General features: G+C 63.3%; 50 protein-coding genes and 1 pseudogene (1 of these 51 only partly in view). 26 read left to right on the top strand and 25 right to left on the bottom strand.

What is annotated here, in order from left to right:
* The 4 genes and pseudogenes from DFR34_RS13870 to DFR34_RS13880 all read right to left on the bottom strand — a co-directional run.
* The coding region (locus DFR34_RS13870; protein ID WP_245906897.1) for a cadherin domain-containing protein at nt 1–3,364 on the bottom strand (3,364 nt) is incomplete at its 3' end.
* A 693-nt stretch (nt 3,365–4,057) separates the two neighbouring features.
* Nucleotides 4,058–4,570 (bottom strand): annotated as a pseudogene (locus DFR34_RS17905) (DUF4347 domain-containing protein); the annotation flags it as partial.
* 518 nt (nt 4,571–5,088) lie between these two features.
* The gene (locus tag DFR34_RS13875; protein WP_211309423.1) at nt 5,089–5,808 is read right to left on the bottom strand and encodes a phage tail protein; all 720 of its coding nucleotides are present in this window, start codon (nt 5,806–5,808) and stop codon (nt 5,089–5,091) included.
* Between the two features lie 634 nt (nt 5,809–6,442).
* The gene (locus DFR34_RS13880) at nt 6,443–6,988 is read right to left on the bottom strand and encodes a YaeQ family protein (RefSeq protein WP_110391766.1); all 546 of its coding nucleotides are present in this window, start codon (nt 6,986–6,988) and stop codon (nt 6,443–6,445) included.
* A 301-nt stretch (nt 6,989–7,289) separates the two neighbouring features.
* Here DFR34_RS13880 and DFR34_RS13885 point away from each other — a divergent pair, with 301 nt between their 5' ends.
* On the top strand, nt 7,290–9,509 hold the full coding sequence (locus DFR34_RS13885; protein ID WP_110391767.1) for a heavy metal translocating P-type ATPase: 2,220 nt from the start codon (nt 7,290–7,292) through the stop codon (nt 9,507–9,509).
* Between the two features lie 56 nt (nt 9,510–9,565).
* Here DFR34_RS13885 and DFR34_RS13890 read toward each other — a convergent pair whose 3' ends face one another.
* The 3 genes from DFR34_RS13890 to DFR34_RS13900 form a co-directional block, all read right to left on the bottom strand.
* Entirely contained in the window at nt 9,566–10,009 is a 444-nt protein-coding gene (locus DFR34_RS13890; RefSeq protein WP_110391768.1) for a Fur family transcriptional regulator, read from the bottom strand.
* A gap of 254 nt (nt 10,010–10,263) precedes the next feature.
* Nucleotides 10,264–10,980 carry a cytochrome-c peroxidase gene (locus DFR34_RS13895; protein WP_211309424.1) on the bottom strand — a complete coding sequence of 239 codons (717 nt, stop codon included), beginning with the start codon at nt 10,978–10,980 and terminating at the stop codon, nt 10,264–10,266.
* 36 nt (nt 10,981–11,016) lie between these two features.
* Entirely contained in the window at nt 11,017–13,527 is a 2,511-nt protein-coding gene (locus DFR34_RS13900; RefSeq protein ID WP_110391769.1) for a Tn3 family transposase, read from the bottom strand.
* Between the two features lie 441 nt (nt 13,528–13,968).
* Here DFR34_RS13900 and DFR34_RS13910 point away from each other — a divergent pair, with 441 nt between their 5' ends.
* From DFR34_RS13910 to DFR34_RS13930, 5 genes are all read left to right on the top strand, one after another.
* The gene (locus tag DFR34_RS13910; protein ID WP_003465043.1) at nt 13,969–14,325 is read left to right on the top strand and encodes a cupin domain-containing protein; all 357 of its coding nucleotides are present in this window, start codon (nt 13,969–13,971) and stop codon (nt 14,323–14,325) included.
* Between the two features lie 440 nt (nt 14,326–14,765).
* Nucleotides 14,766–14,906: a hypothetical protein gene (locus DFR34_RS17965; protein ID WP_354657857.1), complete on the top strand. Its 141-nt coding sequence runs from the start codon at nt 14,766–14,768 to the stop codon at nt 14,904–14,906.
* The gene (locus DFR34_RS13920; protein WP_003100856.1) at nt 14,903–15,403 is read left to right on the top strand and encodes a hypothetical protein; all 501 of its coding nucleotides are present in this window, start codon (nt 14,903–14,905) and stop codon (nt 15,401–15,403) included. The genes DFR34_RS17965 and DFR34_RS13920 overlap by 4 nt, the downstream gene beginning before the upstream one ends.
* Entirely contained in the window at nt 15,400–15,771 is a 372-nt protein-coding gene (locus DFR34_RS13925; RefSeq protein WP_003100853.1) for a hypothetical protein, read from the top strand. Before DFR34_RS13920 ends, DFR34_RS13925 begins: the two co-directional genes overlap by 4 nt.
* Complete coding sequence (locus tag DFR34_RS13930) at nt 15,765–16,322, top strand: recombinase family protein (protein ID WP_003100847.1); 558 nt, start codon at nt 15,765–15,767, stop codon at nt 16,320–16,322. Before DFR34_RS13925 ends, DFR34_RS13930 begins: the two co-directional genes overlap by 7 nt.
* Here DFR34_RS13930 and DFR34_RS13935 read toward each other — a convergent pair.
* The 7 genes from DFR34_RS13935 to DFR34_RS13965 form a co-directional block, all read right to left on the bottom strand.
* Nucleotides 16,319–16,630 (bottom strand): cytochrome c peroxidase, encoded by a 312-nt coding sequence (locus tag DFR34_RS13935; protein ID WP_211309425.1) that lies wholly within the window; start codon nt 16,628–16,630, stop codon nt 16,319–16,321. The genes DFR34_RS13930 and DFR34_RS13935 overlap by 4 nt on opposite strands.
* Before the next feature lie 281 nt (nt 16,631–16,911).
* Entirely contained in the window at nt 16,912–18,786 is a 1,875-nt protein-coding gene (locus tag DFR34_RS17200; RefSeq protein ID WP_158281837.1) for a methyl-accepting chemotaxis protein, read from the bottom strand.
* Between the two features lie 511 nt (nt 18,787–19,297).
* A complete protein-coding gene (locus DFR34_RS13945) occupies nt 19,298–19,849 on the bottom strand; it encodes an OmpA family protein (RefSeq protein ID WP_110391770.1) in 552 nt (183 codons plus the stop codon).
* 29 nt (nt 19,850–19,878) lie between these two features.
* Entirely contained in the window at nt 19,879–21,159 is a 1,281-nt protein-coding gene (gene tolB, locus DFR34_RS13950) for a Tol-Pal system beta propeller repeat protein TolB (protein ID WP_110391771.1), read from the bottom strand.
* 42 nt (nt 21,160–21,201) lie between these two features.
* Nucleotides 21,202–22,515 carry a cell envelope integrity protein TolA gene (tolA, locus tag DFR34_RS13955; protein ID WP_245906898.1) on the bottom strand — a complete coding sequence of 438 codons (1,314 nt, stop codon included), beginning with the start codon at nt 22,513–22,515 and terminating at the stop codon, nt 21,202–21,204.
* Between the two features lie 3 nt (nt 22,516–22,518).
* Nucleotides 22,519–22,929: an ExbD/TolR family protein gene (locus DFR34_RS13960; RefSeq protein WP_110391772.1), complete on the bottom strand. Its 411-nt coding sequence runs from the start codon at nt 22,927–22,929 to the stop codon at nt 22,519–22,521.
* Between the two features lie 148 nt (nt 22,930–23,077).
* Complete coding sequence (locus DFR34_RS13965) at nt 23,078–23,263, bottom strand: DUF3460 family protein (RefSeq protein WP_245906899.1); 186 nt, start codon at nt 23,261–23,263, stop codon at nt 23,078–23,080.
* A gap of 179 nt (nt 23,264–23,442) precedes the next feature.
* Here DFR34_RS13965 and ruvA point away from each other — a divergent pair, with 179 nt between their 5' ends.
* The 3 genes from ruvA to ruvB are packed head-to-tail and all read left to right on the top strand — an operon-like array spanning nt 23,443 to nt 25,746.
* Nucleotides 23,443–24,033 carry a Holliday junction branch migration protein RuvA gene (ruvA, locus tag DFR34_RS13970; RefSeq protein WP_110391774.1) on the top strand — a complete coding sequence of 197 codons (591 nt, stop codon included), beginning with the start codon at nt 23,443–23,445 and terminating at the stop codon, nt 24,031–24,033.
* Complete coding sequence (locus DFR34_RS13975) at nt 24,030–24,689, top strand: phosphatase PAP2 family protein (RefSeq protein WP_110391775.1); 660 nt, start codon at nt 24,030–24,032, stop codon at nt 24,687–24,689. Before ruvA ends, DFR34_RS13975 begins: the two co-directional genes overlap by 4 nt.
* A gap of 10 nt (nt 24,690–24,699) precedes the next feature.
* Complete coding sequence (gene ruvB, locus DFR34_RS13980) at nt 24,700–25,746, top strand: Holliday junction branch migration DNA helicase RuvB (RefSeq protein ID WP_110391776.1); 1,047 nt, start codon at nt 24,700–24,702, stop codon at nt 25,744–25,746.
* On the opposite strand, the gene DFR34_RS13985 is transcribed toward ruvB, so the two are convergent.
* A complete protein-coding gene (locus tag DFR34_RS13985) occupies nt 25,747–26,439 on the bottom strand; it encodes an enoyl-CoA hydratase/isomerase family protein (RefSeq protein WP_158281838.1) in 693 nt (230 codons plus the stop codon). It lies immediately after the preceding gene.
* 292 nt (nt 26,440–26,731) lie between these two features.
* On the opposite strand from DFR34_RS13985, the gene DFR34_RS13990 reads away from it, so the two are divergent.
* The 4 genes from DFR34_RS13990 (at nt 26,732) to DFR34_RS14000 (ending at nt 31,562) form a co-directional block, all read left to right on the top strand.
* Nucleotides 26,732–28,891, top strand: a complete 2,160-nt coding sequence (locus tag DFR34_RS13990) for a UvrD-helicase domain-containing protein (protein ID WP_110391778.1) — start codon at nt 26,732–26,734, stop codon at nt 28,889–28,891.
* 51 nt (nt 28,892–28,942) lie between these two features.
* A complete protein-coding gene (locus tag DFR34_RS13995) occupies nt 28,943–30,778 on the top strand; it encodes a tetratricopeptide repeat-containing response regulator (RefSeq protein WP_110391779.1) in 1,836 nt (611 codons plus the stop codon).
* Between the two features lie 240 nt (nt 30,779–31,018).
* Nucleotides 31,019–31,171: a hypothetical protein gene (locus DFR34_RS17205; protein ID WP_158281839.1), complete on the top strand. Its 153-nt coding sequence runs from the start codon at nt 31,019–31,021 to the stop codon at nt 31,169–31,171.
* A 175-nt stretch (nt 31,172–31,346) separates the two neighbouring features.
* On the top strand, nt 31,347–31,562 hold the full coding sequence (locus DFR34_RS14000) for an HP1242/YdcH family protein (RefSeq protein ID WP_110391802.1): 216 nt from the start codon (nt 31,347–31,349) through the stop codon (nt 31,560–31,562).
* Between the two features lie 127 nt (nt 31,563–31,689).
* Here the strand turns inward: DFR34_RS14000 and DFR34_RS14005 are convergent, their stop codons facing one another.
* The 4 genes from DFR34_RS14005 to DFR34_RS14020 are packed head-to-tail and all read right to left on the bottom strand — an operon-like array spanning nt 31,690 to nt 34,896.
* Complete coding sequence (locus tag DFR34_RS14005; protein ID WP_110391780.1) at nt 31,690–32,550, bottom strand: patatin-like phospholipase family protein; 861 nt, start codon at nt 32,548–32,550, stop codon at nt 31,690–31,692.
* A 2-nt stretch (nt 32,551–32,552) separates the two neighbouring features.
* Entirely contained in the window at nt 32,553–33,461 is a 909-nt protein-coding gene (gene bioC / locus DFR34_RS14010; RefSeq protein WP_110391781.1) for a malonyl-ACP O-methyltransferase BioC, read from the bottom strand.
* 20 nt (nt 33,462–33,481) lie between these two features.
* Complete coding sequence (bioH, locus tag DFR34_RS14015; RefSeq protein WP_110391782.1) at nt 33,482–34,264, bottom strand: pimeloyl-ACP methyl ester esterase BioH; 783 nt, start codon at nt 34,262–34,264, stop codon at nt 33,482–33,484.
* Nucleotides 34,261–34,896, bottom strand: coding sequence for a class I SAM-dependent methyltransferase (locus DFR34_RS14020; protein ID WP_110391783.1), 636 nt, complete (start codon nt 34,894–34,896; stop codon nt 34,261–34,263). Before DFR34_RS14020 ends, bioH begins: the two co-directional genes overlap by 4 nt.
* A gap of 186 nt (nt 34,897–35,082) precedes the next feature.
* Here DFR34_RS14020 and dinD point away from each other — a divergent pair, with 186 nt between their 5' ends.
* Nucleotides 35,083–36,105 carry a DNA damage-inducible protein D gene (dinD, locus tag DFR34_RS14025; protein WP_211309426.1) on the top strand — a complete coding sequence of 341 codons (1,023 nt, stop codon included), beginning with the start codon at nt 35,083–35,085 and terminating at the stop codon, nt 36,103–36,105.
* 243 nt (nt 36,106–36,348) lie between these two features.
* Here dinD and DFR34_RS14030 read toward each other — a convergent pair whose 3' ends face one another.
* Nucleotides 36,349–37,269, bottom strand: coding sequence for a DMT family transporter (locus DFR34_RS14030; protein ID WP_110391785.1), 921 nt, complete (start codon nt 37,267–37,269; stop codon nt 36,349–36,351).
* Nucleotides 37,270–37,385: 116 nt separating this feature from the next.
* On the opposite strand from DFR34_RS14030, the gene DFR34_RS14035 reads away from it, so the two are divergent.
* Nucleotides 37,386–38,270 carry a LysR substrate-binding domain-containing protein gene (locus DFR34_RS14035; RefSeq protein WP_110391786.1) on the top strand — a complete coding sequence of 295 codons (885 nt, stop codon included), beginning with the start codon at nt 37,386–37,388 and terminating at the stop codon, nt 38,268–38,270.
* Nucleotides 38,271–38,621: 351 nt separating this feature from the next.
* On the opposite strand, the gene DFR34_RS14040 is transcribed toward DFR34_RS14035, so the two are convergent.
* On the bottom strand, nt 38,622–39,521 hold the full coding sequence (locus DFR34_RS14040) for a DMT family transporter (protein WP_110391787.1): 900 nt from the start codon (nt 39,519–39,521) through the stop codon (nt 38,622–38,624).
* Between the two features lie 386 nt (nt 39,522–39,907).
* On the opposite strand from DFR34_RS14040, the gene DFR34_RS14045 reads away from it, so the two are divergent.
* Complete coding sequence (locus tag DFR34_RS14045) at nt 39,908–40,579, top strand: GGDEF domain-containing protein (RefSeq protein WP_211309427.1); 672 nt, start codon at nt 39,908–39,910, stop codon at nt 40,577–40,579.
* Between the two features lie 483 nt (nt 40,580–41,062).
* Nucleotides 41,063–42,481, top strand: coding sequence for an aspartate ammonia-lyase (aspA, locus tag DFR34_RS14050; RefSeq protein ID WP_110391789.1), 1,419 nt, complete (start codon nt 41,063–41,065; stop codon nt 42,479–42,481).
* 113 nt (nt 42,482–42,594) lie between these two features.
* On the opposite strand, the gene DFR34_RS14055 is transcribed toward aspA, so the two are convergent.
* A complete protein-coding gene (locus tag DFR34_RS14055; protein ID WP_110391790.1) occupies nt 42,595–43,236 on the bottom strand; it encodes a response regulator transcription factor in 642 nt (213 codons plus the stop codon).
* The gene (locus DFR34_RS14060) at nt 43,233–44,597 is read right to left on the bottom strand and encodes a cache domain-containing protein (protein ID WP_110391791.1); all 1,365 of its coding nucleotides are present in this window, start codon (nt 44,595–44,597) and stop codon (nt 43,233–43,235) included. Before DFR34_RS14060 ends, DFR34_RS14055 begins: the two co-directional genes overlap by 4 nt.
* 287 nt (nt 44,598–44,884) lie before the next feature.
* Between DFR34_RS14060 and DFR34_RS14065 the strand changes: the two genes are divergently transcribed.
* The 3 genes from DFR34_RS14065 to DFR34_RS14075 all read left to right on the top strand — a co-directional run bounded on the left by DFR34_RS14065 (nt 44,885) and on the right by DFR34_RS14075 (nt 48,320).
* On the top strand, nt 44,885–46,945 hold the full coding sequence (locus DFR34_RS14065; protein WP_110391792.1) for a carbon starvation CstA family protein: 2,061 nt from the start codon (nt 44,885–44,887) through the stop codon (nt 46,943–46,945).
* A gap of 4 nt (nt 46,946–46,949) precedes the next feature.
* Complete coding sequence (locus tag DFR34_RS14070; protein WP_110391793.1) at nt 46,950–47,144, top strand: YbdD/YjiX family protein; 195 nt, start codon at nt 46,950–46,952, stop codon at nt 47,142–47,144.
* A 153-nt stretch (nt 47,145–47,297) separates the two neighbouring features.
* A complete protein-coding gene (locus DFR34_RS14075; protein ID WP_110391794.1) occupies nt 47,298–48,320 on the top strand; it encodes a CobW family GTP-binding protein in 1,023 nt (340 codons plus the stop codon).
* 55 nt (nt 48,321–48,375) lie between these two features.
* Here the strand turns inward: DFR34_RS14075 and DFR34_RS14080 are convergent, their stop codons facing one another.
* Complete coding sequence (locus DFR34_RS14080; protein WP_211309428.1) at nt 48,376–49,767, bottom strand: cytochrome P450; 1,392 nt, start codon at nt 49,765–49,767, stop codon at nt 48,376–48,378.
* Nucleotides 49,768–49,893: 126 nt separating this feature from the next.
* Here DFR34_RS14080 and DFR34_RS14085 point away from each other — a divergent pair, with 126 nt between their 5' ends.
* The 4 genes from DFR34_RS14085 to DFR34_RS17210 all read left to right on the top strand — a co-directional run bounded on the left by DFR34_RS14085 (nt 49,894) and on the right by DFR34_RS17210 (nt 52,861).
* Nucleotides 49,894–50,808: an AraC family transcriptional regulator gene (locus tag DFR34_RS14085; protein WP_110391795.1), complete on the top strand. Its 915-nt coding sequence runs from the start codon at nt 49,894–49,896 to the stop codon at nt 50,806–50,808.
* Between the two features lie 82 nt (nt 50,809–50,890).
* Nucleotides 50,891–52,075 carry a helix-turn-helix domain-containing protein gene (locus DFR34_RS14090; protein ID WP_211309429.1) on the top strand — a complete coding sequence of 395 codons (1,185 nt, stop codon included), beginning with the start codon at nt 50,891–50,893 and terminating at the stop codon, nt 52,073–52,075.
* Nucleotides 52,056–52,553: a PIN domain-containing protein gene (locus tag DFR34_RS14095; RefSeq protein ID WP_110391796.1), complete on the top strand. Its 498-nt coding sequence runs from the start codon at nt 52,056–52,058 to the stop codon at nt 52,551–52,553. The genes DFR34_RS14090 and DFR34_RS14095 overlap by 20 nt, the downstream gene beginning before the upstream one ends.
* Nucleotides 52,554–52,714: 161 nt before the next feature.
* Nucleotides 52,715–52,861 (top strand): hypothetical protein, encoded by a 147-nt coding sequence (locus DFR34_RS17210; RefSeq protein WP_158281840.1) that lies wholly within the window; start codon nt 52,715–52,717, stop codon nt 52,859–52,861.
* Nucleotides 52,862–52,939: 78 nt separating this feature from the next.
* Here the strand turns inward: DFR34_RS17210 and DFR34_RS14100 are convergent, their stop codons facing one another.
* On the bottom strand, nt 52,940–54,319 hold the full coding sequence (locus DFR34_RS14100; protein WP_110391797.1) for an L-serine ammonia-lyase: 1,380 nt from the start codon (nt 54,317–54,319) through the stop codon (nt 52,940–52,942).
* Nucleotides 54,320–54,952: 633 nt separating this feature from the next.
* On the opposite strand from DFR34_RS14100, the gene DFR34_RS14105 reads away from it, so the two are divergent.
* Nucleotides 54,953–56,239 (top strand): dicarboxylate/amino acid:cation symporter, encoded by a 1,287-nt coding sequence (locus tag DFR34_RS14105; protein WP_110391804.1) that lies wholly within the window; start codon nt 54,953–54,955, stop codon nt 56,237–56,239.
* A gap of 313 nt (nt 56,240–56,552) precedes the next feature.
* A protein-coding gene (gene dinB / locus DFR34_RS14110) for a DNA polymerase IV (RefSeq protein WP_110391798.1) crosses the window boundary here: on the top strand, nt 56,553–56,958 show its beginning. The gene runs 677 nt beyond the window's last position; the window shows 406 of its 1,083 coding nt (coding positions 1–406); its start codon is at nt 56,553–56,555; its stop codon lies off the right edge, out of view.

The raw sequence follows: 56,958 nt of genomic DNA on the forward strand, positions 1-56,958 counted from the left end.
CGGATTTGTCCACCGTGCGGCTCTTGATGGCGGTGATCAGGTCGGTTTTGTCGGTCTTGGTGCTGTCGCCGCCGATGGAGGTCATGCCGATGCCGACCGGGATTTCTGCTTTGATGGCAGGCGTGGTGTTGCTGCCGGCCAGCGGGATGTCGGCATTGGCGCTGGCGCCGTCCTGGTCCTGACGGCCAGCAGTAACCACCGGGATGATTTTGCTGGGCACGCTGCTGCCGTCGCTACGGGTCACCGTGCCAGAGGTCACATTGACGCCATCCACCAAGGTGCTGGAAGATGAAGAACCGCTGCCCCCACCGCCGCCACCGCCCCCTGCGGCAGCCAGATTCAGGGTGACCGAGCCATTGCCGGTTTGCGCACCGCCACCGCTGAAGCCATTGTCGTTGGCCACCAGCGAGAGCGTGACGGTACTGCCGGCACTGGCGCCGACAGCGGTGGCATAGCTGACACCACCGCCCGACAGAAAGGTATTGATGGCGCTTTGCGAGCCGGCCAGCGTGAGCGAGCCACTGCCAGAACCGCTGACCGTCACCCCACCACCGCTGGTCGCCGTGAGCGTGCCGGCCGGCACCGACAGGGCCAGCGAAATGCTGTTGCTGCCAGCATCCTGATCGGCCACGCTGATGCCAGACAGTGCCGCCGCAGAACCGATGGTGATGTTTTGCGAGGCGGGAACAGTGATGACCGGCTTGTCATTGGCATCGGTCAGGGTGACGGTGAAGGCCTTGTCAAAGGTCAGCCCGCCCTGGTCGGTGCTGCGCACGGTGACGGCGTAGCTGTTCTTGGTTTCGTAATCCAGTGTGGTGCCGGCCTTGAACTGCAAGGCTGCACCTGTCACCTGGAAGCTGGCCTGATCAGCGCCGCCAACCACGCTGTAGGTGAAGGTGTTGCCGGTATCCGGGTCGGTGCTGGTGAGGTTGCCGATGTTCAGCGCACTGGCGGTCGAGGTGTTCTCGGCGACGCTGCTGGCCGACAGAGCAATATTGGTCGGTGCCTCGTTGACGTCGGTGACATTGATGGTCACCGCCTTGGTGGTGGTGTTGCTGGCATCCTTGGCATTCACCGTGATGCTGTAGCTGGACTTGGTCTCAAAGTCCGCCGAGGCATTGAGGGTGACCGCGCCGGTGCTGCTGTTGATGCTGAACGAAGCAGCGTCGGTGCCGGACAGGGCGTAGGCAATGGTGTCGCTCTCGGCATCCGTGGCGGTAGCCGTATAAACCACCGTGCTGGTGGCGGCGTTTTCTGCCACGCTGCCGCTGGCGCCGCTGGAGATGACCGGCGCAGCATTCGGCGGCACCACATTCAGGGTTTCGGTCTTGCTGTCGGTCTGCGTGCCGCCCGAGCCGGAGTTACCGCCATCATTGGAGCCAATGCTCAGCGTCACCGTGCCAGTCGCGCCTGCGGCAGTGGTATAGGTGACCTTGCTGGCAGTGATAAAGGCATTGATGTTGGACTGGGTGCCGGTCAGCGTCATCGAGCTGGTGCCGCTGCCCAGCACGGTGACGCCGCTGCCAGTGGTGCTGGTAAACGTGCCAGCCGGCGCCGACAACGAGACAGTGATCGGGTTGGAACCAGAATCCGGATCGGCCACGCTAATGCCGGTCAGCGCCGTGGCAGTGGCCTGCATCACATTCTGCGAGGCGGGCGCCGTCAGCACGGGTTTTTCGTTGACGTTGGTGACATTGATGGTGACAGCCTTGCCAGAGGTATTACTGGAAGCATCCGCAGCAATCAGCGTCAGGTTATAGCTACTCTTGGTTTCGTAGTCCGCCGAGGCGTTCAGTGTCACCGCGCCGGTGCTGCTGTTGATGCTGAACGAGGCAGCGTCGGTTCCACTGAGCGAATAGCTGACTGCGCCGCTTTCCGGATCGCTGGCGGCGGCGGTGTACACCACGGTGCTGGTGGCGGCATTTTCGGCGACAGAGCCAGTGGCGCCGCTAGTGATGTTTGGCGCTTCGTTGACGTCGGTGACATTGATGGTCACCGCCTTGGTGGTGGTGTTGCTGGCATCTTTGGCGTTGACGGTGATGCTGTAGCTGGACTTGGTTTCAAAGTCAGCCGGGCTGACCAGCCGCACGGCGCCAGCAGTGTCGATGGTGAACGACGCCGCGTCGGTTCCGGTCAGCGCATAGGTGAGCGCATCGCTTTCCGGATCGGTGGCCGTGGTGGTGTACACCACGGTGCTGGTGGCGGCGTTCTCCGCCACGCTGCCGCTGGCGCCGCTGGTGATGGTGGGGGCGGCGTTCGCCACGGCAATGTTCAGCGTTTCGGTTGCGCTGTCGGTTTGCGTGCCGCCAGAGCCGCTATTGCCGCCGTCATTGGAGCCAATGCTCAGCGTCACCGTGCCGGTGGCGCCCGCGGCAGTGGTGTAGGTGACTTTGCTGGCGGTGATGAAGGCGTTGATATTGGTTTGCGTGCCGGTCAAGGTCATCGAGCTGGTGCCGCTGCCCAGTGCCGTGACACCGCTGCCGGAGGTGGCGGCAAACGTGCCCGCCGGCGCCGAAAACGACAGGGTGAGCATGTTCGAGCCGGAATCCGGATCGGTCACACTGATGCCGGTCAGCGCAGTGGCGGTGGCCTGGTTGACGCTCTGTGAGGCAGGCGCGGTGATGGCCGGTTTTTCATTGACGTTGGTCACCGCCACGGTGATGACCTTCAGCCCCGTGTTGACGCCATCGACGGCCAGCAGGTTGAGGCTGTAGCTGCTCTTGGTTTCATAGTCGGCCGAGGCTTTCAGCGTGATGGCGCCGGTGGTGCTGTCGATATTGAACGACGCGGCATCGGTGCCACTCAACTTATAATTGACTGTGGCCCCCTCCGGATCCGTGGCCGTCGCCGTGTACACCACGGTGGAGGTGGGTGCGTTTTCCGCCACGCTGCCAGAGGCAGCGCCGGAAAACACCGGGTTTTCGTTCACATCAGTGACGCTGATGGTCACCGCCTTGGTGCTGCTGGCCGCGCCATCAGACGCCACAATATTGATGTTGTAGGCGTTCTTGACTTCATAGTTGGCCGCAGACACCAGGCGCACCACCCCGGTGCTGCTGTCGATAGTGAGCTGGCCCGCATCGGCGCCAGACAGCGAATAAGAGATAGGATTACTCTCGGCATCGGTGGCGGTGGCGGTGTACACCACGACGGAGGTGCTGGAGTTTTCGCCGACCGAGCCGCCGGCGCCACTGGTGATGGTGGGGGCGGTGTTGGGGGCTGGCGTCACCAGCTTGCGCACCATATTGTCCGAAAATGTGCCATACAAGGTGTTGCTGCCGGCCCAGAGTAATTCTGTGACCTGCGCACCGGTAAAGGTGTTCTCCGGCGTGACAGCACCGCCGCCAGCACCTGTTTTATACACCTTACCATCACCACCAAACGACCCTGTGCCAATATAAAAATTTGTGCCGTCACTGGTGATCGACCGTGGCTCATCACTCAATCCAGTGACAAAATCGCTGGGGCTGGCCAGGGAGATGGCGCCGCCAGAAGCGGCAAACTTGATGACTTTGCCATCGCTTGGGCTGGTGGCATACAGGTTGTTGGCGGCATCAATATATAGCTGTTGCGCACCATTTACCGTCGCCGATGCCAGTACAGAAGCGAGCGTGAGTGGGCCGCCAGAAGCCGGGAGCTTGTACACTTTACTGGCGCCGCTATCTGCGGCATAAAGGTAACCATCGGATCCAACCACGATATCAGAGATATTATTGAATCCAGAGGCAAACGAAACGCCGCCTACATTGCTGGGCACCCCGCCACTGGCGGGGTATTTCATAATGATGCCGCTCCCTGTGCCAAGGTATAAGTTGCCCGCTGTATCAATCGCTACGCAGGTGGCGTTTGTGATGGTTGCAAAAGCGGTGTTTACCGCTCCACCCGTAATGGCTCCTCCACTGGCGGCATATTTGTAAAGCGTATTGTCATCAATAGATACGACATATAAATTATTTTGGCTATCAATAGCCAAGTCCTCTGGCGTACCCACGCCGGTCGCAAAACTATTGGTGACGGTAAGCGCCAGCGTCCCCATATACTCGTCCAGCGTCAGCGCTGCGCTATTGACTGCACCTGAATGGGTTTCCAGCACCCAATCCCCCCCCAACGCGCTTGCGCCAGTGAGGTTGCTGGATGCCGCGACATCGGCGCGGGTGATGGCGGCAAGCTGCCGCACCAGCGTTTCACCGGCCTCCCCTGCGCCTACATCGCAACCATACAGCAGCAGATCACCGTCTTCGCCAAGTGCTTGGCCAATTGCATTAAGCTCGGCGCTGTACTGCGACAGTGAATCTTGAGTGAGTGTAATGCTGCCCAAGTTAAGTTGCCCTGCCGCGCCATGCGACAGCACATGAATAGCGTCCAGCGAGCCGGGTTGGAGGGTGGCCAGGTAGCTTGCCATTTGCGCCAGGCCATCCTGCGCGCTATCCAGCACGATCACCTCGGCATTGGCCGCCATCTGACGGGACAATAGACCCCAGTCGTACAAATTATTTTCAATGAACACCACTTGGCGCGCAGGCTGCGCTGCCGGGATGGATGAAAGTGCATTGATCGTAACGGTATCCATAGCTCCCCCTGAGCCTCTTGATCACATTGCCAGACCATCAGTCACGGCGACAACGCGCCAGACTGAATGTCCACCACAAGCCATGCGCACCACATATGGGCGCCAGCAGCATGCCACATGCCATGTTTAAGATAGACTTGAAAATCAGGCAGGAGGCTCACAACCTGTGCAACAGGAAGGCTGGCGGCGGCTTGGCAAGTTAGACAACAATAAGAGCCGCTAACAAAACCCTCCTGGCGTTGCTGCCCGACCTTGCCGTACTTTCTTGTACTGCCTGCGGTCGTGCGCCCAGCCAGGAGTGCTGCGCTGGATTTTGTTAGCGACTCTAAACCTACATATTAAAGCATTACGGCGACAGCAAACAGCTACATGAAGAAATCTGACCCAAACCTAACAGTATCGTGGCAGATATATTAACATCCGCCATATTTTCATAATGCCTCATACCGTGCGTGCCCAGGTTTCTGCCAAGACACCTGGGCAAACCAGCGCATGCGAAATACGCTATCACATGCCGCTTACGGGCGCACCGGATACATACCTTCCACGGCGATAATGTAGCGCAGCGTGAATGATGGCTGCACGGTGCTCATGGCCACAGGCACAGCCACAGCCAGCGGCACCGGCTGCTGTGCCGCCAATGCGTTCGCAGAGCCTACCGCCACTGTGCCAGAGACAGTAGGCAGGGTTGCACTTGCCGTAAATGGCTTGAGTGTCGTGGTGGCGGCGGCCGTACTATAGATTTTTGCCGCAGAGGAACTTACCAGCCCCTTACCCAAGACTGAAGCACTGCTAGGCACATTGTTGTCGCTGGAGGCAGCATCTACCGGAATAGACACACTGACGCTGGCGCTGCTGGCGGTTGTGCTGGTGAATGTGGCGGTATGGGTATGCGCAGGCAGCGGCACTTGATTAGCCTGCAAAGTCACCGAACCCGTGCCCGTGGCAGTCATGGTCGAGGTGGCGGAGCCCGGCGTCAAGCCAACTTGGCCCGTTGACCCCATCGCCACACGCCCAAGCAGATTTGGCAGCTTGAACGTACTGGAGCCATTGCCGCCATAGGTCTGACCCAACAGTGAATACAGCGCAGTATATTGCTGAACTTGCAACTCTTGGCCTTCACAGGCCAGCCAGCCTACGGGCACCCAGTTCAACGGCCACAGGATGATTTGCCCCAAAATCGGATCCATTGTCTTGCTCCTTTGGTTTTTGTGTATCTGTTTGTTGAATGTGGGCATCGCCCAAACATCATTCACTCGCCACTTGCATCCATTTTGGCTGGTGAATAATCTATTGTCATTTAAGGCGCAACATGCTGCACAGACGTTATGTCAAGAGGGCCTTGTTTTGCTGATGAAAAAATAGCGTGCTTAACAAAGACCACTTTGCCCAAGTATCAAATATTCCAGCTGACAAAAACTGACAAGTCCTGATTAATAGGGTAAGCCTATGCGTCTGTTGCGGCGATGACAGCAGCCAAGCTACAACGCATGAATAAGGTCAAAGTGAAATCATTCTGCGCGGCATGCAAACAAAAGCATATACGTAGAAATACCAAAAGCGATTACATCCGAAGACAGCTTGGCGTCGATGTGATCAAGGAAAATGCTAATGCTATTAAAAAATTCATAATGGATTGATTGGTATTGACTTGCGTCCTGTAGACGCACGCTCGCCTGTTGTCTATTGAGCGTGCGAAGCCATTCCACGCCATGCTTTTGCGTGAGGTGTGCAGTCGAGGATGGCGCATGCCGTGTGGCGCTTCAGCAAGCGCAGTGTCGCGCCGCTAAACCCCTGCTGGCGTTGTGGCGCAGCCTCGTTATTGGCTGCGGCCGCAGGCGCACGGCGCTGCGTTTGGTGAGCGGCGCTTAATCACTGGCTGCGTTGCCAGAATTCCCCTTCCACCAGCACCGAGCGTTCGCCGCTGCTCAGCCACATCTGGCCATCCTGGATGGTGGCCTGCAGCTGCATGCTGCGTTCGGTGAGGGTGGTCAGTTGCTGCAAGGTTTCGGGCGGGATGCTGACCACGGTCAGGTTGGCAAAACGGCTGGCCTTGCCTTGCATGCCCTGCCACCAGATTTCACTGGCGCGCCCTCCGTAGCAATACAGCCAGACCTGATCAGCGCGGCCGCACGCTTTGCGCAAACGTTTTTCGTCTGGTTCGCCTAAATCAATCCACAGCTCGATTTCATCAGCGTAGTTTTTACGCCACACCTCCGGCTCATCGTCGGCGCACAAGCCCTTGGTGAAGCTCAGTTGTTCATCGGCATGCAAGGCAAATGCAGCAATGCGCAACATCATGCGCTCGTCGTTCTCGGAAGGATGGCGAGCAATGGTCAAGGCATGGCTGGCGTAATAGCCGCGATCCATGTCGGAGATATTAAGGTCAGCTTTAAAAATGGTGGCTTTCAGCGCCATGGGAGCATCCGTTGCAAAAGTCGGCAAAGGCGCGAGCATACTCGCGTCGTCGAAGGGAGACAAAACTCACGCACGGCAAAACTGGACGCTGGCGGCGCGTTTTGTGCATGAATGGCAAGCAATTGAATCTGCGCGCTTGACTCTGGAGTTGCTCCAGAGTGTTTACTGTCGGCATGCCGCATTTCGCGCCGCTCACCAAACCCAGCGCAGCATGCCTGGTTAGGCGCGTGCCCACGCCAGCCGCCTGGCACGCGAAATGCACGAACACCGTGATGTTGTGGCCGACAGAAAGGGATGCGCCATGTCCGAGTTAAAACCCCTGCCGATTTACCGCGCCAGCCCGACGCCGCCAGCCAGTGGCGACAGCTGCCATGGCGCGTGCAGTTGCGGGCATCCGCCTGCCACGCCGCCCAGCCCTGCCGCGCCGCCCAGCCAGTTGGCGGCGGGTCATACGCGCAGCGTGGTGCGCATTGCCCAGATGGATTGTCCGGTAGAAGCCAATATGATCGAACACGCGCTGGGCAAGCTGCCACAGGTGTCGGCGCTGGCGTTTAATCTGCTCAAGCGCGAGCTCACCGTCGATCATGCGCCGGGCAGCGAGCCACACTGGCAGGCGGCGATTGTCGCGCTGGGCTTTACCGTCGAGGCCGCCGACGCGCCGGCCGCGCCGCCGCCGCCCGAGCGCTGGCTGGGGCTGGCCTTGTCTGGCGCGGCGGCGCTAGGCGCCGAGCTGGCGCACGCCTTTGCCCCCTGGCCATGGCTGTCGGCCGTGCTGGCGCTGGCGGCGATTGCCGGCTGTGGGCTAAGCACCTACCGCAAAGGCTGGCTGGCCTTGCGCCAGCGCACGCTGAACATCAATGCGCTGATGAGCGTGGCGGTGACCGGCGCAGTGTTGATCGGCCAGTGGCCAGAAGCCGCGATGGTGATGTGTTTGTTTGTGCTGGCCGAGCGCATCGAGGCGCGCTCGCTGGCGCGCGCCCGCGACGCCATCAGCAGCCTGATGGCGGTGACGCCAGACACCGCCTGGGTGCAAACCGCCGACGGCCAATGGCGGCAATGCCCGGCCAGCGAGCTGAGCGCCGGCAGCGTGCTGCGCGTGCTGCCCGGCGAACGGGTGGCGCTGGATGCCGTCATCACCGCCGGCGCGTCGGCGCTGGACCAATCGCCAATCACCGGCGAAAGCGTGCCGGTGGATAAAACCATCGGCGACACGGTGTTTGCCGGCAGCCTGAACACCTATGGCGAACTCACCCTGCGCGCCAGCGCGCCGGCCAGCGAATCCACCCTGGCGCGCATTCTGCACGCCATCGAACAAGCCGAATCGCGCCGCGCGCCCACGCAACGCTTTGTCGATCAATTTGCCCGACACTACACCCCGGCGGTGTTCGCCCTGGCCTTGCTGGCCGCCATGGCCCCGCCGCTGCTGGGCTGGGCCGGCTGGCTGGACAGCGTATATCAGGCGCTGGTGATGCTGGTGATTGCCTGCCCGTGCGCGCTGGTGATTTCCACCCCGGTCACCCTGGTCAGCGGCCTGGCCGCCGCCGCGCGGCATGGCGTGCTGGTGAAGGGCGGCGCGGTGCTGGAGCAAGGCGCGCGGCTGCGCGCGCTGGCGCTGGACAAAACCGGCACGCTGACGCTGGGCCAGCCGCGCCTGCAACAGGCGCGCGCGCTGCGCGGCGAGCTGGCCGACTGGCGTCAGGCTGCTGGCGCGCTGGCGGCGCGCTCGGACCACCCGGTGTCGCGCGCCCTGGCGCTGAGCGAGGCTGCCGCCTGGGCGTTTGCCGGCGTGCGCGCCTGGCCGGGCGAGGGCATCAGCGGTGAACAGCATGGCGAAACCTACTGGCTGGGCAATCGTCGCCTGGCGGCGCGCTTTGCTGCGGAATCCAGCGAGCTGGACGCCGCGCTGGCCGACTGGGACGCGCAAGGCTACACCCCGGTGCTGTTTGGCTGCGGAGCGCATACGCTGGCGCTGTTTGCCGTGGCCGACCAGCTGCGCCCCGCCGCGCCCGAGGCGGTGGCCGCGCTGTCGGCGCTGGGCGTGCACAGCGCCATGCTGACCGGCGACGGCGCCGCGCCCGCGCAAGCGGTGGCGGCGCAGCTGTCGCTGAATGAAGTGCGCGCCGGGCTGTTGCCGCAAGACAAGCTCAGTGAAATCGAAGCCCTGCAAACGCGCCACGGCGTGGTGGGCATGGTGGGCGACGGCATCAACGACGGCCCGGCGCTGGCGCGCGCCGACGTCGGCTTTGCCATGGGCGCCGCCGGCTCGGCCACCGCGCTGGAAGTGGCCGACGTGGCGCTGATGGACGACGACCCGCGCAAGCTGGCCTGGTTTATCCGCCTGGCGCGGCACACCCGCACCGTGCTGTGGCAGAACATTGGCCTGGCGCTGGGGCTGAAAGTGGTGTTTTTAGGCTTGACGCTCAGCGGCCATGGCAGCCTGTGGCTGGCGGTGTTCGCCGATGTCGGCGCCAGCCTGTTGGTGGTGGGCAATGGCTTGCGGGTGCTGCGCTTTACCCGCTGAGCGCGCCCAAACCCGCAGGCCGCGCAGCGAGGCCAGGCGGGTTTTGTGAGCGGCGCTTAATTGCGTGGGGCGGGCTGGCCGTCCTCTCGCGGACGCACCCGCACAATCACTTCGATTTGCTCCAGCTCCAAGCCGTCGGGCAGCACCGGCGCACCAGACAGGCGCAGGGTGTCGGCCGGGATGTCGGTCAGCTCGCCGGTAGCGCTGTTATACAAATGGTGATGTGGCTGGGGATTGGAATCAAACATGGTTTTTCCCGGCTCCACCGCCAGTTCGCGCAGCAGGCCGCGGGCGGTGAACAGCTTGAGGGTGTTGTACACCGTGGCGCGCGACAAGCCGCTGGTGTAGTGGCTGGCGCACTGTTGCACCTGCTCGGCGCTCAGGTGCACCGGCAGCGGCAACAGCACACGGGCAATGGCCAGCCGTTGCGCGGTCACCGGGATACCGGCGCGCAACAAATGACCGGACACATCCGGCAGGGAAGGCAGCAAAGTGGGCATGGCAACGCCTCTTGCACAACAGAACCATGAAACGGCGCACGATGGCGCGCCGGCCGGGTGCTGTCAAGCCCATGCCCACACGCCATCCGGATGGCATATGACCCACGGCGTCCAGAACGTATCACGCTCGGGCACTGCGGGTCGCTCAGGCGCTGTCGATTTGCAGCACACAGCGCACGGCCATCCTGCCCCGCTGCCCAGCCGCCACCCAGGCAAAATGACGCAGCAGCGGCAGGCAGGGTGCGTGCGGCGTTTCAGTCAAACGGACGCGGGCGCGGGGTGCTGTCGGTGGACGGTGGCAGAATCGGCAGTTTGAAATCCGGTTGCTTGCCGGTCAGCGTTTTCAAGAAGCTCACCACATCGCCGATTTCCTGCTCGGTAAACTTCTTGCCCAGTTGCAGACGGCCCATCACGTCCACCGCCTGCGCCAGGGTGGCGGCTTCGCCATCGTGGAAGTACGGGTAGGTCAGTTCGACATTGCGCAGCGTGGGCACCTTGAAGGTAAACCGATCGGCATCCTTACCAGTGACTGCTACGCGCCCCTCGGCCGGGTTGCTGGTTTTGTACGGCTCGACCTGGCCCATTTTCTGGAAGGAATTGCCGCCAACGTTCGGGCCATTGTGACAGGCCACACAACCGCTGTTCTTGAAAGTTTGGTAGCCGCGCAGCTCCTGGGCGCTCAGCGCCTTTTTATTGCCCTTCAGCCATTGGTCAAAGCGGCTGTCCGGGGTGACCAGGGTGTCTTCAAAGGCGGCAATCGCCGTGGTGACCTTGCCGATGTCGATGGCGGGTTCGCCGTAGACCTTTTTGAATTCGTTGACATACTGCGGAATCGAGCGCAGCACATCCACCGCCAGCGCGTGGCTGAAGGCCATTTCTTTGGGGTTGGCGATCGGGCCGCCGGCTTGTTCTTTCAGGTCTTTGGCGCGGCCATCCCAGAACTGGGCCAGGTTCAGCCGCGAATTGAGCACGGTGGGGTCGTCTCAGAAAACGGAAAATAAAGCACGCTAAGCCGGTTGCAGCGGCCGTAGCGGCCTGAACTTGCCCGCGCCGATCTTGGCGCTGCTGCGCCAGAGGTAATCGCCGGTCAGGTTGATGTGCTCCCAGCCGAGCGGCGACAGGTACTGCAACAGGCCGTCATCGACGGCTTGACCGTGGCCACGCAAGGCGTTCGCGGCCCGCTCCAGATAGACCGTGTTCCATAGCACGATGGCCGCCGTCACCAGGTTGAGGCCGCTGGCCCGGTAGCGCTGCTGCTCGAAGCTGCGGTCGCGGATTTCCCCCAGGCGGTTGAAGAACACGGCGCGGGCCAGCGCGTTGCGCGCCTCGCCTTTGTTCAGCCCGGCATGCACGCGGCGGCGCAGCTCGACGCTTTGCAGCCAGTCCAGGATGAACAGTGTGCGCTCGATGCGTCCCAGCTCACGCAGGGCGACGGCCAGGCCGTTCTGGCGCGGGTAGCTGCCAAGCTTCCTGAGCATCAGCGAGGCCGTCGCCGTGCCCTGCTTGATCGAGGTGGCCATCCGCAGGATTTCATCCCAATGGGCGCGGACGTGCTTGATGTTGAGCGTGCCGCCGATCATCGGTTTCAACGCCTCGTAGGTGGCATCGCCCTTCGGGATGTAGAGCTTGGTGTCGCCCAGGTCACGAATGCGCGGGGCGAAGCGGAAGCCCAGCAGGTGCATCAACGCGAAGACGTGGTCCGTGAACCCTGCCGTGTCGGTGTAGTGCTCCTCGATCCGCAGGTCGGATTCGTGATACAGCAGGCCGTCGAGCACGTAGGTCGAGTCGCGCACGCCGACGTTCACGACCTTGGTGTGGAACGGCGCGTACTGGTCGGAGATATGGGTGTAGAACGTCCGCCCTGGGCTGCTGCCGTATTTCGGATTGATGTGGCCGGTGCTCTCGGCCTTGCTGCCGGTGCGGAAGTTCTGGCCGTCCGACGATGACGTGGTGCCGTCGCCCCAATGCTCGGCGAAGGGATGTCGGAACTGCGCGTTGACCAGCTCGGCCAGTGCCGCCCCGTAGGTTTCGTCGCGGATGTGCCAGGCTTGCAGCCAGGCCAGCTTGGCGTAGGTCGTGCCGGGGCACGATTCCGCCATCTTGGTCAGGCCCAGGTTGATCGCGTCGGCGAGGATCGTGGTCAGCAACAGGTTTTTGTCCTTGGCCAGGTCGCCTGACTTCAGGTGGGCGAAGTGCCGGGTGAAGCCCGTCCATTCGTCTACCTCCAGCAGCAATTCGGTGATCTTGACGTGCGGTAGGATCATCGCCGTCTGGTCGATCAGGGCCTGTGCGGTATCGGGCACCGCCGCATCGAGCGGCGTGATCTTCAGGCCCGACTCCGTGATGATGGCGTCCGGCAGCTCGTTGGCCAGCGCCATGCGGTTGACGGTGGCGAGCTGCGTTTCCAGCAGCGTCAGCCGGTCATGCAGGTACTGGTCGCAATCGGTGGCCACGGCCAGCGGCAATTCGCTGGCCTGCTTGAGGCTGGCGAATTTCGCGGGCGGCACCAGGTAGTCCTCGAAGTCCTTGAACTGGCGCGAGCCTTGCACCCAGATGTCGCCGGAGCGCAGCGCGTTCTTCAGCTCCGACAGCGCGCACAGTTCGTAGTAGCGCCGGTCGATGCCGGTGTCGGTCATCACCAGCTTCTGCCAGCGCGGCTTGATGAACTCGGTCGGCGCGTCGGTGGGCACCTTGCGGGCGTTGTCGCTGTTCATGCTGCGCAGCACCTCGATGGCGTCGAGTACGTCCTTGGCGGCGGGCGCGGCCCGCAACTTGAGCACGTCGAGAAATTCCGGCGCGTAGCGGCGCAGCGTGGCGTAGCTCTCGCCGATGCGGTGCAGGAAATCGAAGTCCTCGGGTTGCGCGAGCCGCTGCGCTTCGGTGACGCTCTCGGCGAAAGCATCCCAGGACATGACGGCCTCGATGGCGGCGAACGGATCGCGGCCCGCTTGCTTGGCCTCGATCAGCGCCTGGCCGATGCGCCCGAACAGACGCCGGTTGGCGCGGGTAATCGCTTCGGCGCTCGCCCGCTCGACGGCGTTGAGGGCGGGCACAATGACCGACTGCCGCCGCAGGTGCTCGATCAAGGCTCTGGCCAGCACGATGCCCTTGTCGGTTTGCATGGCCAGCTCGGTCAGCAACTGGACAGCCTGCCGGTAGTGGCCAATCGTGAACGGCTGGAAGCCGAACACCGTTTGCAGCTCGACCAGGTGCTCGCGTCGGGTCTGCTCACGCTGCCCGTACTCGTCCCAGCTTTCGATGCCGACCTTGAGCTGGTTGGCGACCAGTCTCAGCAATGGCGGGAACGGTGGCTCATCAGCGCCAAGGATGACGCCGGGAAAGCGCAGGTAGCAGAGCTGCACCGCGAAGCCCAGCCGATTGGCCGGGCCGCGCCGCTGCCGGATGATGGAGAGGTCGCTTTCGCTGAACGTGTAGTGACGGATCAACTCATCCTTGGTGTCCGGCAACGCCAGCAGGCTTTCGCGCTCGGCGGCGGAGAGGATCGAACGGCGGGGCATGCGGTTTCCTTCTTCTTGAAAACGTAGGTTTGTGACAAGCCCGCCAAGGCAACCGGCGCGGCACGGGAATCAAGGCATTGCGATTCTCGAAAATAGTTCTTGAAATTCTATTCTTGATTGCATATCATCTCAACGAGTTTCGATAAGAAAGGATGCGCATGCGACCGTCTGTTGTGCTTGACATGAAGCGAAGCGCAGTGCGTGAAGCGGTAGGCCGCTTTCGCGCCGCGAACCCGCGCGTCTTCGGCTCGGTGCTGCATGGCACCGACCGGGATGGCAGCGACCTCGACCTGTTGGTCGATGCGGTTCGCTGGTGGGCAAGGAGGCAGCAGCCGACACGCTCATCGGCAACTGCACGACCGCACGACCAGCCTCCCGTTCAAATTCGAGTTAGAACTCATATCCAGCCTGTCTGGGGGCACTGTGAAAGAGGGATCTCCGATGACTGTTGAATCGAGAATATTTTCTGTAGCCGAGTATGTTCAGCCGTCCGAAGGCGAGCCTATTCGTTCCGTTGTGCTTGAAACCCGAGACTCAATTATCGTGGTTTGGCATGTCCATCCCGGGCAGGAAATTGCGGCTCACATTCATCCTCACGGCCAAGACACGTGGACTGTTTTGTCGGGAATGGCTGATTACTTTCAGGGCAATGGGATTGTTCGTGCCCTCAGGGAAGGTGAGATAGCCGTGGCAAGACCGGGCCAAGTGCACGGGGCGCGAAATACAGGTACCGAGCCATTTGTGTTCGTCTCGGTTGTGGCATCAGCCAATGCCGGTTTCGTATTGGCTGAGCGATAGAGCCCAATCTCTGGAGTTGGTCCAATGAGCGGTCGGGGAGATAGGTAACAGACATGCAGCGGACACGGCTGCTAAACCAGGTCGCAAACCTCCTTGCGTCGCAGCGTGCCGCAAGCGACGCGATCAATCGAATGGGGTCGGCATGAGACTGAACACCATCCAGTTCCCGACCGCGTAGCCGCCTGTCCTGCCGATCAGGTCTTGACCATCGACGCCTGGGATCAGTCCTGAATGTTCTTGGAGACCACTACGTTATGAGCCGCAGCCGCCGCAAAACACCCATCGTCGGGCACACGACCTGCGGCAGCGAGCGCGAGGACAAGAAGCTCTGACATCAGCGCTGGCGCACCCGTGAGCGCACGGCGCTGACCAGCGCGTCGCCCGAAGCCCTGAGCGCCCATCTGCCCCTGCTGGAAAACCAGGCCAGCAGCGTCTGGTCGATGGGCAAGGATGGCCGCTCCTACTGGCCCGTCAAGCGCCAGGCCGCCACGGCGGATCGCATCGCCAATCACAAGGGACGCAACCCGCAAGAACGCGCCTCCCTGAAAAAGCGCCTGCTGCGCAAGTGGATGAGCAAATGAAGCTCTCCTTCCATCAGCACATTGCGCTGTTCTGGATGATCGGTGCTCCGGGCGTCTTCGCGCCCGTGATCGAGAACGCCAAGCGGCCCGATGCCGGCGCCGTCATGGCGTGGGGTGTCGCGATCGTGGCGGTGATGATCCTCTTCACCCCTTTGCTGCTGCGCTGTCCACCATTCCGGCGCTGGTATGGCCGGACGGATGCGCTGTCGGAGCGGCAGCGCCAGGCGCTTGCCGAGCGCGGCCTGCGCCGCTACTACCAGACCGCTTTCGATGACGGCTACGTGCCCCGCGTGATGCCCTACGTGTGGCGCATCATCTGGACGGTCGGCGGGTTGATGGCTGTGACCGCCGTACTGCCTACCAACACCGGACGGCCAGCCTTCGATGCCTTGGTGGTCTTCTCGACCTGGTATCCGATAGGCGTGATGCTGCTGGTTTTCGCGTCGAGGCCCCTTGGCCGGTTGATTCGCCAAAGAGCACAGGAGCGGCGGAAATGAGCACGTCAACCATCGAGGCGCTGGCCAGCGCCTGGGCAAGGATTGCCGAGGAAGCGGAATTCCCCGCTGACTACGAGGGGACTGCCACACCACAAGCGCATCGGGCTAGCGAAGCTATTCAGGAGCAGATTCGGGAGCGCATCGTCGCCACCAACGACATGCGGCTGTTCAGCCTGCTGCACCTGCTGGGTCAGGCGTCGCTGCGCATGGAGCAAGCGCTGTGGCCGGAGGATTACGAGCGGATGACGCGCGAGGTTGAGGAAGCCCTGCGGCAAGCCACCGACGCCAACGCCAGATCGTACACCCACGAAGAAGTGATGCAGGCGATGCAGGAACGCATCGACCGGGCGCGAGACAAGCCATGTTGATTGGCTATGCGCGCGTCTCGACGCAGGATCAGAACCTGGAGCTGCAACGCGAAGCCTTGAGCAAGGCCGGATGTAAAAAGGTCTTCGAGGACAAGGTGAGTGGCACGCGGGCAGACCGGCCTGGCTTGGCCAAGACGCTCGAAATGCTGCGCGAAGGCGATACTTTGGTCGTCTGGAAGCTCGACCGGCTGGGCCGGTCGGTCAAGCAACTGGTCGATCTGGTCGGCGATCTGCACAAGCACGGTGTCCAGTTCAGGAGCCTCACCGACTCCATCGACACCGGCACACCATCCGGGCGGTTCTTCTTCCACGTCATGGCGAGCCTTGCCGAAATGGAGCGCGAGCTGACCGTCGAGCGCACCCGCGCCGGGCTGGAAGTCGCCAAGCAGCTCGGCCGCAAAGGCGGCCGCAAGCCGAAGATGACCGACAGCAAGATCGAGTCGGCCAAGAAGCTGCTGGCCAGCGGGGTGCCGCCCAAGGACGTGGCCAAGAACCTCGGCGTGTCCATTCCGACGCTGTACCGCTGGGTGCCAGCCTCCACGCACGCTTAGCGTGCTTTATTTTCCGTTTTCTGAGACGACCCCACGGTGGGCGAGTTGATCGGGCCTTGTTGCCAGTGGTCGCCGATGGAGGTTTTCAGGTTGTCACTGCCGCCCATGCTCAGGTTGTGGCAGGAGTTACAGGAAATAAAGCCGGATTTGGACAGACGCGGGTCAAAGAACAGCTTTTTGCCCAGCTCCACCATGGCCGGGTTGCCCGGTTTGGCGGCGGCAATCGGCTGAATCGGCTCGGCGGCCCAGGCCATGCTGATGGCGGATGCCAACAGCGCGCCGCTCATCGCCCAGTGCAGTGTTTTCATGATATTTCCCTTCTGACGGTGTGGCGCCGGCCATGGCCCAAATGGGCTGACTTAGCGTGGCTCACAAAACCCTTCTGGCGTTGTTGTGTGACCTTGCCGTACGACTTGTACTGTCTACGGTCACACGCCTAGGCAGGCGTGCTGCGCTGGGTTTTGTTAGCCGCGCTTAGCGGCCGGCTTTTTAGACAATGTCTAAAACACACTGTAAGCACTGGAAATATTTTGTTCTTGACCGACATCAAGCAGGGCAGGATTAGTCTCCCACATGGCATGTTTTTTAACTACAAGCGAAAATGCGCCATGTTTTCCTGCAAAGTCTGCGCCTGAGCGCCCATTTGTTCGGCAGTGGCAGCCAGTTGCTCAGAGGCTGAGGCAGCGTGTTGGGTGGACTGGTTCAACAAACCCATGGCGCGGTTGATTTGCTCGACACCCGTGGCTTGCTCAGCACTGGCGCGGGCGATTTCTTGCACCTGTGTGGCAGTGTGCAAAATGGCCGGGGTCATCTTGGTCAGCAATTGCCCGGCCTGCTCTGCCTGGCGCACGCTGCCCTCGGCCAGCCGGCCGATTTCCTGCGCGGCCACCTGGCTGCGCTCGGCCAGCTTGCGCACCTCGCTGGCCACCACAGCAAAGCCTTTGCCCTGCGCCCCCGCGCGGGCGGCCTCAATGGCGGCATTCAGCGCCAGCAGATTGGTCTGATAGGTGATGTCGTCGATGATGCAGATTTTGTCGGCAATCTGGCGCATGGCGTCTACCGTGGCGCTGACAGCCTGTTCGCCAGTTTGCGCCTGTCCGGCAGCTTGCGCCGCCTGATGGTCGGCTTGGCGGGCGTTGTCGGCGCTGTGCTCGATGGCGGCGCTCATTTCTTCCATGGCCGAGCTGGTTTCTTCGACTGATGCGGCCTGGGTAGAGGCCGACTGCGCCAGCGATTGCGAGGTCACCGACACCTGCTCGGCAGCATTGCTCAGTTGCTCCGAGGCACTGCGCACTTCGCCAATCATATGGGCCAGATGCTGGATGGTGTATTGCAGCGAGGATTGCAGCTCGCCCAATTCGTCCTGCGCGTCCACCTCCACCCGGGCGGTCAAATCCCCGCTGGCCAGTTGGCGGGCGGTCACCGCCGTGCGATGAATGCCGGCAAGCACCCGGTTAACCAGCAGGCCAAACGCCACGGCCAGCGCCAGCATCAACACATTGGCGGCCATCGACACGCCGACATTCCAGCGCGCCGCCTGGCGCAGGCTCAGCACCTGCTGGTGAATGCCATCGGCCAGTTGGTCTTCCAGCCCTTTCATGGCGTCGATCTTGCGGGTGATGGTGGCAAACCACACATCTGCCGCCACGCCAAAGCCACCCAGCCGGGCGCGCTCCAGCACACGCTTGCGCATGGCCTCGGTATCCTGCGCCGCCGGCGTGGCCAATAGCGCATCCAGCGCCGCGCGCTGCGTGGCGCCGGCCTGCTCGCGAAACTGCGCCAGATAGACCGACTGTGTCGTCAGCACGCCCAACAAGCGGGCATACAGCGCATCGTCCAGCGCGGTGTCTGCCGTCACGGCGGCATTCAGGGTGGCGCGCTCGCGGCCGGCTTGTTCCTTGGCGCCGATAAAGCGGATATACGCCGACAGCTCACGCGCCAGATCCACATCGCTGGCCTGCGCCGGCAGGTGGGCCAGCACCGCCAGATAGGCATCAATGGTGGCGGTGTACTGGGCAAATGAAGCGGGGCCGGCCACGCTCAGCCCGCTGATGCCGGCGCGCAGCGCACGCACGGCGGCAAACTGGCGGTCGGCCGCCGACAGCGCCGCGCTGGCCGACTCACCCAGGACGGCAGCCGGGTTCTGCCCGTTCAGTCGCGCGCTCAGGGCCTGGTGTGCCCGATCACCCAGTTCGCGCTGCTTGCCCAGTTCCGGGCCAAAGCGCTTGCCCTGCGTGCCAATCCAGCCGGCCGACAGACCGCGCTCTTTTTGCAGCTCATGCACCACCGCACTGACCGAACGGGCGGTTTGCTCCAGGGCCTCCATGCGTTGCAGGCGCTGCAAGGTCTGCCAGTTGCTCCAGGCATCAGTCAGCGCATAGGCCATCACACCCAGCAAAGTCAGGCTGAACAACAGATACAGACGGACGCGAATCGAGCGCCAGCCAAACGAGGGTGCGTGCATGACGAGGTCTCCTCCGTGGAGCGCTGCCCTGGCTGGGGGAGAGCGACAGGCAAACGCAACCGAGATCCGGCCTGAGGCCAGTTGTTATGAATATTTGCTTACAGCCGCTCACAAAACTCAGCGAAGCACGCCTGGCTAGGCGCGCGGCCGCAGACAGTACAAGGAGTGCGGCAAGGCCGTGCAACGACGCCAGGAGAGTTTTGTTAGCGGCTCTTTAGAGTCGCTCACAAAACCCAGCGAAGCTGGTCCTGGCTAGGCGTGTGACCGCAGACAGTACAACAAGTACGGCAAGGTCACACAACAACGCCAGGGGGTTTTGTGAGCGACTCTTAGTGTCGCCATAAGGCACAGGAGGGGTCAATCTTTGTGCAGCATTCCATTGCGCTGACGCAAGAATAATCGGCAAAGCGCGGCAAGATTGCCACGGTACAGACCGATTACGCCAATTTGCCGGCAAAAAAATGGCCGAAGCAAGATGCTTCGGCCAGATTGGCGCTAGCGTGGCGACGACTTATTCGCCGTCGTAGGCCACGTCGGCACGGCGGTTTTCGGCGTTATCCGCGTCGCTGCTGCCGGTGGCGCGCAGTTTTTCCTTGCCGTAGCTGACGGCTTCCAGCTGATTTTCCGGCACGCCCAGCACGCGCATCATGCTCTTGACGCTTTCGGCGCGACGCTGGCCCAGCGCCAGATTGTATTCACGGCTGCCCTGGGCATCGGTATTGCCCTGGATTTGCGCCTTGCGTTGCGGGTTTTTCTTCAGATAGCCGGCATGCGCCTCCACCACCGGCTTGTATTCGCCCTTGACCGCCGAGCTGTCAAAGTCAAAGTACACGCTGCGCTTGGACAGGATGCTCTTCGGGTCACGCAGCGGGTCACCGCTGCCGCTGCCATCGCCGCCCACGCCCACGCCATTGCGGCCGTAGCCGGATGCGCTCGGGTCAAGCTGGCCGTTGGCGCCATTCGTGCCATTGGCCCCGTTTGCGCCATTGGCGCCGCCGGTGCTGGAGCACGCCGCCAGCGTGGCGGCCAGCGTCAGGCCCAGAACAAGCTGGATCGCTTTCATTGTTTCATTCTCCTGTCGTGAGGGATGGTTCAGCGCGGGAAGGGGCCCCAGGCCGGTTCCTGCACATCGCCGCCCGTGGTGGCCAACCGGGTCTTGGTCAGGCCATCGCGGGTGACGGTATAGAGTACGCCGCGCCCGCCTTGCTCGGTGGCGAACAAGATCATCTTGCCATTGGGGGCAAAGCTGGGCGATTCGTCGCGGGAAGTGTCGGTCAGCGCATTGGCCTGGCCGGTGGTGAAATCATGCACCATCACCCGGTAACGGCCGCCTTCCCGGCGGATAAAGGTAAAAGACTTGCCATCCGGGGCAAAGTTCGGCGACACATTGTAATTGCCCTCGAAAGTCACCCGGCTGGCGCCGCCGCCACCGGCCGACATGCTGTAAATCTGCGGGCCACCAGCGCGGTCAGAGGTAAACAGGATGCGCGAGCCATCCGGCGAATAGTCTGGCTCGGTGTCGATGCCCGCGCTCTGGCTCAGGCGGGTGGCTTCACCGCCAGCCACCGGCACCGAATAAATCTGCGAGCCGCCGTCACGGGTCAGCACCACCGCCAGCCGGCTGCCATCGGCGCTCCAGGCCGGGGCTGAATTACTGCCCTTGAACGCCGCCACCGCATAGCGCGCGCCCGTAGCCAACGCGTGTACATACACCACCGGTTTTTTGGTTTCAAACGACACATAAGCCAGCTTGCTGCCATCCGGGCTCCAGGCCGGCGAGATGATCGGTTCGCCCGAGCGCAGCAGGGTTTGTGCGCCAGCGCCGTCAGCATCGGCCACTTGCAGCTGATAGCTGCGGCCGGTGCGCAGCACGTAGGCAATCTGGGTGGAGAACACCCCGCGCTCGCCGGTGATGGCCTGATAAATCATGTCGGCAATGCGATGCGCGGCCGCACGGCTGTCGCTGACCGGCACGGTGACCACGCCGCCGGTCAGGCGTTTTTTCTGCGCGGCGTCCATCAGATTGAACTCCACCGACAATTGCCCACCGCTGACGCTAACCCGCCCCACTGCCACGCTCATGGCGCCCGCGCCGCGCCAGGCCGGGTAGTCGATTTCGCCAGGGCTGCTGGGCGCATTGGCCACCACGCCCGGCGCCAGCACATTAAAAGCGCCCGAGCGCTGCAAGTCGTTGCGCACAATCGGGGTGATGCCGCCATTGACGCCAGCTTCGGCGGCAAAGGCCGGCAGGGCGATCACATGGCGGTTGGCGCCGCCGCCGACGATTTCAATGGTCATGTCGGCGCGGGCGGGCAGGCTGGCCAGCGTCAGCAACAGGCTGGCGGCAAGGGCGTGCAACAGACGACGCAGCATGGGGTTTCCTCGGGTAAGTTCTCGGGACATGAATAATGAGCCTCAGCGTGGGCGGAACTCCAGCTTCAGGCGACGAAAATCGGCAAACTGCGCGCCAGGCGGCAGCGGCGGAAAGGTCTTGGCCGCCCACACTGCCCGCTGCACGGCCTCATCGTAAGCCGGATTGCCAGACGATTGCAGCAGCTTGACGTCACGCACTTCCAGGCTGGGCAGCAGGGTGACTTCGACCACCGCCTTGGGGTTGCCGCTGACATTGTCGGGCACCTGCACATGCGGACGCACCCGCGCCACCACCTGGCTGATGTATTCGCCATTGCTGCTCTTGGCCCCGCTGGCGCCACCGCCTGGCGTGCCGCCGGCCGCGCCGGCCTGGGTGGTTTTGGCGTTGGGCTTGTGCGTGCTGTTGCTGCTGTTCAGGTCGGCCAGCAAGTCATCGGCAAACGGATTATTGGCCTTGGCCGGTGTTTTGCTGGCGCTGGCGCCATCACCCTTTTGCGTGGATTTGGCGTCCGCCTTGCCTTCGCCCTTGGCCTTGGCGTCCTTGCCCTCGGCGGATTTGCCATCCGGCTTGGCCTCAGGTTTTTTCACCTCGGCCTTGCTGTCGGCTTTGCTGTCGGCCTTGGCGTCGGATTTTTTTGGCTCCGGCTTGGCTTCGGGCTTGGACTCGGTTTTTTTCGGCTCAGGCTTGGGCTCAGGTTTCTTAGGTTCCGGTTTTGGCTCGGGCTTAGGCTCAGGCTTTTTCGGTTCTGGCTTGGGCTCGGGTTTCTTCGGTTCCGGTTTCGGCTCCGGCTTGGGTTCCGACTTTTTCGGCTCCGGTTTGGGCTCGGATTTCTTTGGCTCTGGTTTCGGCTCAGGCTTCTTGGGTTCCGGTTTTGGCTCCGGTTTCTTCGGCTCGGGTTTAGGCTCCGGCTTGGGCTCGGGCTTTTTCGGTTCCGGCTTTTTTTCTTCCGGCTTGTGCTTGGGCTCGGGTTTGCTTTCTTTGGCCTTGAAAGCGATATCCGGGCGCGCCGACGGCGGCTCGGGCGCTTGCACCGGGGCCGGGCGGGGCGCAGGCGCGGCCTTGACTGGCGGCGCAGGCGGCGGGGCAACAGGTTCTGGTTCCGGCTCGGGTGCTGGCTCGGGTGCTGGCTCGGGGGCCGGTGTTGGCGCCGGTTCGGGTTTGGCGGGCGCTGGCAAGGCGGGCGCACCAGCGCTGCCCGGCATCGGCGGCGGCGCCGACCACAGTTCGACACCCAACGGCGCTTGCACGCGCACCGGCTCGGGCGAAAACGACAGGGTCAGCACCAACGCCAGCAGGATGTGCAGCGCCAGCGAAACGGCAAAACCCAGGCGATGACGGGGCGTGCGCTCACTCACCGCTTACGACTCCGTTTTCACCAGCAGCCCCAAGCGGGCGTAGCCGCGTTGTTGCAGCTCGCGCATCACCGCCATCACCTTGTCGTAGGCCACGGTTTTGTCGCCAGAAATCACCACGGCGCGTTGTTTATCGCCGCCAGTGAGGGTTTCCAGCTGGCTGGCCAACCCGGCCAGATCGCCCACCGGGTGGGCGCTGCCCTTGTCGCTGACGCTGTAATTGCCTTGCGCGTCGATCAGCACCTGCACCGGCTCGCTTTCCACTTGCGCGGCCTTGCCCACGCTGGGCAGGTTGACTACGCCAGGCGAAAACATCGGCGTGGTGACCATGAAAATCACCAGAAGCACCAGCATCACGTCGATGTAGGGCACGACATTCATCTGGCTCATCGAGCGGCGGGGGCGGCGGTTCAGCATGGGCGGTCAGCGGCGGGGAGGGCGGAAAGCATGATCATACACGCGGGAGACAGAAGCTTGAGGACTGCGGCCGGGCAAAAAAGTTCGCTCCAAAAGGCAACGCCCGGCCAAGCCGGGCGAACCTACCGCATCTGGCGCAGCAGCAAAATCAGTCCGGCTGGTAGACGTAGGGCTTTTGCTGCACCTTGGCTTCTTGAAAGCCGCGCTGCTCGTTGACGTCCACTTGCTTGTCCCACCAGGTCAGGCGCAGGCGCTGCTGGTCTTCGGCGACCGACGGGTTCTTTTGCAGAAAGTCGTTCATGAATGTGGTGTAGTCGGATTGGTACATGGACATGGCGGGCGGCTCCCGGTTGGCGAATGGGCGCTATTGTAACGGAGTTGGCCGGCGCTGCCGATATTCGCGCGGGTTTCTGCCGCCCCGCTGACATCGCGCCGGGTGCGCAATTGCGCTGGCTGGCTTACCATTTGCGCCGGCGCGCCCGCGCCTGACTCAACCCCGGAAAGCCTGACGCCATGATCGGACGCCTGAGCGGCCGCCTGCTGGAAAAGCTCCCCCCGCACTTGCTACTGGATGTGCAAGGGGTGGGCTACGAAGTGGACGCGCCGATGACCACCTTTTACCAACTGCCCGCCGTGGGCGAGGCGGTGACGCTGCACATTCACCAAGTGGTGCGCGAAGACGCGCTGCTGCTGTACGGCTTTGCCAGCCGCGCCGAGCGCGAGACGTTTCGCCAGTTGCTCAAGGTCAGCGGCATCGGCGCCAAGATTGCCCTGGCGATTTTGTCCAGTCTGTCGGCCGACGAACTGGCGCTGGCGGTGGCCGGCGAAAACGTTGCCCGCCTGTCCAAGGTGCCGGGCATTGGCAAAAAAACCGCCGAGCGACTGATTCTGGAGCTGCGCGGCAAGCTGGGCGTGGCCGCCAGCGACAGCCCGGCGGCGCTGCCGATGCAGGCCGGCAACGACGCCAGCGCCGACATCACCCACGCCTTGCTGGCGCTGGGCTACAACGACAAAGAAGCCAGCGCGGCGGTGAAAACCCTGCCGGCCGGCACCAAGCTGGAAGACGGCATCCGCCTGGCGCTGAAAGCGCTGGTGAAGGCATGAGCCGCGCGCTGTTTCGTCGCCAGCGGCGCACTACACCTTGGCTGGCGCTGGGTGGGATGAGCGGCTTTGCCCTGTTGGCGCTGGGGTTTGCCCACCCGCCAGTCAGCACGCTGGACGCCGAACTGGGCCAGGCGCTGTTTGCCTGGCGCGATGGCGCGCTGGCGCAGGCCTGCGTGGCGCTGGCCCGGCTGTTTGACGGGCTGGGCCACGCCCCGGTGCAGGCGGCCTGGGTGGTGTTGATTGCCGTCCTGCTGGCCAGCCTGGGCGGCGACCGCCCGGCGGCCGGCGTGCTGGTGATGGCGATGCTCGGCCAGTGGGGGGTGAACCAGCTGGGCAAAACCCTGATCGACCGTCCGCGCCCGCAGCTCGACCCGCAGCTGTACACCGTTGGCGCGTCGTTTCCCAGCGGCCACGCCATGAGCGCCACCGTGCTGTATGGCTTTTTGCTGCTGTGGCTGTGGCCGCGCTGCCGCCCCGGCCTGCGGCCGTGGCTGGCGCTGGCCGCCATCGGCTGGATTGCCGCGCAGGCGCTGGCGCGCCCGCTGTTGGGCGCCCATTATTTAAGCGACGTGCTGGCCGGCGTGGCGCTGGGCCTGGCTTGCCTGGCCCCGGCGCACGCCTGGCTGACGCAGCGCGACTCCCACGCATTTGCATAAAGACCCGACGATGATCGAACCCGACGCCCTTTCCGCTGGCCCCGCCCCCACCCGGCTGGTGGCCGCCCAGACCCAATCCAGCCAGGAAGACGCGCTGGAGCGCGCGCTGCGCCCGCGCCAGCTGGATGAATACGTCGGCCAGCACAAGGCGCGCGGCCAGCTGGAAATCTTTATCGAAGCGGCAAAAAAACGCGGCGAAGCACTGGACCATGTGCTGCTGTTTGGCCCGCCCGGCCTGGGTAAAACCACGCTGGCGCACATCATCGCCCGTGAACTGGGGGTGAACCTGCGCCAGACGTCTGGCCCGGTGCTGGAGCGCGCGGGCGACCTGGCCGCGCTGCTGACCAACCTGGAACCGCACGATGTGCTGTTCATCGACGAAATCCACCGCCTGAGCCCGGTGGTGGAAGAAATCTTGTACCCGGCGCTGGAAGACTATCAGCTGGACATCATGATTGGCGAAGGCCCGGCGGCGCGCTCGGTCAAGCTGGATTTGCCGCCCTTCACCCTGGTGGGGGCCACCACCCGCGCCGGCATGCTGACCAACCCCTTGCGCGACCGCTTTGGCATCACCGCCCGGCTGGAGTTTTACAGCGCCGAAGAGCTGACGCGGATTGTCACCCGCTCGGCCGGGCTGTTGCAGGTGCAGATTGCCGACGACGGCGCCCATGAAATCGCCCGCCGCGCGCGCGGCACCCCGCGCATTGCCAACCGCCTGCTGCGCCGGGTGCGCGACTTTGCCGAAGTGCGCAGCGATGGCCGCGTCAGCCGCGAGATTGCCGACGCGGCGTTGTCGATGCTGGATGTGGATCACGCCGGCCTGGATGTGATGGACCGCAAACTGCTGTCGGCGATTATCGAAAAATTCAGCGGCGGCCCGGTCGGGCTGGACAATGTGGCGGCGGCGATTGGCGAAAGCGCCGACACCATCGAAGACGTGCTGGAACCGTATTTGATTCAGCAAGGCCTGCTGCAACGCACCCCGCGCGGGCGCATGGCCACCGTGCTGGCCTACCAGCACTTTGGCCTGAGCGCGCCGGAGCGCTTGCCGGGATAATCAGGCGGCTGATTTGGCCTGCGGGGCAAACTTGGCCCAGCGCGGGCGCAGCAGGCGTTTCAGCCGGGTGTAGGCCACGCGGTCCTTGCTGGCCAGTTGGGCGGCCAGCGCCAGGGTTTCCGGCAGCAGCGCCTCAGCCGACAGCGCACGGTCGACAATTTGCCGCGCGGCGGCTTCTTCGCCGCCCAGCGCACGGCCGGTCATCACCATTTCCCAGCGCGCCTGCTCGTTGGGCAGGGTGTTCACGCACTCAACCATGGCCGGCGACAGGCCGAGCTTGAGGTCGATTTCCGGAAAGCAGATGCGGCCACGGTCGGCGCGCATGGTGCGAAAATCACAGGCGCTGGCAATCAGCGCGCCGCCACCATAGGCATTGCCGCTGATGCAAGCCACGGTGGGCAGGTTCAGCCAGGCGATGCGGCCCAGAAACCTATCCAGGCGCGGCACAAAATGGTCGAATAGATAGGCCATGCCCTTGCTGCGGATGTAGTCCAAGTCAATGCCATTGCTCCAGGCTTTTTCGTGATTGGACGCCAGCACCAGGGCGCGATTGGCCGCCGGGTCGGCTTCGATGGCGTCCAGGTGGACGGTCAGCTCGTCCAGCCAGGCGTCGTCCATCACATTGCCTTTGTCGCCATTGATCATGGTCAGCACATAGACGCTGTCTTGCAGCTCGAGGGTGAAATACGCCATGAATCTTCTCCATTCTCCAGGGTGGTGCGGGCCATCTAAGGTGAGCTCGCCAGACGGCAGCATATCCAAACGTTTGTTTGAATTCAAGCCAAAACCCGCGTGCTTACCCTACAACATGCCAGAATGTGCCGCCAGTGCCGCATTCGCCATCGGCATCTTGCCAAAACCGGCAGGATTTCCAGCAAAATCAAGCGCTCGCACCACCCAGCAGCCGCCAGAACACTGGCAGCCACACTCGGTCATTGCCGCCAAATTCAGGTAGAATCGCGCGTTTGCCTTGCTTGAGAGCCTCATGTTTTCCGATCATCTGGCCGGCTTGAACCCGGAACAATTGCGCGCAGTGACGCTGGGCGCGGGCTCGGCGCTGGTGCTGGCCGGCGCCGGTAGCGGCAAAACCCGGGTGCTGACCACGCGCATTGCCTGGCTGATTGCCAACCAGCGCGCCATGGCGGCCAATATCATGGCGGTGACCTTCACCAACAAAGCCGCGCGCGAAATGCACACCCGGCTGTCGGCCATGCTGCCGCTGAACCCGCGCGGCATGTGGATTGGCACTTTTCACGGCCTGGCCAACCGCTTTTTGCGCGCGCACTGGCGCGACGCCGGCCTGCCGCAAACCTTCACCATTCTGGACATGCAAGACCAGTTGGCGGCGATCAAGCGGCTGATGAAGGCGCTGCAAGTGTCGGACGAGAAATTTCCGCCGCGCCAGGTGCAGGCGTTTATCAACAACCATAAAGAGCAAGGCCTGCGCGCCGAGGCGCTCAAGCCCTACGACGCCTTCAACGCCAAGCTCACCGAGCTGTACGCCGCCTACGACGCGCAATGCCGGCGCGAAGGCGTGGTGGACTTTGCCGAACTGCTGCTGCGCAGCTATGAAATGCTCAATAGCAACGAGGCGCTGCGCGAGCATTACCGCGCGCGCTTTTCGCATATTCTGGTGGACGAATTTCAGGACACCAACAAGCTGCAATACGCCTGGCTGTGCCTGTTTGCCGGCCCGCACGCCAGCGTGTTCGCCGTCGGCGACGATGACCAGTCGATCTATGCCTTCCGGGGCGCCGAGGTGGGCAATATGCGCCGGCTGATGGCGGATTTTCAGGTGGGCGAGCCGATCAAGCTGGAGCAAAACTACCGCTCCTGCGGCAATATTCTGGATGCCGCCAATGCGCTGATTCAGCACAACGACGGCCGGCTGGGCAAAAACCTGTGGACCGACGCCGGCGCTGGCGAGCCCATCCGCCTGTATCGCGGCTGGAACGACGCCGACGAAGCGCAATTCATCGTTGATGAAGTGCGCGCGCTACGCCGCGACGGCGGCGCGCTGGCCGAGATGGCGGTGCTGTATCGCTCGAACGCCCAGTCGCGGGTGCTGGAGCACGCGCTGTTTCAAGCCGGCCTGCCTTATCGGGTGTATGGCGGCCTGCGCTTTTTCGAGCGCCAGGAAATCAAGCACGCGCTGGCGTATTTGCGCCTGGTGGCCAGCCCGGACGACGACAATGCCTTGCTGCGGGTGATCAATGTGCCGGCGCGCGGCATTGGCGCACGCACGGTGGAAAACCTGCAAACTGCCTCGCGCGAGCGCGGCGTCAGCCTGTGGCAGGCCGCCTGCGGCCAGGGCGGCGGGCGCAGCGCCGCCAGCCTGGGCAAGTTTGTGCTATTGATTGAACAACTGCGCGCCGACGCCGAGCGCTTGTCATTTGCCCAGCTGGTCAGCCATTTGATCGCCGCCAGCGGCCTGCGCGCCATGTACGAGGCCGATAAAGATGGCGAAGACCGGCTGGAAAACCTGGACGAGCTGATTTCGGCGGCGGTGAGCTTTGCCCCGGAAGACCCGGCGCAGATCATCGCCGAGTTTCTGGCGCACGCCTCGCTGGAAGCCGGCGAACACCAGGCTGGCGCCGGCGAGGACGCCTTGCAGCTGATGACCGTGCACGCGGCCAAGGGCCTGGAATTCGCTTCGGTGTTTGTCTCCGGCCTGGAAGAAGGGCTGTTTCCGCACGAGAATTCACTGAACGACGCGCACGGCGTCGAAGAAGAGCGGCGCTTGATGTATGTGGCGATCACCCGCGCGCGGCAGCGCTTGTATTTGACGCAAGCGCAACAACGTATGCTGCACGGCCAGACCCGCTACCCGCTGCCGTCGCGTTTCATGGAAGAAATTCCAGCAAGTTTGACAAAAAACCTCTCCGAAACGATGACGGCCGGATTATCATCTCGCGGCAATCACGGCACGCGCCCGGCGCCTGCCGCCCCCCGGCACCAGGCATCGACAAACGCCGTGTTGCCAGGTGGCTGGCGCATTGGCCAATCGGTGACTCACCCGAAATTCGGTAGCGGTGTTATCCTGAACGCCGAAGCATTGGGTGAGGAATTGAGGCTGTATGTCAATTTCGCCGAACACGGCGCGAAATGGCTGGACATGCGGTTTGCCAAGCTGACTCCGGCTTGATTCGCGACCTGATGACGAAATGGACTCTCACGCATTCACGGAACTGAGCCTATGAAAGATCAACAACTGTCGGCTTCTTATCAAACCCTGGTGAACCGCACCAATCCGAAGTTGATGACCCACGACGATCAGAACCCTTATTCGTCCAAACTGATCCTGATCATCGACTCGGTGCCTGAGATGCAGCGGGCGCTGACCATGACCCTGGCCAGCTTTGGCGCCAACAAGGTGGAATTCGCCACCCGACCGGGCGACGCCATGGCCAAGCTGGCCCGCTATTCTTTTGATATCGTGCTGTGCGACTTTGACCTGGGCAATGGCTACGACGGCCTGCACCTGCTGGAAGAAGCCAAAACACGCAATCTGCTCAAGCAATCCTGCGTGTTCATGATCGTCTCGGGCGAACGCCGCTCGCAGCGCGTGCTGGCCGCTGCCGAGCTGGAGCCGGATGGCTATCTGATCAAGCCGTTTACCGGCGAACAGCTGCGCGTGCGCCTGGATCGCGCCATGCGCCGGCGCGAGGCGTTCCGCTGCGTGGACGACGCGCTCAAGCAAAACGACCTCCTGGTGGCGATCAACTCCTGCAACGATCGTATTTCGCAGGGCGATGAATTCGCGCTGGATTTCATGCGCCTGCGCGGCAGCCTGTCGCTGAAGATTGGCGATTATCTGTCGGCCAAATCGCTGTACGAAGAAGTGATGGCGATCAAGGCGCAGCCGTGGGCACAACTGGGCCTGGCCAAATCGCTGACCCAGCTCAAGCAGTACGACGAAGCCAAGGTGATGTTTGACGAGGTGCTGTCGAAAAACGGCCGGGTGATGGAAGCCTACGACTGGCTGGCCAAGCTGTACGAAGCACAAAACGACATGTCCGCCGCCCAGGAAACCCTGGAAAACGCCGTGCAGCTGTCGCCGCTGGCCATTCGCCGGCAAAAAGAGCTGGCAGAAGTCGCCGTGCAAAATCACGACTACGACACCGCCGAGCGCGCACTGAAAAAAACCATCGACGTGGCCAAATATTCGGTTTACCGCGCGGTCGAAGACTACGCCGCGCTGGCGCGGGTGCAAATCGCCAAGGGCGACCTGCAATCGGCCAACCAGACCGCTGGCACCGTGCGCCGTGAATTCCGCCACAATCCTGTGGCCGAGTGGATGGCCACCATCATCGACAGCCAGGTGTTCAAAAAACAAGGCCAGCCGCATCGTGGCCGCGAATTGCTGGACGAAGCCATCAAGCGCATGCCGGAGCTGGAAGAAAAGCTCTCGCAGCAGGCCAAGATGGAACTGATTCAGGCCTGCTACGCTCAGGGCCGCGAAGATGTCGGCAACAGCATGGTGCAGCAGATCGTGCGCAACAACCACGATAACCAGCATGTGCTGGAGCGCCTGACCCGCATTTACGAACAGGTGGACCGCCTGGAAGTGGGCAAGCAGCTGATTGCCGAAAACGTGCAATCGGTGGTGGACATCAACAACCAAGCCGTGCGTCTGGCGCAATCCGGCCAGTTGGAAGACGCCGTACAGATGTTCATGCAGGCGGTGGAAGAGCTGCCACAGAACCAGCAGATTCTGCTCAACGCCGTCAACGCCATCCTGGCCATGGTGCACCGCAAGGGCTGGCACGAAACCCATATGGCCCATGCATATCACTTCCTGGAGCGCGTGCGGCAGATGGACGCGCTGAACGGCAAATACCAGAAGCTGCAACACTCCTACCGCCAGGTGATCGAACAGCACGGCAAACAGCAATGGACGCCGGTGCTGCCAAAAACCGAAGAAGAACTGGCCGCCGAAGCGGCTGCGGCAGAAGAAGCCGCCGCCCAGGCTGCTGCGCTCAAGGCCAACAAGGGCAAGCCGGTGCCGGCACCGGGCAAAACGGTCAGTTGATCGTCGCCTACGGCCATAGCGCAAGATGGGGCGCGCCCGCCAGGGCCGCCCCATTTTTCTGGCCCAAACAGGTCATGCCAAGTGGCAGGCAAGCAATTGTTTTGATGACGTTTATGATAGCAAGCAAGTCAGTGTGACAAGATTGCGACATCTGTATGCGCCATGATGGCCAGACACTGGTCAAGAACCGTGCGCGCGCCTATGATTTGTGCAGTGCAACACAATTCTCAGGAGCGCATCATGACCGAGCAAGCCACCCCCATCGCCCACGACAGCCACGACAGCGAACAAGACACGCTGCAATTCCCCTACACCATCACCGAAAAGCTGCAAGACACCCTGCGCCAGGCGCTGGACAGCGCCGAATCGCCGCGCGATCTGGGCGTGGCCTGATGCGTGCCGGCCGGTGTCACCACACCGGCTGTCCACTTTTGTGGACACATGCACCAGCACAGTGCACATAATGTGTGCGCTGGATCAAGACAAGCCATGGTCATTCTGGGTAACATAAAGCTGTGTCATGGCGGTGATTGTCGCCGTCGTGCAGTTTTCCCCCAAGGAGACCCCAATGTTCCCCGAATACCGTGACCTGATCACCCGCCTGAAAACCGAAGACGCCCACTTCACCCGTCTGTTCGACAAGCACAACGACCTCGACCAGCGCATCAAGAACATGGAAGCCCGCATCGAGCCGGCCAGCCATGAAGAAATCGAAACCCTGAAAAAAGAAAAGCTGCACCTGAAGGATGAGCTGTACACCATCCTGCGCACGGCCGCTGCCTGATTGATCGGCCCTGCCCGATAACACAAGGCCCGCCTGACGGTCACGTCGGCGGGCCTTGTGTTATCTGGGCGTCGATATCTCGCCCAGCACGGTGCGAGCAACAGCGTTGCCACGCGCCAGAACAAGGTTACTTCAGCGCGCGCTGAATGGCCGGCAAGGCCGCTTGGGCGGCTTTTTCGCCTTCCAGAATCGCCTGGTTTTTCTGGGCGAAGTCGGTCGAGCCAATGCGGGAGATATCCGGGCGAATCACCACCGTGGCGTGTTGCAGCTCGGCCTGGCCCAGCTTCTGGCCCATGATGTTCAGCGTTTGGTCAAGCGCGCCCAGCACGCTGCCGCCACCCTTGGCGTTGGGCTTGGTGGAAATATCCACGGCGATCACGATGTCCGCACCCATCTCGCGCGCGGCGTTCACCGGCACCGGGCTGACCAGGCCGCCATCGACATATTTGCGCCCCTGAATCAACACCGGCTCGAACACTGCCGGCACGGCGGCCGAGGCGCGCACCGCCTGGCCGGTGTTGCCACGGCGGAACACCACGCGGTTGCCGTTGGCCAGATCGGTGGCCACCGCGCCAAACGGCCGCGTCAGTTTTTCAATCGGCAGATTGCGCACCTGCTGATTGATATAGCGCTCCAGCTTTTCGCCTTTCACAAAGCCGCCGTCGCCCAGCACCAAATCGCTGATCGACGCCGGGTCCAGCGCCAGCGCCATGTTTTGCAGCTGGATGCCGCTGTAGCCGGCGGCGTACAGGCTGCCCACCACCGCGCCGGCGCTGGTGCCGGTGATAATGTCCGGGCGGATGCCGTGTGACTCCAGCACCTTGATCACCCCGACATGGGCAAAGCCCTTGGCCGCGCCGCCGCCCAGCGCCAGGGCGACTTTGGGGCGGGCGGGTTGGGCGGGCGGCGGCGTGCTGGCGCAGGCGGCCAGCGCCAGGGTCAGCGCGCCCAGCAGCAGGCGGCGACGGGCAACACAAGCAGGCTTCATGATCAGGACAAATTCGGACGAGGTTGAAATTCAATCACCTGGCTGCCGTCGTCCAGCTTGCGGCTGGGGCGTTGCGCCGGCTTCCAGGCGTGGCCGTACACCACTTCGTAGGTGGCCGGCAGCTTGCCGTCGCGGCGCATGGCGTCGTAACGGGCGCTGATGTCGCGCCAGGCGGTTTTGCCCATCAGCCCGGTTTTGCGGCCGTGGGTGACATTGTGCGCGCCGATGGCTTTCAGGTCGTGCATCACCGCTTTGATGTCGTCGTAGGTGAGGACGATTTTTTCCATGTCCATCACCGGGGTGGCAAAGCCGGCGCGCACCAGCGCGTCGCCGATGTCGTGCATGTCGATAAAGCGGTTGACGTGGGTGTGGCGATCCACACCGGCAAAGGCGCGGTTCAGCTCGTTGAGTGTGTCCGGCCCCAATGTGGAAAACATCAGCAGGCCATCCACCCGCAGCGCGCGGTGGAATTCGGCAAACACCGCGTCCGGGGTGTTCACCCACTGGATGGCCAGATTGGACCAGATCATGTCCACGCTGCCGGCAGCCAGCGGCAGGCGCTCGATGTCGGCGCACAGCTGCCACGGCTCGGCGCGGCGGAACAAGCGCCCCAGCAGGCCGCCGCGCGGCGCGCTGGCTTGTTTGTCGCGCGATACGCGCAGCATCGACGGCGCCAGATCCAGCTCGATCACCTGGGCGTCCGGGTAGCGGCTGCGCAGGCCCACCGCACCGTAGCCGGTGCCGCTGCCGGCGTCCAGAATGCGCTGCGGGGCGTGGCGGATGTAATCCAGCCGCTCGCCCATGCGGTCGGACACTTCGCGCTGCAACACGGCAGCGCCGTCATAGCTGTGGGCGGCGCGGTCAAAGGCGTCGCGCACACGGGATTTATCAGTGTAAAACGGTTCGGTCATCACGGTTCCAACGCCAGGCTTTACGCATGGCGCTGCAAGAAGGGGATCAAATCGGCCACAAACTCCGCCTCGTGCGACAAGAACGGCGCATGCGAGGCCTGCGGGAATTCGGTCAGCGTGCTGCCGGCAATGGTACTGGCCAGCCAGCGCGCCGCGCCAATCGGCGTCAGCGCGTCGCGCTGGCCGTAGCTGAGGTGGGTGGGCAGATGCAGTTGGTGCAGCTCGTGGCGCACATCGCTGGTTTCCAGCACCGCCAGCGCCGCTTCCAGCGCGCTGGGGCGGCCGTGGGCGAACAGAATGTGCTTCATCTCGGCCAGCACGGCGTGCGCCGACTCGCTGCCCAGCGTTTGCAGGGCCAGAAAACGGCGCAAGGTTTGCTCAAACTGGCCGCCCAGATTGTCGGCAAACTGGCGCATCACCTGCACTGCCTGCGCGTGCGGCCAGTCGGCGCGCTGCACAAAGCACGGGCTGGAGGCCACCAGGGTCAGGCTTTTCAGCGAGGCCGGCGCATCCAGCGCCCAGCGCATGGCGGCCAGGCCGCCCAGCGACCAGCCCACCACCTGCACCGGCAGCGGAAACGTCGCTGCCAGCGCGCGCGCCAGATTGTCCAGCGTGTAGTCTTGCAGGCTGGCGCTGTGGCCGTGGCCGGGCAAGTCCACACAATGCACGGTGAACTCGTCGGCCAGCGCCTGCGCCACCCGCGACCACACCCCGCCGTGCAGGCCCCAGCCGTGCACCAGCACCACATCCGGGCCGCGCCCGACGCTCTCAAAATACAAAGAAGGCAAAGAAGACAGGTTCATGACCGTGCATGATGCGCAGAATCGGACGGTTTGACCAGTTGAATCACCCGAAAGGTTCCGCCCCACAGCGCCGGCTCGTCATGCGCCACGCGCAGCTGGGTGTAGCGCACGATATCGGCAAAGCGGCGATTGATGTCGGTGGCCAGCCAGCGCAAGGGCACGTTCAGCGCCCGCCGCCAGCCGGGCGGGCTGGCGCCGTCGGGCAAGAATTTGTCAAACACCGCCACCCGCCCACCCGGCGCCAGCACCCGCTCCACCTCGCGCAAGGTGCGGATCGGGTCGTCCACCACCGCCAGAATCAAGTGCAGCACCACCAGGGTGTAATGACCGTCCGGCGCATCCAGCGCCTCGGCGTCCATCACCTGCGCCTTGACCGTCATCCCCAGCCGCGCCGCCCGCCGCGACAAGCGCGCCAGCATGGCCGGCGAAATATCCGTGGCCAGCACCTCGCCACAGGCGCGCAGCTCGGGCAAGTCCAGCCCGGTGCCCGCCCCCACCAGCAACACCCTATCCTGCGCCCCCGGCCCGGCCAGCCGCAGCGAACGCTGGCGCTGACGGGCAAAACGGCCGGCAAACAGATCATAAATCGGTGCGTAGAGCGAGTAGCGAAGGTGAGGCCAGGAGGGGGGCATGGTAGGGCTCGGATAAGTGGGTGGGCGCGGTGCGCTGGGGCGGTGAAATGTTTGACGGCCAAGGTGGGCGGTGGTTTCCGCTGCGTATCGTATCGTGACTGCGCTTCACCACCATGGCGAACATATCAGACCGGCAGCTTGCTGAGCATGCATTTGGTACATTAGGAGAGATTCACACAAGCCTTCTTGGCGTTGTGGTATGACTTTGCCACACAGCTTGTGCGAGTCTGCGTGCGCTCAGCCAGGCGTGCCACGCCGAGTTTTGCTCGCCGCTTTGCCCAGAGAAAAGTCATTGAATCACTGAGAACACATGCCACATGGCCAACCCGACACCCAACACCAGGAACAAACCCCATGACCGACCGCCTTGTGCCCCAACTCACCGCCCGCTTTGACGAACTCAGCCAGCGCTTGCCCGAGGAGAACATTGAATTCTGGTTTGCCCGGGATTTGATGGAGCCCCTGGGCTATGCCCGTTGGGAAAACTTCATCACGGCGATCCATCGCGCCATCGAGTCGTGTCAATCAACCGGATATGATACGTCTGATCATTTTCGTGGCGTCACGAAAATGATCCAAGTGGGCAAAGGCGGCCAACGCCCTGTGGAAGACTTCATGCTCACCCGTTATGCCTGTTATTTGGTGGCTCAGAACGGTGATCCACGCAAGCAAGCGATTGCCTTTGCGCAGAGTTACTTTGCCGTTCAGACGCGCAAGCAAGAGCTGATCGAAGACCGCATGCGCTTGCAAGCCCGGATAGATGCACGCGACCGTTTGCGCGAATCCGAAAAAACCTTGTCTCAGAACATCTACGAACGTGGCGTGGACGATGCGGGTTTTGGCCGCATCCGCGCCCAAGGTGACGCTGCGCTGTTTGGTGGCCACACCACGCAAATGATGAAAGACAAATACGGCATCGTTCAGACTCGCCCTCTGGCCGACTTTCTGCCCACGCTGACCATCGCGGCCAAGAACCTGGCCACTGAAATGACCAACCACAATGTGCAACAGGCTGATTTGCAAGGCGAGCGCGCCATTACCCAAGAACATATACAAAACAACCACAGCGTGCGCAATATGCTGGGCCAGCGCGGCATCAAGCCTGAACAGCTGCCAGCCGAAGAAGACATCAAGAAGCTGGAGCGTAGAGTGAAATCCGACGAGAAAAAACTCGAAAAACAATCCGGCAAACTGCCCAAGAGCCACTAAGAGCGGCTAACAAGACTCAGCGAAGCGCTCCTGGCTAGGCGCGCGGCCGCAGACAGTACAAGGAGTACGGCAAGGTCGCGCAACGACGCCAGGAGGGTTTTGTTAGCGGCTCTAAGAGCGGCTAACAAGACTCAGCGCAGCAATCCTGAACAAGTGTGTGGCCGCAAACGTACGGCAGGCCACACCACTACGTCAGAGGGTTGTGTGAACGACGCCCGAATGAATGACATGAGGCAAATCCACTCACCGCCGCATCACCAACCCCAGGCCCGCCACAATCGGCAGCGCCCCCAATACATCGCTCAGCGTCACCGTTTCGCCCAGCAGCGCCGCCGCCAGCAGCACGCCAAACAGCGGATTGAGCAGGTGAAAGCTGCTGGCCTTGGCGGCGCCGCCGTGGCGCACCAGCCACAGCAGCATCAGCGTGGTGCCAATCGACACCACGGTGGCTTGATAGGCCAAGCTGGCCAGCACCAGCGGGGTGGGGTTGAGCTGCAAGCCTTCCGTCCACAGCGCCAGCGGCAGCAGGGTCAGGCCGCTGGCCCAGAGTTGCAGGCGGGCGATGCGCCAGGGGTTGAGCTGGCCGGCGGCGCGGCGGTTGTACAGGGTGGACGCCGCCAGCGCCAGCGCGCCGGCCAGGATCATGCCCACGCCCAGCCAGGCCTTGTGGTCCAGCGCGCTGGCGCCGCCGTTGCGGCCGGCCATGATCCACGCCACGCCGCCCATGCCGCACAGCAAGCCCAACAGTTGGCGCGCGCCCAGCGGCTCGCGCAGCCACAGCGCGGCCATGGCGGCGGTCAGCAGCGGGCTGACGCTGACCAGAATCGCCGTCAGCCCGGCCGGCACATGACGCAGGCCGTGATAGCCCAGTCCCAGATACACCACATTGGTCAGCAAGCCGGCGATCAGCGCGTGCCGCCAGGCGATGGCCGGCGCGGCGGCTTGTTGCGGCGTGTCGCCGGGCAACCAGCGGCGCAGCAGCCACAGCAGCGCGCCGGCCGCCAAAAAGCGCAGGCTGAGCAGGGTGAACGGGCCGCAGCCGGTCATCGCCTGCTTGCCGGCAATAAAGGCCGAGCTCCAGATCAGGCTGAAGGCGCAGCCGACCACGGCAATGCGCCAGGCGGGGGTGGACAGCGTAGGGGACGGCAGGGACAGGCTGGACATCACGGTCTCCGTGGGGGTCAGAACATGGCCACACTGTATCGGCGCGCCGAGTATTTGCAAAATTGATAATCCTGCCTTGATAATCAGCTTTATCAATACCCATCCTGGAGCCGCGCATGAGCTGGCACACCCGACACCTGGAGCTGGATTGGCTGCGCGCCTTGGTGACCATTGTCGATTGCGGCGGGTTTTCTGCCGCCGCCGAGCAGCTGGGCCGCAGCCAATCGGCCATCAGCCTGCAAATCAAGCGGCTGGAAGACACCGTCGGCCAGCCGGTGTTGCGGCGCAGTCAGGGCCGGGTGGACGGCCCGACCAGCGAAGGCCGGGTGCTGCTGGACTACGCCCGGCGCATGTTGCGGCTGAACGACGAGGCCTGGGCCTGCTTTGCCCAACCGCAGATGGCCGGCCGCTTGCGGCTGGGCCTGCCGGAAGAATTGATGGAACAGGTGTTCGCTCCGGTGCAGGCGGCGTTTGCCCGGCTGTATCCGCGCGTGAGCTTGTCGGTGCGCTGTGATTTGTCGGTGCGGCTGGCGGCGCTGGCCGAGGCCGGCGAGCTGGATTTGGCGCTGGCCAAGCGGGTGGGCGAGCAACCGGCCAGCCTGAGCGGCGAAGCCTGGCGGGTGTTGCGCCGCGAGCCCCTGCATTGGTTTGACGCCGAAGGCAGCAATGCCCGCGACGGCCGGCCGCTGCCGCTGGCGGTGTTTCATGAGGGCTGCGTGTTTCGCGGCGCGGCCTTGAGCGCGCTGCACGAGGCCGGCTTGAGCGGCGAGGTGCGTTTTGTCGGCAGCAGCATCGGCGCCATGCGCCACGCGGTGCTGGCCGGGCTGGCGCTGGCGCCGCTGCCGGCCAGCCTGGCGGCGCCGGGCATGCGCAGCGCCAACGACAGCCTGCCGCCCTTGCCGGCGTGCGAGCTGGTGGCGCGCTATGGGGTGGGCGAGCCGCACCCGGCGGCCGAGCGTTTGTGGGGGTTGTTTGCCGAGCAGTTAGGGAAAGGTATGTAGGGTGCCAAGGTGCCGCGCTACGCGCGGGGTATGATTTTGGGCGGGGTTTCACCCCGCACCCGACCCTATTTCTTTGTCTCGCCAAAGAAATAGGGAAAAGAAAGGCGACCCGGGCGTCGCGCCCTACGCCTACGGCTTCGGGTACCTTGCGCTTCTCGAAAGTCAGGGCCGCCACGGAATGGCGCGTCGGCTGCGCCGCCGCTTAACCGTGACGGACAACCCCCTGACTTTCTGCGATGCTCAGCGCGCCACACGGGATAAACGGCGGTTAAGCGCCACCGCCTGAGGCACATAATCAACCTGCCTAAACGCACAGCAGTCCATCAATACCTACGCATGCCGGTGTTGCCCTCAATCATGAATATCACTGACCTCAACCTCGGCCTGCGGCCGCGACAACACCAGCACCCCGGCCAGAATCAGCGCGCCGCCCAGCAGTTGCGACATGCTCACCGATTCGCCCAGCCACACCGCCGCCAGCAGCACGGTGACCACCGGTTCGAAGGTGGACATCATCGAGGCGCGGGTGGCGCCCACCCAGCGCAGCCCGACCAAAAACCCGACAATCGCCAGCACGGTGCAAATCAGCGCAATCGCCAGCAGCGCCAGCCAGCCGGCGCTATTGTGCGGCCAGTGCAGGCCATCGCCCTTGGCCAGCACAATCAGGCCATTGGTCACGCTGGCGGCCAAAAACACCACGCAAGCCGAAGAAATCGGGTGGCTGCCGGTGGCGTAGCGCCCGCCCAGCAAGATATAGCTGGAATAAATCAGCGCCGAGGCCACGCCCAGAGCAATGCCCAGCGGCTGGCCGGCCAGTTCCAGCCCCAGGGTGATCACCAGGCCGCTGAAGGTCAGCGCGGCGGCCAGCCATTTGCGCGCGGTAAGCTGCTCGCCAAACAGCCAGGCCGACAGCAGCATCACCAGCACCGGATACAGATACAGCAGCAAGGCCACGGTGCCGGCCGGGGCGTAATTGAGCGCCATGAAAAAAGTTTGCGAATTGCCGGTGTAGCACACCCCGCCCATCACCAGCAGCGCCACCAGCGCCCGCCCGCGCGGCCACGGCAGCCGGCCAATCAGCACCACCGGCAACAGGCACAGCCCGGCCAAAGTAAAACGCAAAAACAATAAAGACGCGGCATCCAGGCCGGCGGCGTAAGCCAGCTTGGCAAAAATCGCCATGCTGCCAAAGGCGGCGGCGGACACCAGCACGCACACCGTGCCCCACAAACGGGGCGAACGCAATTCCATGATGTCAGGCTCCAGCAAGCAGGGCTGTCGCGGCGGGCGTGCGCCTTGTGGTGCGCAAATTATTAGACAGCCGTCACAGCCATTATCGGGCGAACAGCCTAGCACAGCACTGCGCCAGCGGCAGCATCTGTGCAGTAAAACACCCGAAACCAGCAGAGACAGCGCACAGTTTTGGTGAAAACACCCTGGCGGATCGGGTGTTGCACCGGGGCAGCAGCGCAAAAATCTGATGAAAATCTTCAACACTGCCGGCATGCGACAGACAGATGACACGCAACCGCCCTGTCATCTAACCGTCATCGCCCTGCGCTATGCTGTTTGCCCCACCTTTGCTATCCTCGCGCCCCGGCGCGCCATGCCCAATGTCTGACTTCGACCTTTTCGCCATGGAAACTCTGGCTGCCGACGCCAGCCGGCAAGTGCTGGCCAATCCGCACGCCAGCGCGGCCGATTATCGCCAGGCCTTGGGCACACTGCTGACGCATTTCGAGCGGCTGGTGCGGGAAACCCGGCGCATGATCAGCCAGTCCGACCGGCGCGAGGCCGAGATGAACCAGCTCAACGCCCGCCTGGGCGAGCTGGCCCGCCGCCTGCAATACGAAGCCACCCATGACGGGCTGACCGGCGTGCTGAACCGCGCGGCCATCACCGACCGCGCCGAGCAATTGATGGGCGCGGTGATTCTGCTGGACATCGACCACTTCAAACGCATCAATGATCACCACGGCCACCCCTGCGGCGACGCCACGCTGATTGAGCTCACCCGCCGGGTGCTGGCCACACTGCCGGCGGAAGCCATGCTGGGCCGGCTGGGCGGCGAGGAATTCCTGGTGGTGTGCCCCGGCATGCGGCTGGGCGAGGCGGCGATTCTGGCGGAAACCGTGCGCGAGCAGGTGGCCGGCCAGCCGTTCACTGCCGGTGGCCACGCGCTGGCGGTCAGCATCAGCGCTGGCGTGGCCCTGCTGATGGCCGATGCGCACAGCGCCTATCAAAGCGCCGACGCCGCGCTGTATCGGGCCAAGAGCGGCGGGCGCAATCGGGTGGAAGTGGCGCGCTGAGCGGGCCGGCGGCTTACCCCGGTATGCTGGGCACGGTGGACAATACCCTGCTCGCGTGGTGATGCAACCTGGTCGTACTGCGGTCGTGCGCTGGCGGTGTCAGCGTCGCGGACAACACTCAGCGCAGCAATCCCGGCCTGGCGAGTGGCCGCTGGCCCTACCGCGAGTAGGGCAAAAAACCACCAGGTGATTGGCCAACGGCCAATATGCCAGATCGTCAGCGCTGCTCAGTGTGGCTGTTGGCGCGCCGGGCATGGGCAGCCCATGGGGTGCGCCGTTTTGCGCAATCCGCTATCCTTCTGCCTTGATTTTCAGGCTGCGATGCTGACAAATACTTGTTTTTACAATGGCTTTTGTTGCACCGCACCAGCCTGAACTATGCCGCTGCGGCATGGCGTGATGAACAAACAGCATTGGTCAGCCATTTGTGCGTGTCGCTATAGTCCGCAGCCTGTACCGCCTGACAGGATTCGATTTCACTCCATGACTGCTTCTGCCGAACGCACCGAACACGATCTGCTGGGCGCGCGCACGCTGCCCGGCCACGCCTATTACGGCATTCACACCCTGCGCGCGCTGGAGAATTTTCCGATCAGCGGCGCGCCGATTTCGGTGTATCCCGAGCTGATTCGCGCGCTGGCCTGCGTCAAGCAAGCCGCCGCCGAAGCCAATGCCGAGCTGGGCTTGCTGCCCGAGGCCAAGCGCCGGGCGATTGTCGCCGCCTGCGCCGAAATCCGTGCCGGCGCGCTGCACGAGCATTTTGTGGTGGATGTGATCCAGGGCGGCGCCGGCACCTCCACCAATATGAACGCCAACGAAGTGATCGCCAACCGTGCGCTGGAGCTGATGGGCCACCAGCGCGGCGACTATCAGCACCTGCACCCGCATCAGGACGTCAACCTCAGCCAGAGCACCAATGATGTCTACCCCACCGCACTGAAGCTGGCCGCCTACTTTGGCATCAGCCGCTTGCGCGAAGCGATGGCCTATCTGCGCCAGGCGTTTGCCGACCGCGCCGAGGCGTTTGCCGATGTACTGAAAATGGGCCGCACCCAGTTACAGGACGCGGTGCCGATGACGCTGGGCCAGGAGTTTGGCGCTTATGCGGTGATGCTGGGCGAGGACGAAGCCCGGCTGGGCGAGGCGTCTTTGCTGATTACCGAAATCAATCTGGGCGCCACCGCCATTGGCACCGGCATCAACACCCACCCGGATTACGCCCATGTCGCCTGCCGCCATCTGGCGCGCATCAGCGGCGTGCCGGTGTCCACCGCGGATAACCTGGTGGAAGCCTCGCAGGATTGCGGCAGCTTTGTGCAGCTTTCCGGCGTGCTCAAGCGGGTGGCGGTGAAACTGTCCAAAACCTGCAACGACCTGCGCCTGTTGTCATCCGGCCCGCGCGCTGGCCTGGGCGAAATCAATCTGCCCACCACCCAGGCCGGTTCCAGCATCATCCCCGGCAAGGTCAACCCGGTGATCCCGGAAGTGGTCAACCAGATTGCTTTTGAGGTGATTGGCAATGACCTGACCGTCAGCTTTGCCGCCGAGGCCGGCCAGTTGCAGCACAACGCCTTCGAACCGATCATCGCCCACAGCCTGTTCAAGAGCATCACCCACTTGCGCAATGGCTGCCTGGTGCTGGCCGACCGCTGCGTGCGCGGCATCACCGCCAACCGCGAGCATATGCGTGCGCAGGTGGAAAACTCCATCGGGATTGTCACCGCACTGACGCCGTATATCGGCTACGAACAGGCCACCGAGCTGGCGCAGGACGCGCTGCAAACCGGGCGCAGCGTGTACAAGCTGGCGCTGGCCAAGGGCTTGCTCACCCGCGAGGCGCTGGAAGAAATCCTCAAACCAGAACGGCTGACCCGCCCGCGCAAGTTTGTGCCGCTGCGCTGACACACACTGATGACGCACTGCCAACCAAACCGGCGCGCAGACACGGGAAAATCTTGTGCGCAGCGCACCGGACAGCGCCTGCTGCGCCAGGATGCGGTGAGTTGCATTCGCCGCTACAGCCAGCCGTGCTCAATGGCGAATTTGGCCAGGCCGGCGGCCGAATCAATGCCCAGCTTGCGGCGCACGCTTAACCGGTGGGTTTCGGCAGTGCGCACGCTGATGTCCAGTTGCAGGGCGATGGCCTTGTTGGACAGCCCCTGCGCCAGCAGGATCAGCACTTCGCGTTCGCGCTCGGACAAGCCATGGCCGGGCTGGGCGTGGCGCTGGGCAAACAGCGTGCGCGCCACTTCGGTGCTGTAATAGCTGCCGCCAGCGGCCACGGCGTCGATGGCAGCGATGATTTCGTGCGAGCCGGCGTCTTTCAGCACATAGCCCTTGGCCCCGGCGGCAATCGCCCGGCTGTAATACTCGGGGGTGTCGTACATGCTGAGAATCAGCACGCGGATGGCCGGGTGCGCCTGGCTGAGTCGCTCGGTCAGCTCCAGGCCGTTCATTTCTTTCATGCCGATGTCCACCAGCATCACGTCAGGGCACAGCTCGGCGGCGCACAGCAGCGCCTCGTGGCCATTGCTGGCCTCGCCAATCACCTCCAGATGCGCCACTGCGCCCAGCCGGGCGCGCAGGCCATCGCGCACCAGCGGATGGTCGTCCACCAACATCAGGCGCACCGGCAGGGTGCTGACTGCGTCATTCATAACAAAGCCTCGCGTTCCAAGGGCAGGCTGACACGCAGCACGGTGCGCCCTGGGATGGATTGCAGAGAAAAATCGCCCGCCAGATGCTCCACGCGCTCGCGGATATTGCGCAGGCCAATGCCGGTGCTGGCGTATAGCGCATCCGCCGGGCAGCCGCGGCCGTTGTCGATCAGCGTCAGCTCCACCCGGTTGCCGTGGCGGCAGAGCTGGATGTCCACCTGGCTGGCGTGGGCGTGGCGCTCGATATTGCACAGCCCTTCCTGGGCAATGCGGAACAGCGCCACGGTTTTGGCCGGCTGGCGATTCAGCGCGGTCATCTCGTGGTCGGTGTGTTGCTGCACGACGATGCCGGTGCGCTGGGCAAATTCGCGGCTGAGTTGGTCCAGCGCGGCGGCCAGCCCCAGGGTATCCAGCAGCGAGGGGTGCAGGTCGTGCGAAATCCGTCGCACCTCGCCAATCGCCTCACCCAGCCGGCCCAGGCCCTGGCGCATGCTGTCGCTGGCGCGCTCGTCGCCGTGGTCCAGTTGGTGCTGGGCCAATTCAAACTGAAACTTCACCGACACCAATAACTGCGAAATGCCGTCGTGCAGCTCGCGCGACACCCGCGCGCGCTCGTCTTCCTGCGATTGCACAATGCGCTGGGCCATGGCTTTGAGCTTGCTGTCGGCCAGCCGGTGTTCGCTGACATTCAGCGCCAGCCCGCCGGCAAACACCAGCAGCACCGCCACCAACGCCACCGCGCCCAGCGCCAGCAAGGTGCTGCGGGCATTGCCGCGCGCGCGTTCGCGCACTTGGGCGGTGGCGCGCTCGACATCGTCCAGATAAATACCGGTGCCCAACATCCAGCCCCAGCGCGGCAGCAGCTCTACATAGCCAAGTTTTTCCGTCATCTGGTGGATAGAGGGTTTTTCCCAGCCGTAGCGCTGGTAGCCGTCACCGTCGCGAGCGGCGGCCAGCAGGGCGCGGATCACATGGCGGCCTTGCGGGTCGGTCAAATCCCACAGATTGCGCCCGACCAGCTCGGGCTGGCGTGGATGCACCAGGTTGCGTCCGCCAGTGTCGTAGGCAAAGAAATAGCCGTCATCGCCAAAGCTCAGCCCCTGCAAGATCGCCTTGGCCTGTGTCTGCGCCTGTTCGCGCGGCAGGCGTGGGTTGGCGTACAGCGGCTCGATCGAGCTTAAGGCCAGCTCGACATAGTGCTTGAGCTCGGCGCGTTTGCTGGCCAGCAGGCTTTCTTCCAGCAGCGCGGCCTGTTGTTCGGCCAGCCGCTCGGCGCGGTATTGCACCAGCGCGCCCACCGCCACAATCGCCAGCAGCAGCGGCAGCACGGTAAGCGCCAGAATTTTGTGTTTGAGTTCCATGGCTTTGCTGCACCGCACTACGTAGTACTGCGTAGCGGCGGCCGGTAGTCGTGCGGATGTGGACAGAGACGCAAAAAGCCATAGTAGAGCCCAAGCCCGGCCGCTGGCGCAAGCCCGCGCCGTCTGCGCCATGGCCACGCCCTTGCCGGCGGGCGCAGATCCGCTGCCGGCGGCAAGCCCCCTGCCCTCGTCCCCCTCGGCGAGCGGCTGGGAGCTTGCTCACGCTTGTCTGACGTCGGCGCGCCAACGCAGCGCGCCCGCACATCTAAATCATCTGGAGAACTGTCATGAATCAATTGTCCCGCCACGCCCTGTTCGGGCTGGTGGCGCTGGTCGGCGCATTCGCGCTGGGCACGGTGGCGCTGCATCGCGGCGAATCCATCAATGCCCTGTGGATTGTGGTGGCCGCCGTCTCGGTTTATCTGATTGCCTACCGCTACTATGGCCTGTTTATCGCCCGCACGGTGATGAAGCTGGACGCCAATCGCGCCACCCCGGCGATTGTGCACAATGATGGCCTGGACTACGTGCCCACCAATAAAAACGTGCTGTTCGGCCACCACTTTGCCGCCATTGCCGGCGCCGGCCCGCTGGTGGGCCCGGTGCTGGCCGCCCAGCTGGGCTATTTGCCCGGCATGCTGTGGATTCTGGCAGGCGTGGTGTTTGCCGGCGCGGTGCAGGATTTCATGGTGCTGTTTATCTCCACCCGCCGCGATGGCCGCTCGCTGGGTGATTTGATCAAATCGGAAATGGGCGCCGTGCCGGGGGTGATTGCCCTGTTTGGCACCTTCATGATCATGGTCATCATCCTGGCGGTGCTGGCGCTGATCGTGGTCAAGGCGCTGGCGGAAAGCCCGTGGGGCGCGTTCACCGTGGCTGCCACCATCCCCATTGCTTTGTTCATGGGCGTGTACAGCCGCTATATCCGGCCGGGCCGCATTGGCGAAATCTCGCTGATTGGCTTTGTGCTGCTGATGCTGGCCATCTGGGGCGGCGGTCAGATTGCCGCTGACCCGTACTGGGGCGCGGCGTTTACCTTTACTGGCGTGCAACTGACCTGGATGCTGATTGGCTATGGCTTTGTCGCCTCGGTGCTGCCGGTATGGCTGCTGCTGGCCCCGCGTGATTATTTGTCCACCTTCCTGAAAATCGGCACTATTGTCGGCCTGGCGATTGGCATTCTGGTGGTGGCCCCGCATCTGCGCATGCCGGCGCTCACCCAGTTTGTCGATGGTTCTGGCCCGGTGTGGGCGGGCAATCTGTTCCCCTTCCTGTTCATCACCATCGCCTGCGGCGCGGTGTCGGGTTTTCATGCGCTGATTTCCTCGGGCACCACGCCCAAGCTGCTGGAAAACGAGTCGCACATGCCCTACATCGGCTACGGTGGCATGCTGATGGAAAGCTTTGTCGCCATCATGGCGCTGATCGCCGCCTCGGTGATCGACCCTGGCGTGTATTTTGTGATGAACAGCCCGGCGGCCGTGGTCGGCAAGACCGCCGAATCCGCCGCCGCCGCGGTGTCCAACTTCGGCTTTTTGATCACCCCGGAAATGATCACCCACACCGCGCAGACCCTGGGCGAAAAAACCATCATCTCGCGCGCTGGCGGCGCGCCGACTTTGGCGGTGGGCATGGCGGAAATCCTGTCCAGCGTGTTTGGCGGCGACGGCATGAAGGCCTTCTGGTATCACTTTGCCATCCTGTTTGAGGCGCTGTTCATCCTCACCGCGGTGGACGCCGGCACCCGCGCCGGGCGCTTTATGTTGCAGGATTTGCTTGGCACCTTTGCCCCCAGCCTGCGCAAGACTGATTCGTGGGTAGCCAGCCTGACCGCCACCGGCCTGTGCGTGGCCGCCTGGGGTTACTTTTTGTATCAGGGCGTGGTCGATCCGCTGGGCGGCATCAACACCCTGTGGCCGCTGTTTGGCATCGCCAACCAGATGCTGGCCGGCATTGCCCTGACCCTGGCCACCGTGGTGCTGTTCAAGCTCAAGCGCGAACGCTATGCCTGGGTGACCATCGTGCCGACCATCTGGCTGCTGGTGTGCACGCTGACCGCCGGCTGGCTGAAGGTGTTTGCAGACAATCCCAAGATCGGTTTTCTGGCGCACGCCCATAAATACCAGGCGGCGCTGGACAAGGGCGAGGTGCTGGCCCCGGCCAAGAGCCTGGCGCAGATGCAGCAGGTGGTGTTCAACGACTATGTGGACGCCACGCTGGCCTTTGGCTTCATCCTGCTGGTGGTGAGCATTGTGCTGTTTGGCGTGCGCGCCTGCTGGAAAGCCTGGCAGAGCCAGCAGCCCACCGCGCGGGAAACGCCGTTCACCCCGCTGCCGGCCAAGGCTTAAGGCCATGTTTGCCCAGCTGGAGAAGCTTGGCAAATACCTCGGTCAGGCCGCCAATCTGATGGTGGGCGTGCCTGACTATGAAGTGTATTTGCAGCATATGCGCGCCACGCACCCGGAAGAAACGCCGATGACGTATGAGGCATTTTTTCGGGAGCGGCAAGAGGCGCGCTATGGTGGGGGCGCAGGGAAGTGTTGTTGAGTTAGCCCCCGCGCAGGCGGGAACCCAGGCAAATATCCACGGCGCGCCGAGGGTGAACGCGCGCCGGCCGCTTGTCCACCATTGTCATCGACGATGGCGGCGTTCCCCCCGCATCATGGCGGGGTTTTCTTTTTGGTGTGTTGCGGAGCTTGCATGAATCCGATTCCAGTCACTTTGCTTACCGGTTTTCTTGGCGCGGGCAAAACCACCTTGCTCAATCACATTCTGCGCGGCGCGCATGGGCAAAAAATTGCCGTGATCGAGAACGAGTTTGGCCCGGTGAATATCGACAGCGCCTTGCTGATCCACGAAGCCAGCGAAGTGATCGAGATGACCAATGGCTGTCTGTGCTGCACCATTCGCGGTGATCTGGACGGGCATTTGCGCGATTTGCACGCCCGGCGGGCGGCGGGGGAGCTGGCGTTTGACCGCCTGGTGATCGAAACCACCGGGCTGGCCGACCCGACGCCAATCACCCAGACATTTTTTGCCAGTGACGCGCTGATTCAGGCCTATCGGCTGGATGGGGTGATTGCCGTGGTGGATGCGCTGCACGCGCCGGCACAGTTGGCCGAGCATGCCGTGGTGCGCCGGCAGATTGGCTTTGCCGACCGGGTGCTGGTGTCCAAGGGCGATTTGGTGGATGAGCAAGCGCTGGCGGCGTTGAGCGCGCGGCTGGCGCGCATCAACCTTGCCGCCGGGCAATACCGGCTGGCGCATGGCGAGGTGGATTTGGGCCTGCTGTTTGATCTGCGTGGTTTTCATCTGGACGACAGCGTGCTGGCGGCGCCGGCAGCGCATCCGGCGCAGTTGTATCAGCCAGCGCTGGGCGCCAGCCGGTCGGCGTTTCGCGCGCCAGCGCCGGCGCAGTCGTTTGCCGACGACATCGCCGCGCTGCATTTGCATCACCCCGGCGCGCTGGACATGCTGCGCATCAGCGCTTTCATGAACCAGCTGATGGAGCAGCACGGCGACGCGCTGTTGCGCCACAAGGGCATGCTGGCGATTGCCGGCGAGCCGCGCCGGCTGATTTTTCAGGGGGTGCACAAGATTGCCGGCTTTGACTACGGCCGCGAATGGGGCGATGAAGCGCCGCGCTCGGACATCGTGCTGATTGGCCGCAGCCTGCCGGAAGCGGCGCTGCGCGCTGGCTTTGCCGAGTGCGTGGCGGGCTGAAAACCGCTTGGCCAGGCTGCCGGGCAACAAAGCCAGGAGGCTTTGTAAGCGGCTCTTAGCCCACACGCCGGCGGATATCCAGCCACAGCGCATCCGGCCGGCACGACACCTGCAACAGCGGCTGCGGCGCTGGCTGGTCGGCGGCGGCGCGCCAGCTGAAGCCTTGCGCCAGCAGGGCGGTCAGCACGGTGAGCTCCATCATCGCCTGGTGCTGGCCCAGGCACACGCGCGGGCCCAGGCCAAACGGCAGCCAGTGCGGATGCGTGCTGGCCTCGTGCTCGGCAAAGCGCGCCGGACAAAAATCTTCCGGCAGGGCAAACGCCTGTGGATCGTGCTGCGCCAGCTGCACCGGCAGCAGCAACAGCGTGCCGGCCGGCAGCCGCCACGGGCCCACGGTGATCGGGCGGATGGCACGGCGGGTGCTCAGCAGCGGCGCAGCCGGGTGCAGGCGCAGGGTTTCTTCCAGCGAGCGGCGCAGCACGGTCAGCGCGGGCGCATCCGCAGCGGTGGGCGCCCGCCCGCGCAGGACGCGGCAGGCTTCGGCGCTGACCTCGGACTGAATCTCGGGCTGGCGCGCCAGCGCCCACATCCACCAGGCCAATGTCGCGCCCGTGGTTTCGTGCCCGGCCAGCAAGGCGGTCATGCATTCGTCGCGCACGGCGCGCAGCGGCCAGGCGTTGGGGTCGGCGCGGTGCAGGCGCAGCCAGCGGCTGAGCAGATCGTCCGGCCAGGCAGCCTCGGCCAGCGCCAGCCGGGCGTGCAACTGGCGCTGAATCAAGCCATCCAGCCACTGCCGGGCCTGGCGCTTGCCGCGCTTGTGCGGCAGCCAGTCCGGCCAACTGGCCGGCCAGAACAACTCGGCATGGCTGGCGGCCAGCACCGTGCGCACCGCCTGCGCGGCGGTGGGCGCTGCCTCGCCCAGTTCCAGCGAAAACAATAAACGAGCAATCACCTCCAGCGTCAGCGTGGCCAAGGCCTGGTCAGCGCGCCAGGCGGGATGGGCGCTGGGCCAGCCGGCCAGCACTCGCCCAGCAGCCTCGGCTATCGCCGGCGCGGCATCCTGCGCCGCCTGCCGGGAAAACCCCGCCGCCAACGCCCGCCGCTTGTCGCGCCAAGCCTGGCCTTCGGCAATAAACACGCTATGGCCATACAACTGGCCAAACACCTGCATGCCGCGCGGCCAGCGCGTCAGCGCCTCGTGCTGTTTGACCAGCACCTCGTGCAGCAAGGCCGGATCGCTGATCACCACCTGATGCAGCGGCCACACCCGCAAATGCACCACATCGCCATACTCGGCGCGCCAACGCGCCAGCACCGCCAAAGGGTCACGCGATAATTCCGCCAGCACACCCCAACCGCCCCACCTGGCGCGCGGGCCGGGCGGCCAGTCGGTGGACACAGCATGGGCAGCGCCAAAGCGCCAGGGACAACGGGGAGCGTCCGACATGATGACCTCGCAACAGGCATGAACAGGCCATCAGTATCGCCAGCGCGCGCGGGGTGGTCTTGAACGCAAACGACATGGCCGACGCGCCATCGACGCCCACTCTCGTCACGCCTATACTGCCCCGCCATGTGCGCCGATTTCACCGCCTGCCCCGACCCCCTCGCCCGCGCCCCGCGCGCGGGCGGGCGGGCCAGCGTGCTGATTGCCCCGCCCAGCCTGCAAGGCGCGCTCAGCGCGGTAGTGTGGCGCGACACGGCTGGGCTGGCGCTGAACACCGCGCAAAAGCTCAATCATTTTCCCGCCACGCCGCTGGTGTGTCTGTCGTGGTTTCAGGGCATGGACATTGGTTTGATCGAATCCAGCGAGGGCGGCGCGCCGCGCTGGCGGCCGCTGGACGCCGCGCTGACCTGGTCGGGTAGCCAGTCGCGGCCACTGGTCAGTTGGTCGCCCAGCGTGGGGCGCGCCGGCATGGCGTGTTTTCCGGTAGATGTCGCCCACGCGCTGTTTGGCGTGGACCCGCACGACCTGCTGGACCGCTTTGCCCCGGCGCAGGCGGTATTGGACGCCTCGTGGCAAGGCTTGCTGGACGATTTGCTGGCCAGCGCCAACCCGCACGCCGCGCTGGCGGCGCTGGAGCATCACCTGGCCCCGCGCTGGCAGGCGCTGCGCCAACGCGCCGACCCGGCGCCATCGCTGGCGCAAATCGGCCGCCACTGGGTGCAGCGGCTGGCCTGGCAGGCGATGCAATGGCGCGACAGCCACAGCGAGCGTCAGATCGAACGGCGCATCAAGCGCTACAGCGGCCGCTCGCTGCGCGAATGGCGCATGCTGGTGAAAACCGAAGGCGCGCTGTTTGCCGGCCTGCAACGCCACCACGCTGGCCTGCCGCTGGACCTGGCCGCGCTGGCGCATGAGCAAGGCTTTGCCGACCAAGCCCACCTGAGCCGCGCCACCAAACGCATTACCGGCTTTGCCCCAGCGGAGTTTGCCCGGCGCTTTGTTGAGGATGAATCGTTTTGGGTGTATCGGTTGTGGGTGTGAGTGAGGCTCAGCGGTAGATTTCGCTGCGCTTGCCCAGGCGCAGAGCCCTAATTTTCGATCTGGCCGATTGCCGGCATCTCAGGTGACCATCCACGTGCCCGGAATGACGGCAGGCCTTGCCTACACGCCAAACATGGTTTACATTTTCAAAAATAAAATAAAAAATGTAAACCAAACGATAACCGATGGAGATGCGGATATGATTGGCGAACGATTACTTCGTGCCAGAAAAGCCGCCGGGCTCTCGCTACGCGCCTTGGCCGAGCAGGTTGGCGTATCACCGACAGCCATCAACAAATATGAAAAAGGCGAGCTGACGCCTTCTTCTGGGCAGCTATTGAAGCTGGCCAAGGTGCTTGGCGTGCGCACTGAATATTTTTTGCGGCCAACAACTTTACAGCTTGAAGGTGTTGAGTATCGGAAGCGCTCGTCCACACCGCAAAAATTTTTAGACCAGATTGCCGCCGATGTCACAGATCAGGCCGAGCGCTGGATTGAGCTTCTTGGTTTGTATCCGCAGCCTCCCATTCCCAAGTTTACCTTGCCGGATGGATTGCCTCAGGAAGTGGCGGGGGACGCACAGATTGAAGCGGTCGCTGAGCTTATCCGGGATAAGTGGGCGCTAGGAAGCAATCCGATCCCTGATTTGATAGACACGCTTGAGTCTCGCGGTGTGATGGTGCTGGTGACTGCGATTGAGGATTGCGCCAAGTTTGATGGCTTGGCGGCCAGCGCAGATGGCATGCCGGTGATTGTTGTCGCTAAAGAATGGCCAGGTGACCGGCAACGTTTTACTTTGGCTCATGAGCTTGGCCATTTGGTCTTGCACGGCCGACTGGCGGCGGGGCTGGATGAGGAAAAAGCCTGTAACCATTTCGCTGGCGCTTTTCTGCTCCCCAGGCAAGAAGTGATCAAGCAGATTGGACAACACCGAAACGCACTGGAGGCGCGTGAGCTGTACATGCTTAAGCAAGAGTTTGGCATCAGCATGCTCGGCGCGCTTTTCCGGATCAAGCAAGCGGGGATTATCTCGGAAACCATGAGTAAAAATTGGTTTATGGAGTTCTCCAAGCGAGGATGGCGCAAAACCGAGCCAGGTGATCAGTATCGACCAGAAGACACCTATCTCTTCGAAGGGCTGGTGTATCGGGCATTGGCAGAAGGGTATATCGGAGACTCCAAGGCGGCTGAGTTGCTCAAAATCTCGCTGATGCGTTTCAAGTCGGACAGGCAGCTGGAGAGCGCCCATGCAGCTACTGATCAGTGATGCAAATATTCTGATCGATATGGAAGAAGGCGGCTTGCTTGATCTGATGTTCTTGCTTCCTTACCAGTTCAAGGTCCCGGATGTTGTGTTGGATGAAGAGCTTGAAGAGATGGCCGGCAGGCTGCGTGCTTTAAGCATACAGGTCGGCGAGCTGGATGGGGACGGGATGCGACATGCAATCGAATTGAGTGGTAAGCACAAAAAAGTCAGTCGATACGACTGCATTGGGCTTGCGCTGGCCAAACAGGAATGCTGCCCCTTGTTAACGGGAGATCGCGCGCTGAGAGCGGCAGCGAGTCAAGAGGCGGTAGTGGTCAAAGGCACGGTCTGGCTTATGGAACAGCTGATTGTGCTTGGCAAGCTCAGTGTCACCGAGGCCGAGGCCAGCATTGTGCGGATGCGCGAGAAGGGCAGGCGACTGCCTTGGGAGCAAATAGCGCTGATGCTGAGCTCGATAGAAAATACCGGGCATGAGTAACAAACCACAGTTTCGGAAGCCAAGTTGGCGCTTGGCTTCCGAGATGGGGCTGATGGGCATCAGTCCCGGTTGCTTGGCAAAACGAGCAAAGTGGATTCTAGTCCACAAAATTTTGCCATGGCAATCAGACAATCATTGCCCAGAAAGGGGGTGACTATGCTGTGGCAAAACAACTCAAGTTAGACCTGCCCTTGCCAGAAGGGTATGAGATCCAGTTTCGGGCCTTCATCACCCTGAAGAATGGCAAGCGGCTGTACGCCAAACAATATGGGCTGCGCGGCTTTCCGATTCCAGTGAAAGTGGCGTAATCCACAGACAAGCACCCGCCTTTGCGGGCGCTTGTCTGTGATACACAGCGTATTGCTGCGAGAGACCCAAAGCCCCCCTCAACACTCAATCCAATTCACCGCCAGCCCCCCGCGCGCGGTTTCTTTGTATTTGCTGCTCATGTCCCGGCCGGTGTCGCGCATGGTGCGGATCACCCGGTCCAGCGACACATGGTGCTGGCCGTCGCCGCGCAGGGCCATGCGGGCGGCGTTGATCGCCTTGATCGAGGCCATGGCGTTGCGTTCGATGCAGGGCACTTGCACCAGGCCGCCAATCGGGTCGCAGGTCAGGCCCAGATTGTGTTCCATGCCGATTTCGGCGGCGTTTTCCACTTGTTCCGGCGTGCCGCCCAGCACTTCGGCCAGCGCGCCGGCAGCCATCGAGCAGGCTGAGCCCACTTCGCCCTGGCAGCCCACTTCGGCGCCGGAGATCGAGGCGTTGAGTTTGAACAGGATGCCAATCGCCCCGGCGGTGAGCAGAAAGCGCACCACGCCGTCGGCGTTGGCGCCGGGCACAAAGCGGGTGTAGTAGTGCAGCACGGCGGGGATGATGCCGGCGGCGCCGTTGGTGGGGGCGGTGACCACCCGGCCGCCAGCGGCGTTTTCTTCGTTGACTGCCAGCGCGTATAAATTCACCCAGTCCATCACCGTCAGCGGGTCGCGCAGCGCGGCTTCGGGCGTGGCGCACAGCGTGCGGTAAAGCTCGGCGGCGCGGCGGCGCACGTGCATGCCGCCGGGCAGCACGCCTTCGCGCTGGCAGCCGCGCGCCACACAGGCTTGCATCACCTCCCACAGTTTTAACAGGCCGGCGCGCACGCTGGCTTCGTCGCGCCAGGCCAGTTCGTTGGCCAGCATGATCTGGCTGATCGGTTGCTGATGCTCGCGGCACAGCGCCAGCAGTTCGCGCGCGCTGGCAAACGGGTGGCGCAGTTGCTGCGGGCCGGGCGGAACAAAGCCGCTGCTCAGCGCGCTGTCGTCCACCACAAAACCGCCGCCCACCGAGTAATAGGTGCGCGCATCCAACAGCACGCCGCTGGCGTCGCTGGCTTCGCAGCGCATGGCGTTGGGGTGGTAGGGCAGGCTTTTGCGTTTGTGCAGAATCAGGTGTTCGCGCTCGATAAAGGCAATCGGGTGCTGGCCCAGCAGGCTGAGTTGGCCGCTGGCGCGGATGACGTCCAGGATGGCCGGGGCGTGGTCGGGGTCGATCAGGTCGGGGCTTTCGCCATGCAGGCCCAGCATCACTGCGGTGTCGCTGCCGTGGCCCTTGCCGGTGGCGCCCAGCGAGCCAAACAGCTCGACGCGCACTTGCGCCACGGCGGCAAGCTGGCCATCGCGCGCCAGCCGGCTGACAAACTGACGGGCGGCGCGCATCGGGCCGACGGTGTGCGAGCTGGAAGGGCCGATGCCGATTTTGAACAGGTCGAATACGCTGATGGCCATGCTGAGTCCTCGTGGGTGATGCGCGCCTTGGGTGAGCTCACAAAACACTTCTGGCGTTGTTGCACAACCTTGCCAGGCTTCTCGCCCTGCCTGCGCGGGCTTGGCGTGTGACCGCAGACAGTACAAGAAGTACGACAAGGTCACACAACAACGCCAGGAGGGTTTTGTGAGCAGCGCTTATTGGGCACGCCGCGTGCCGGTGGTGCAGTGTAGCGCGGCGGTGGCGCGCGGCGCGTGACTGGGCGCGACATCGAATGCGGGCAGATGCGACATGCTTGGGCGGCTCGCGGCCGGGCGGCGGTGGGCAAAACCGTCTGGGCCAGCGCCTGGCGAGGTGGATTTTGTGGGGTGGCCGGTATGGTCTGTTCGGTTTTCCGACGATTTTGGTCGGGCTTGGTTCGGTTTTCCGTTTCAAATATGCTTTATGAATTTATTGTTTTATTGTAAATCATGAGCTTAGACTGCGTGTTGTGCTGGCACGAAGCGTGCAATAGTCGGCGCCCACGTCACACGGCCGCTTCATGTTGATGGCATTTTCTGTCTGTCATGAATTGGCAATTTTTGCCCCTTGTGACGCCATTTGCCGCTTGCGACAGCGCGCGGTGGATGTCCATGACACGAAAGGAAACCATCATGAAAATGAACCGGCTGACCACCTGGATCGGCTGCGCCCTGGTGCTGGGGGTGATTGTGGGTTATGCCTGCAACACCCTGGCCGCCTCGCCGGCGCAGGCCAAGGAAATCGCCTCGTATTTCAGCATCCTCACCGATATCTTTCTGCGCCTGATCAAGATGATCATCGCCCCGCTGGTGTTCGCCACCCTGGTGGCTGGCCTGGCAGGCATGGGTGACGCCCGTTCGGTGGGCCGCATCGGCAGCCGGGCGCTGGGCTGGTTCATCGGCGCCTCGTTTTGCTCGCTGTTCATCGGCCTGATTTTTGCCAATGTGCTGCACCCTGGCCACGCGCTGAACGTGCCGCTGCCAGAATCCGCCGCCGGGCTGAACCTGAAAACCGGCGCGCTGAACCTGAAAGACTTTATCACTCATGTCTTCCCCAAGAGCATCATCGAGGCCATGGCCGGCAATGAGGTTTTGCAGATTCTGGTGTTTGCGCTGTTCTTTGGCCTGGCGCTGGGCCATCTGCACAGCCAGACCGCCCGCTCGCTGGTGAACACCATGGATGAAGTGGTGCACGTAATGCTGAAAGTCACCGACTATGTGATGCGCTTTGCCCCGTTTGGCGTGTTTGGCGCGGTGGCCGGCGCCATCACCACCAATGGCCTGGGCATGCTGGTGATTTTTGGCAAATTCATGCTGAGTTTCTATGTGGCGCTGGCGGTGCTGTGGCTGGTGCTGATTGGCGCTGGCTATCTGGTGCTGGGCCGCGATGTGTTCCGTTTGCTCAAGCTGGTGCGCGGGCCGCTGCTGGTGGGGTTTTCCACCGCCTCCAGCGAGTCGGTGTACCCCAAGCTGATGGAACAGCTGGAAAAATTTGGTGTCAAAACCCGCGTGACGGGCTTTGTGCTGCCGCTGGGTTATTCGTTTAACCTGGATGGCTCGATGATGTACACCACCTTTCTGGCGCTGTTCATCGCCCAAGCTTACGACATCCCGATGACCCTCACCGCCCAGATCACCATGCTGCTGGTGCTGATGGTGTCGTCCAAGGGCATTGCCGGCGTGCCGCGCGCCTCGCTGGTGGTGGTGGCCGCCGTGCTGCCGATGTTTGGCCTGCCCGAGGCCGGCCTGTTGCTGATTCTGGGTATTGACCACTTCCTGGACATGGGCCGCACCGTCACCAATGTGCTGGGCAACGCCATTGCCACCGCCGTGGTGGCCAAGTGGGAAGGCGCCATCGACCCGGTGGACCCGGCGCTGGCCGAGCGTGAAGAGTCGCTGCCGGTGGAAGGCGAAGCCTAAGCGCCGCTCACAAAACCTTCCTGGCGTTGTGGTGTGACCTTGCCGTACTTGTTGTACTGTCTGCGGTCACACGCCTAGCCAGGACCGCTTCGCTGGATTTTGTGAACGACGCTAAGCACCACCTCAGGCCGGCGCGCGCATGACAGCACCCGCTGTCAGCGCGGGCCGGCTTTGGCATACTGGCGGCGCTGACCAAACCCTCCTGGCGTCGTTACGCGGCCTTGCCGGACGACTTTACGATCTGTGGCCGCAGCCTGGCCAGGATCGCTGCGCGGGGTTGTATGAGCGACGCTTATTGCCCGCCCGGATGCCGATGAACCCGCCTGCCCGCAAAATCATTCACATCGATTGCGACTGCTTTTTTGCCGCCGTGGAAATGCGCGACCATCCCGAATGGCGCGATGTGCCGCTGGCGGTGGGCGGCGCGCCTGCCGCGCGTGGGGTGATTGCCACCTGCAATTATCCGGCGCGCGCCTTTGGCATTCACTCCGCCATGCCCTCGGCACAGGCGCTCAAGCGCTGCCCGCACTTGGTGCTGGTGCCGGGCGACATGGCGCGCTACCGCGAAGCTTCACAGGCGGTGCGCGCGGTGTTCGAGCGCTTTACCAGCTTGATCGAGCCGGTGTCGCTGGACGAAGCCTATCTGGATGTCAGCGGCCAGCCGCATTGCCAGGGCAGCGCCACGCGCATGGCCGAGGCGATTCGCGCCGCCATCCGCC

The organism is Rivihabitans pingtungensis (genome assembly GCF_003201855.1).
Lineage (GTDB): Bacteria > Pseudomonadota > Gammaproteobacteria > Burkholderiales > Aquaspirillaceae > Rivihabitans > Rivihabitans pingtungensis.

What these genes read in the sequence shown, in the direction of transcription:
- DFR34_RS13875 (WP_211309423.1), bottom strand. Translation starts at nt 5,808, where the DNA reads ATGCCCACATTCAACAAACAGATACACAAAAACCAAAGGAGCAAGACA.
- DFR34_RS13880 (WP_110391766.1), bottom strand. Translation starts at nt 6,988, where the DNA reads ATGGCGCTGAAAGCCACCATTTTTAAAGCTGACCTTAATATCTCCGAC.
- DFR34_RS13885 (WP_110391767.1), top strand. Translation starts at nt 7,290, where the DNA reads ATGTCCGAGTTAAAACCCCTGCCGATTTACCGCGCCAGCCCGACGCCG.
- DFR34_RS13890 (WP_110391768.1), bottom strand. Translation starts at nt 10,009, where the DNA reads ATGCCCACTTTGCTGCCTTCCCTGCCGGATGTGTCCGGTCATTTGTTG.
- DFR34_RS13900 (WP_110391769.1), bottom strand. Translation starts at nt 13,527, where the DNA reads ATGCCCCGCCGTTCGATCCTCTCCGCCGCCGAGCGCGAAAGCCTGCTG.
- DFR34_RS13910 (WP_003465043.1), top strand. Translation starts at nt 13,969, where the DNA reads ATGACTGTTGAATCGAGAATATTTTCTGTAGCCGAGTATGTTCAGCCG.
- DFR34_RS17965 (WP_354657857.1), top strand. Translation starts at nt 14,766, where the DNA reads ATGGGCAAGGATGGCCGCTCCTACTGGCCCGTCAAGCGCCAGGCCGCC.
- DFR34_RS13920 (WP_003100856.1), top strand. Translation starts at nt 14,903, where the DNA reads ATGAAGCTCTCCTTCCATCAGCACATTGCGCTGTTCTGGATGATCGGT.
- DFR34_RS13925 (WP_003100853.1), top strand. Translation starts at nt 15,400, where the DNA reads ATGAGCACGTCAACCATCGAGGCGCTGGCCAGCGCCTGGGCAAGGATT.
- DFR34_RS13930 (WP_003100847.1), top strand. Translation starts at nt 15,765, where the DNA reads ATGTTGATTGGCTATGCGCGCGTCTCGACGCAGGATCAGAACCTGGAG.
- DFR34_RS13935 (WP_211309425.1), bottom strand. Translation starts at nt 16,630, where the DNA reads ATGAAAACACTGCACTGGGCGATGAGCGGCGCGCTGTTGGCATCCGCC.
- DFR34_RS17200 (WP_158281837.1), bottom strand. Translation starts at nt 18,786, where the DNA reads ATGCACGCACCCTCGTTTGGCTGGCGCTCGATTCGCGTCCGTCTGTAT.
- DFR34_RS13945 (WP_110391770.1), bottom strand. Translation starts at nt 19,849, where the DNA reads ATGAAAGCGATCCAGCTTGTTCTGGGCCTGACGCTGGCCGCCACGCTG.
- tolB (WP_110391771.1), bottom strand. Translation starts at nt 21,159, where the DNA reads ATGCTGCGTCGTCTGTTGCACGCCCTTGCCGCCAGCCTGTTGCTGACG.
- DFR34_RS13960 (WP_110391772.1), bottom strand. Translation starts at nt 22,929, where the DNA reads ATGCTGAACCGCCGCCCCCGCCGCTCGATGAGCCAGATGAATGTCGTG.
- DFR34_RS13965 (WP_245906899.1), bottom strand. Translation starts at nt 23,263, where the DNA reads ATGTCCATGTACCAATCCGACTACACCACATTCATGAACGACTTTCTG.
- ruvA (WP_110391774.1), top strand. Translation starts at nt 23,443, where the DNA reads ATGATCGGACGCCTGAGCGGCCGCCTGCTGGAAAAGCTCCCCCCGCAC.
- DFR34_RS13975 (WP_110391775.1), top strand. Translation starts at nt 24,030, where the DNA reads ATGAGCCGCGCGCTGTTTCGTCGCCAGCGGCGCACTACACCTTGGCTG.
- ruvB (WP_110391776.1), top strand. Translation starts at nt 24,700, where the DNA reads ATGATCGAACCCGACGCCCTTTCCGCTGGCCCCGCCCCCACCCGGCTG.
- DFR34_RS13985 (WP_158281838.1), bottom strand. Translation starts at nt 26,439, where the DNA reads ATGGCGTATTTCACCCTCGAGCTGCAAGACAGCGTCTATGTGCTGACC.
- DFR34_RS13990 (WP_110391778.1), top strand. Translation starts at nt 26,732, where the DNA reads ATGTTTTCCGATCATCTGGCCGGCTTGAACCCGGAACAATTGCGCGCA.
- DFR34_RS13995 (WP_110391779.1), top strand. Translation starts at nt 28,943, where the DNA reads ATGAAAGATCAACAACTGTCGGCTTCTTATCAAACCCTGGTGAACCGC.
- DFR34_RS17205 (WP_158281839.1), top strand. Translation starts at nt 31,019, where the DNA reads ATGACCGAGCAAGCCACCCCCATCGCCCACGACAGCCACGACAGCGAA.
- DFR34_RS14000 (WP_110391802.1), top strand. Translation starts at nt 31,347, where the DNA reads ATGTTCCCCGAATACCGTGACCTGATCACCCGCCTGAAAACCGAAGAC.
- DFR34_RS14005 (WP_110391780.1), bottom strand. Translation starts at nt 32,550, where the DNA reads ATGAAGCCTGCTTGTGTTGCCCGTCGCCGCCTGCTGCTGGGCGCGCTG.
- bioC (WP_110391781.1), bottom strand. Translation starts at nt 33,461, where the DNA reads ATGACCGAACCGTTTTACACTGATAAATCCCGTGTGCGCGACGCCTTT.
- bioH (WP_110391782.1), bottom strand. Translation starts at nt 34,264, where the DNA reads ATGAACCTGTCTTCTTTGCCTTCTTTGTATTTTGAGAGCGTCGGGCGC.
- DFR34_RS14020 (WP_110391783.1), bottom strand. Translation starts at nt 34,896, where the DNA reads ATGCCCCCCTCCTGGCCTCACCTTCGCTACTCGCTCTACGCACCGATT.
- DFR34_RS14030 (WP_110391785.1), bottom strand. Translation starts at nt 37,269, where the DNA reads ATGTCCAGCCTGTCCCTGCCGTCCCCTACGCTGTCCACCCCCGCCTGG.
- DFR34_RS14035 (WP_110391786.1), top strand. Translation starts at nt 37,386, where the DNA reads ATGAGCTGGCACACCCGACACCTGGAGCTGGATTGGCTGCGCGCCTTG.
- DFR34_RS14040 (WP_110391787.1), bottom strand. Translation starts at nt 39,521, where the DNA reads ATGGAATTGCGTTCGCCCCGTTTGTGGGGCACGGTGTGCGTGCTGGTG.
- DFR34_RS14045 (WP_211309427.1), top strand. Translation starts at nt 39,908, where the DNA reads ATGGAAACTCTGGCTGCCGACGCCAGCCGGCAAGTGCTGGCCAATCCG.
- aspA (WP_110391789.1), top strand. Translation starts at nt 41,063, where the DNA reads ATGACTGCTTCTGCCGAACGCACCGAACACGATCTGCTGGGCGCGCGC.
- DFR34_RS14055 (WP_110391790.1), bottom strand. Translation starts at nt 43,236, where the DNA reads ATGAATGACGCAGTCAGCACCCTGCCGGTGCGCCTGATGTTGGTGGAC.
- DFR34_RS14060 (WP_110391791.1), bottom strand. Translation starts at nt 44,597, where the DNA reads ATGGAACTCAAACACAAAATTCTGGCGCTTACCGTGCTGCCGCTGCTG.
- DFR34_RS14065 (WP_110391792.1), top strand. Translation starts at nt 44,885, where the DNA reads ATGAATCAATTGTCCCGCCACGCCCTGTTCGGGCTGGTGGCGCTGGTC.
- DFR34_RS14070 (WP_110391793.1), top strand. Translation starts at nt 46,950, where the DNA reads ATGTTTGCCCAGCTGGAGAAGCTTGGCAAATACCTCGGTCAGGCCGCC.
- DFR34_RS14075 (WP_110391794.1), top strand. Translation starts at nt 47,298, where the DNA reads ATGAATCCGATTCCAGTCACTTTGCTTACCGGTTTTCTTGGCGCGGGC.
- DFR34_RS14080 (WP_211309428.1), bottom strand. Translation starts at nt 49,767, where the DNA reads ATGTCGGACGCTCCCCGTTGTCCCTGGCGCTTTGGCGCTGCCCATGCT.
- DFR34_RS14085 (WP_110391795.1), top strand. Translation starts at nt 49,894, where the DNA reads ATGTGCGCCGATTTCACCGCCTGCCCCGACCCCCTCGCCCGCGCCCCG.
- DFR34_RS14095 (WP_110391796.1), top strand. Translation starts at nt 52,056, where the DNA reads ATGCAGCTACTGATCAGTGATGCAAATATTCTGATCGATATGGAAGAA.
- DFR34_RS14100 (WP_110391797.1), bottom strand. Translation starts at nt 54,319, where the DNA reads ATGGCCATCAGCGTATTCGACCTGTTCAAAATCGGCATCGGCCCTTCC.
- DFR34_RS14105 (WP_110391804.1), top strand. Translation starts at nt 54,953, where the DNA reads ATGAAAATGAACCGGCTGACCACCTGGATCGGCTGCGCCCTGGTGCTG.